This is a genomic window from Desulfoluna sp. CYM3A (genome assembly GCF_056829965.1).
This window is the reverse complement of sequence record NZ_CP186556.1, coordinates 6,126,507-6,181,789: the sequence shown is the minus strand read 5'-3', so window position 1 is coordinate 6,181,789 and position 55,283 is coordinate 6,126,507. Positions and strand designations below refer to the sequence as shown.

61 protein-coding genes, 1 tRNA gene and 4 pseudogenes are annotated in these 55,283 nt (G+C 59.6%); 37 read left to right on the top strand and 29 right to left on the bottom strand.

What is annotated here, in order from left to right; genetic code table 11:
- Nucleotides 1–333: 333 nt before the first annotated feature.
- The 7 genes from ACOYW1_RS31100 to ACOYW1_RS31070 form a co-directional block, all read right to left on the bottom strand.
- Complete coding sequence (locus ACOYW1_RS31100) at nt 334–519, bottom strand: MerR family transcriptional regulator (protein ID WP_180137313.1); 186 nt, start codon at nt 517–519, stop codon at nt 334–336.
- An 84-nt stretch (nt 520–603) separates the two neighbouring features.
- Nucleotides 604–963 (bottom strand): GNAT family N-acetyltransferase, encoded by a 360-nt coding sequence (locus ACOYW1_RS31095; RefSeq protein WP_482421016.1) that lies wholly within the window; start codon nt 961–963, stop codon nt 604–606.
- A 5-nt stretch (nt 964–968) separates the two neighbouring features.
- On the bottom strand, nt 969–1,091 hold the full coding sequence (locus ACOYW1_RS31090) for a hypothetical protein (protein WP_482421015.1): 123 nt from the start codon (nt 1,089–1,091) through the stop codon (nt 969–971).
- A gap of 547 nt (nt 1,092–1,638) precedes the next feature.
- Nucleotides 1,639–3,228 carry a S8 family serine peptidase gene (locus ACOYW1_RS31085; RefSeq protein ID WP_482421014.1) on the bottom strand — a complete coding sequence of 530 codons (1,590 nt, stop codon included), beginning with the start codon at nt 3,226–3,228 and terminating at the stop codon, nt 1,639–1,641.
- A gap of 235 nt (nt 3,229–3,463) precedes the next feature.
- The gene (locus ACOYW1_RS31080) at nt 3,464–4,054 is read right to left on the bottom strand and encodes a hypothetical protein (protein WP_482421013.1); all 591 of its coding nucleotides are present in this window, start codon (nt 4,052–4,054) and stop codon (nt 3,464–3,466) included.
- On the bottom strand, nt 3,937–5,238 hold the full coding sequence (locus ACOYW1_RS31075; RefSeq protein WP_482421012.1) for an AMP-binding protein: 1,302 nt from the start codon (nt 5,236–5,238) through the stop codon (nt 3,937–3,939). The genes ACOYW1_RS31080 and ACOYW1_RS31075 overlap by 118 nt, the downstream gene beginning before the upstream one ends.
- Nucleotides 5,239–5,263: 25 nt before the next feature.
- Complete coding sequence (locus ACOYW1_RS31070) at nt 5,264–5,830, bottom strand: hypothetical protein (protein ID WP_482414575.1); 567 nt, start codon at nt 5,828–5,830, stop codon at nt 5,264–5,266.
- Nucleotides 5,831–6,059: 229 nt separating this feature from the next.
- On the opposite strand from ACOYW1_RS31070, the gene ACOYW1_RS31065 reads away from it, so the two are divergent.
- Nucleotides 6,060–6,136 (top strand) — tRNA-Pro (locus ACOYW1_RS31065).
- A gap of 108 nt (nt 6,137–6,244) precedes the next feature.
- Here ACOYW1_RS31065 and ACOYW1_RS31060 read toward each other — a convergent pair.
- Complete coding sequence (locus ACOYW1_RS31060; RefSeq protein ID WP_482421011.1) at nt 6,245–6,724, bottom strand: hypothetical protein; 480 nt, start codon at nt 6,722–6,724, stop codon at nt 6,245–6,247.
- 608 nt (nt 6,725–7,332) lie between these two features.
- Here ACOYW1_RS31060 and ACOYW1_RS31055 point away from each other — a divergent pair.
- Nucleotides 7,333–7,956 carry a DUF1326 domain-containing protein gene (locus ACOYW1_RS31055; protein WP_482421010.1) on the top strand — a complete coding sequence of 208 codons (624 nt, stop codon included), beginning with the start codon at nt 7,333–7,335 and terminating at the stop codon, nt 7,954–7,956.
- 322 nt (nt 7,957–8,278) lie between these two features.
- Here the strand turns inward: ACOYW1_RS31055 and ACOYW1_RS31050 are convergent, their stop codons facing one another.
- Genes ACOYW1_RS31050 through ACOYW1_RS31035 form a run of 4 tightly spaced genes read right to left on the bottom strand, consistent with a single transcriptional unit; the run spans nt 8,279 to nt 9,825 of the window.
- Nucleotides 8,279–8,791: a hypothetical protein gene (locus ACOYW1_RS31050; RefSeq protein ID WP_482421009.1), complete on the bottom strand. Its 513-nt coding sequence runs from the start codon at nt 8,789–8,791 to the stop codon at nt 8,279–8,281.
- On the bottom strand, nt 8,784–9,197 hold the full coding sequence (locus tag ACOYW1_RS31045) for a hypothetical protein (protein WP_482421008.1): 414 nt from the start codon (nt 9,195–9,197) through the stop codon (nt 8,784–8,786). The genes ACOYW1_RS31050 and ACOYW1_RS31045 overlap by 8 nt, the downstream gene beginning before the upstream one ends.
- Nucleotides 9,158–9,589, bottom strand: a complete 432-nt coding sequence (locus ACOYW1_RS31040; RefSeq protein WP_482421007.1) for a hypothetical protein — start codon at nt 9,587–9,589, stop codon at nt 9,158–9,160. The genes ACOYW1_RS31045 and ACOYW1_RS31040 overlap by 40 nt, the downstream gene beginning before the upstream one ends.
- Complete coding sequence (locus ACOYW1_RS31035; RefSeq protein ID WP_482421006.1) at nt 9,559–9,825, bottom strand: NAD(P)-binding protein; 267 nt, start codon at nt 9,823–9,825, stop codon at nt 9,559–9,561. Before ACOYW1_RS31035 ends, ACOYW1_RS31040 begins: the two co-directional genes overlap by 31 nt.
- Before the next feature lie 435 nt (nt 9,826–10,260).
- Here ACOYW1_RS31035 and ACOYW1_RS31030 point away from each other — a divergent pair, with 435 nt between their 5' ends.
- The 13 genes and pseudogenes from ACOYW1_RS31030 to ACOYW1_RS30970 all read left to right on the top strand — a co-directional run bounded on the left by ACOYW1_RS31030 (nt 10,261) and on the right by ACOYW1_RS30970 (nt 22,590).
- On the top strand, nt 10,261–11,331 hold the full coding sequence (locus ACOYW1_RS31030) for a patatin-like phospholipase family protein (protein ID WP_482421005.1): 1,071 nt from the start codon (nt 10,261–10,263) through the stop codon (nt 11,329–11,331).
- Between the two features lie 353 nt (nt 11,332–11,684).
- Nucleotides 11,685–13,607 carry a sigma 54-interacting transcriptional regulator gene (locus ACOYW1_RS31025; protein WP_482421004.1) on the top strand — a complete coding sequence of 641 codons (1,923 nt, stop codon included), beginning with the start codon at nt 11,685–11,687 and terminating at the stop codon, nt 13,605–13,607.
- 486 nt (nt 13,608–14,093) lie between these two features.
- Entirely contained in the window at nt 14,094–15,386 is a 1,293-nt protein-coding gene (locus tag ACOYW1_RS31020; RefSeq protein WP_482421003.1) for an L-cysteine desulfidase family protein, read from the top strand.
- Between the two features lie 658 nt (nt 15,387–16,044).
- Nucleotides 16,045–17,079: a cation:dicarboxylate symporter family transporter gene (locus ACOYW1_RS31015; RefSeq protein ID WP_482421002.1), complete on the top strand. Its 1,035-nt coding sequence runs from the start codon at nt 16,045–16,047 to the stop codon at nt 17,077–17,079.
- 486 nt (nt 17,080–17,565) lie between these two features.
- Nucleotides 17,566–18,330: a transporter substrate-binding domain-containing protein gene (locus ACOYW1_RS31010; RefSeq protein ID WP_482421001.1), complete on the top strand. Its 765-nt coding sequence runs from the start codon at nt 17,566–17,568 to the stop codon at nt 18,328–18,330.
- Nucleotides 18,331–18,601: 271 nt separating this feature from the next.
- A complete protein-coding gene (locus tag ACOYW1_RS31005) occupies nt 18,602–19,507 on the top strand; it encodes an amino acid ABC transporter permease (protein WP_482421000.1) in 906 nt (301 codons plus the stop codon).
- Nucleotides 19,504–19,698 (top strand): annotated as a pseudogene (locus ACOYW1_RS31000) (Ada metal-binding domain-containing protein); the annotation flags it as partial. The gene ACOYW1_RS31005 and the pseudogene ACOYW1_RS31000, both read left to right, overlap by 4 nt.
- A 127-nt stretch (nt 19,699–19,825) precedes the next feature.
- A complete protein-coding gene (locus tag ACOYW1_RS30995) occupies nt 19,826–20,959 on the top strand; it encodes an AlkA N-terminal domain-containing protein (RefSeq protein ID WP_482420999.1) in 1,134 nt (377 codons plus the stop codon).
- Complete coding sequence (locus ACOYW1_RS30990) at nt 20,956–21,168, top strand: hypothetical protein (protein ID WP_482420998.1); 213 nt, start codon at nt 20,956–20,958, stop codon at nt 21,166–21,168. Before ACOYW1_RS30995 ends, ACOYW1_RS30990 begins: the two co-directional genes overlap by 4 nt.
- Nucleotides 21,138–21,446, top strand: coding sequence for a methylated-DNA--[protein]-cysteine S-methyltransferase (locus tag ACOYW1_RS30985; RefSeq protein ID WP_482420997.1), 309 nt, complete (start codon nt 21,138–21,140; stop codon nt 21,444–21,446). The genes ACOYW1_RS30990 and ACOYW1_RS30985 overlap by 31 nt, the downstream gene beginning before the upstream one ends.
- Before the next feature lie 67 nt (nt 21,447–21,513).
- Nucleotides 21,514–21,858, top strand: coding sequence for an antibiotic biosynthesis monooxygenase family protein (locus tag ACOYW1_RS30980; protein ID WP_482414563.1), 345 nt, complete (start codon nt 21,514–21,516; stop codon nt 21,856–21,858).
- Nucleotides 21,859–21,911: 53 nt separating this feature from the next.
- Nucleotides 21,912–22,070 (top strand): hypothetical protein, encoded by a 159-nt coding sequence (locus tag ACOYW1_RS30975; protein ID WP_482420996.1) that lies wholly within the window; start codon nt 21,912–21,914, stop codon nt 22,068–22,070.
- A 232-nt stretch (nt 22,071–22,302) separates the two neighbouring features.
- A complete protein-coding gene (locus ACOYW1_RS30970) occupies nt 22,303–22,590 on the top strand; it encodes an HAD family hydrolase (protein ID WP_482423863.1) in 288 nt (95 codons plus the stop codon).
- A gap of 88 nt (nt 22,591–22,678) precedes the next feature.
- On the opposite strand, the gene ACOYW1_RS30965 is transcribed toward ACOYW1_RS30970, so the two are convergent.
- From ACOYW1_RS30965 to ACOYW1_RS30925, 9 genes are all read right to left on the bottom strand, one after another.
- Nucleotides 22,679–22,963 carry a hypothetical protein gene (locus tag ACOYW1_RS30965; RefSeq protein ID WP_482420995.1) on the bottom strand — a complete coding sequence of 95 codons (285 nt, stop codon included), beginning with the start codon at nt 22,961–22,963 and terminating at the stop codon, nt 22,679–22,681.
- Between the two features lie 17 nt (nt 22,964–22,980).
- Nucleotides 22,981–24,033: a hypothetical protein gene (locus ACOYW1_RS30960; RefSeq protein ID WP_482420994.1), complete on the bottom strand. Its 1,053-nt coding sequence runs from the start codon at nt 24,031–24,033 to the stop codon at nt 22,981–22,983.
- A 253-nt stretch (nt 24,034–24,286) separates the two neighbouring features.
- A complete protein-coding gene (locus ACOYW1_RS30955; RefSeq protein ID WP_482420993.1) occupies nt 24,287–25,615 on the bottom strand; it encodes a methyl-accepting chemotaxis protein in 1,329 nt (442 codons plus the stop codon).
- Nucleotides 25,616–25,798: 183 nt separating this feature from the next.
- Nucleotides 25,799–25,966 carry a hypothetical protein gene (locus tag ACOYW1_RS30950; RefSeq protein WP_482420992.1) on the bottom strand — a complete coding sequence of 56 codons (168 nt, stop codon included), beginning with the start codon at nt 25,964–25,966 and terminating at the stop codon, nt 25,799–25,801.
- Nucleotides 25,967–26,101: 135 nt separating this feature from the next.
- Nucleotides 26,102–26,329 carry a hypothetical protein gene (locus tag ACOYW1_RS30945; protein WP_482420991.1) on the bottom strand — a complete coding sequence of 76 codons (228 nt, stop codon included), beginning with the start codon at nt 26,327–26,329 and terminating at the stop codon, nt 26,102–26,104.
- Nucleotides 26,330–26,523: 194 nt separating this feature from the next.
- Complete coding sequence (locus ACOYW1_RS30940; protein ID WP_482420990.1) at nt 26,524–26,874, bottom strand: potassium channel family protein; 351 nt, start codon at nt 26,872–26,874, stop codon at nt 26,524–26,526.
- Nucleotides 26,875–27,003: 129 nt separating this feature from the next.
- A complete protein-coding gene (locus ACOYW1_RS30935; RefSeq protein WP_482420989.1) occupies nt 27,004–27,552 on the bottom strand; it encodes an HD domain-containing protein in 549 nt (182 codons plus the stop codon).
- 25 nt (nt 27,553–27,577) lie between these two features.
- Nucleotides 27,578–27,868 carry a YciI family protein gene (locus ACOYW1_RS30930; protein WP_482420988.1) on the bottom strand — a complete coding sequence of 97 codons (291 nt, stop codon included), beginning with the start codon at nt 27,866–27,868 and terminating at the stop codon, nt 27,578–27,580.
- Between the two features lie 196 nt (nt 27,869–28,064).
- Nucleotides 28,065–29,693 (bottom strand): methyl-accepting chemotaxis protein, encoded by a 1,629-nt coding sequence (locus ACOYW1_RS30925; protein WP_482420987.1) that lies wholly within the window; start codon nt 29,691–29,693, stop codon nt 28,065–28,067.
- 599 nt (nt 29,694–30,292) lie between these two features.
- Between ACOYW1_RS30925 and trhA the strand changes: the two genes are divergently transcribed.
- From trhA to ACOYW1_RS30890, 7 genes and pseudogenes are all read left to right on the top strand, one after another.
- Complete coding sequence (trhA, locus tag ACOYW1_RS30920; RefSeq protein WP_482414554.1) at nt 30,293–30,943, top strand: PAQR family membrane homeostasis protein TrhA; 651 nt, start codon at nt 30,293–30,295, stop codon at nt 30,941–30,943.
- Nucleotides 30,924–31,895, top strand: a pseudogene (locus tag ACOYW1_RS30915) (alpha/beta hydrolase). The gene trhA and the pseudogene ACOYW1_RS30915 overlap by 20 nt, the downstream one beginning before the upstream one ends.
- A gap of 241 nt (nt 31,896–32,136) precedes the next feature.
- Nucleotides 32,137–32,667 (top strand): cation:proton antiporter domain-containing protein, encoded by a 531-nt coding sequence (locus ACOYW1_RS30910; protein ID WP_482420986.1) that lies wholly within the window; start codon nt 32,137–32,139, stop codon nt 32,665–32,667.
- 289 nt (nt 32,668–32,956) lie between these two features.
- Nucleotides 32,957–34,114 carry an NAD-binding protein gene (locus ACOYW1_RS30905; protein ID WP_482420985.1) on the top strand — a complete coding sequence of 386 codons (1,158 nt, stop codon included), beginning with the start codon at nt 32,957–32,959 and terminating at the stop codon, nt 34,112–34,114.
- 27 nt (nt 34,115–34,141) lie between these two features.
- Entirely contained in the window at nt 34,142–35,173 is a 1,032-nt protein-coding gene (locus ACOYW1_RS30900; RefSeq protein ID WP_482420984.1) for a S1C family serine protease, read from the top strand.
- Between the two features lie 24 nt (nt 35,174–35,197).
- A complete protein-coding gene (locus ACOYW1_RS30895) occupies nt 35,198–35,566 on the top strand; it encodes a hypothetical protein (protein ID WP_482423862.1) in 369 nt (122 codons plus the stop codon).
- Nucleotides 35,512–35,781: a hypothetical protein gene (locus tag ACOYW1_RS30890; protein WP_482420983.1), complete on the top strand. Its 270-nt coding sequence runs from the start codon at nt 35,512–35,514 to the stop codon at nt 35,779–35,781. The genes ACOYW1_RS30895 and ACOYW1_RS30890 overlap by 55 nt, the downstream gene beginning before the upstream one ends.
- A 61-nt stretch (nt 35,782–35,842) precedes the next feature.
- On the opposite strand, the gene ACOYW1_RS30885 is transcribed toward ACOYW1_RS30890, so the two are convergent.
- The 7 genes and pseudogenes from ACOYW1_RS30885 to ACOYW1_RS30855 all read right to left on the bottom strand — a co-directional run bounded on the left by ACOYW1_RS30885 (nt 35,843) and on the right by ACOYW1_RS30855 (nt 44,055).
- On the bottom strand, nt 35,843–37,099 hold the full coding sequence (locus ACOYW1_RS30885) for a RecQ family zinc-binding domain-containing protein (RefSeq protein WP_482423861.1): 1,257 nt from the start codon (nt 37,097–37,099) through the stop codon (nt 35,843–35,845).
- 100 nt (nt 37,100–37,199) lie between these two features.
- Nucleotides 37,200–37,763 (bottom strand): DEAD/DEAH box helicase, encoded by a 564-nt coding sequence (locus ACOYW1_RS30880; protein WP_482420982.1) that lies wholly within the window; start codon nt 37,761–37,763, stop codon nt 37,200–37,202.
- Nucleotides 37,764–38,109: 346 nt separating this feature from the next.
- A complete protein-coding gene (locus ACOYW1_RS30875) occupies nt 38,110–38,637 on the bottom strand; it encodes a methyl-accepting chemotaxis protein (RefSeq protein ID WP_482420981.1) in 528 nt (175 codons plus the stop codon).
- Nucleotides 38,555–39,835 carry a cache domain-containing protein gene (locus ACOYW1_RS30870; protein ID WP_482420980.1) on the bottom strand — a complete coding sequence of 427 codons (1,281 nt, stop codon included), beginning with the start codon at nt 39,833–39,835 and terminating at the stop codon, nt 38,555–38,557. The genes ACOYW1_RS30875 and ACOYW1_RS30870 overlap by 83 nt, the downstream gene beginning before the upstream one ends.
- An 892-nt stretch (nt 39,836–40,727) precedes the next feature.
- Nucleotides 40,728–41,939 carry an aldehyde dehydrogenase family protein gene (locus tag ACOYW1_RS30865; RefSeq protein WP_482423860.1) on the bottom strand — a complete coding sequence of 404 codons (1,212 nt, stop codon included), beginning with the start codon at nt 41,937–41,939 and terminating at the stop codon, nt 40,728–40,730.
- Between the two features lie 46 nt (nt 41,940–41,985).
- Nucleotides 41,986–42,306: pseudogene (locus ACOYW1_RS30860) on the bottom strand (aldehyde dehydrogenase family protein); the annotation flags it as partial.
- 228 nt (nt 42,307–42,534) lie between these two features.
- Nucleotides 42,535–44,055 carry an ATP-binding cassette domain-containing protein gene (locus ACOYW1_RS30855; RefSeq protein WP_482420979.1) on the bottom strand — a complete coding sequence of 507 codons (1,521 nt, stop codon included), beginning with the start codon at nt 44,053–44,055 and terminating at the stop codon, nt 42,535–42,537.
- 543 nt (nt 44,056–44,598) lie between these two features.
- Here ACOYW1_RS30855 and ACOYW1_RS30850 point away from each other — a divergent pair.
- The 3 genes and pseudogenes from ACOYW1_RS30850 to ACOYW1_RS30840 form a co-directional block, all read left to right on the top strand.
- Nucleotides 44,599–45,054, top strand: coding sequence for a Crp/Fnr family transcriptional regulator (locus ACOYW1_RS30850; protein WP_482423859.1), 456 nt, complete (start codon nt 44,599–44,601; stop codon nt 45,052–45,054).
- Complete coding sequence (locus tag ACOYW1_RS30845; protein WP_482423858.1) at nt 44,955–45,311, top strand: helix-turn-helix domain-containing protein; 357 nt, start codon at nt 44,955–44,957, stop codon at nt 45,309–45,311. The genes ACOYW1_RS30850 and ACOYW1_RS30845 overlap by 100 nt, the downstream gene beginning before the upstream one ends.
- Before the next feature lie 419 nt (nt 45,312–45,730).
- A pseudogene (locus tag ACOYW1_RS30840) lies at nt 45,731–45,973 on the top strand (sulfatase-like hydrolase/transferase); the annotation flags it as partial.
- 52 nt (nt 45,974–46,025) lie between these two features.
- On the opposite strand, the gene ACOYW1_RS30835 reads toward ACOYW1_RS30840, so the two are convergent.
- Nucleotides 46,026–46,175, bottom strand: coding sequence for a hypothetical protein (locus ACOYW1_RS30835; RefSeq protein ID WP_482420978.1), 150 nt, complete (start codon nt 46,173–46,175; stop codon nt 46,026–46,028).
- 10 nt (nt 46,176–46,185) lie between these two features.
- Here ACOYW1_RS30835 and ACOYW1_RS30830 point away from each other — a divergent pair, with 10 nt between their 5' ends.
- The 12 genes from ACOYW1_RS30830 (at nt 46,186) to ACOYW1_RS30775 (ending at nt 55,240) form a co-directional block, all read left to right on the top strand.
- Nucleotides 46,186–46,932, top strand: a complete 747-nt coding sequence (locus tag ACOYW1_RS30830; protein ID WP_482420977.1) for a sulfatase-like hydrolase/transferase — start codon at nt 46,186–46,188, stop codon at nt 46,930–46,932.
- Nucleotides 46,913–47,218, top strand: a complete 306-nt coding sequence (locus ACOYW1_RS30825; RefSeq protein WP_482420976.1) for a hypothetical protein — start codon at nt 46,913–46,915, stop codon at nt 47,216–47,218. Before ACOYW1_RS30830 ends, ACOYW1_RS30825 begins: the two co-directional genes overlap by 20 nt.
- Before the next feature lie 200 nt (nt 47,219–47,418).
- The gene (locus ACOYW1_RS30820; RefSeq protein ID WP_482420975.1) at nt 47,419–47,571 is read left to right on the top strand and encodes a hypothetical protein; all 153 of its coding nucleotides are present in this window, start codon (nt 47,419–47,421) and stop codon (nt 47,569–47,571) included.
- A 1-nt stretch (nt 47,572) separates the two neighbouring features.
- Nucleotides 47,573–47,722, top strand: coding sequence for a YbbN family protein (locus ACOYW1_RS30815; RefSeq protein ID WP_482420974.1), 150 nt, complete (start codon nt 47,573–47,575; stop codon nt 47,720–47,722).
- Between the two features lie 637 nt (nt 47,723–48,359).
- Nucleotides 48,360–48,548 (top strand): FAD-dependent oxidoreductase, encoded by a 189-nt coding sequence (locus ACOYW1_RS30810; protein WP_482420973.1) that lies wholly within the window; start codon nt 48,360–48,362, stop codon nt 48,546–48,548.
- Nucleotides 48,512–49,171 (top strand): NAD(P)/FAD-dependent oxidoreductase, encoded by a 660-nt coding sequence (locus tag ACOYW1_RS30805; RefSeq protein ID WP_482420972.1) that lies wholly within the window; start codon nt 48,512–48,514, stop codon nt 49,169–49,171. The genes ACOYW1_RS30810 and ACOYW1_RS30805 overlap by 37 nt, the downstream gene beginning before the upstream one ends.
- A gap of 154 nt (nt 49,172–49,325) precedes the next feature.
- Complete coding sequence (locus tag ACOYW1_RS30800) at nt 49,326–49,784, top strand: SLC13 family permease (RefSeq protein WP_482420971.1); 459 nt, start codon at nt 49,326–49,328, stop codon at nt 49,782–49,784.
- A 59-nt stretch (nt 49,785–49,843) separates the two neighbouring features.
- Nucleotides 49,844–50,332 carry a hypothetical protein gene (locus ACOYW1_RS30795; RefSeq protein ID WP_482420970.1) on the top strand — a complete coding sequence of 163 codons (489 nt, stop codon included), beginning with the start codon at nt 49,844–49,846 and terminating at the stop codon, nt 50,330–50,332.
- Nucleotides 50,333–50,377: 45 nt separating this feature from the next.
- On the top strand, nt 50,378–50,674 hold the full coding sequence (locus tag ACOYW1_RS30790) for a hypothetical protein (RefSeq protein WP_482420969.1): 297 nt from the start codon (nt 50,378–50,380) through the stop codon (nt 50,672–50,674).
- Between the two features lie 315 nt (nt 50,675–50,989).
- Nucleotides 50,990–51,655 carry an EamA family transporter gene (locus ACOYW1_RS30785; RefSeq protein WP_482420968.1) on the top strand — a complete coding sequence of 222 codons (666 nt, stop codon included), beginning with the start codon at nt 50,990–50,992 and terminating at the stop codon, nt 51,653–51,655.
- A 2,023-nt stretch (nt 51,656–53,678) separates the two neighbouring features.
- A complete protein-coding gene (locus ACOYW1_RS30780) occupies nt 53,679–54,467 on the top strand; it encodes an ABC transporter permease (protein WP_482420967.1) in 789 nt (262 codons plus the stop codon).
- Entirely contained in the window at nt 54,464–55,240 is a 777-nt protein-coding gene (locus tag ACOYW1_RS30775; RefSeq protein ID WP_482420966.1) for an ABC transporter ATP-binding protein, read from the top strand. Before ACOYW1_RS30780 ends, ACOYW1_RS30775 begins: the two co-directional genes overlap by 4 nt.
- Nucleotides 55,241–55,283: the final 43 nt, after the last annotated feature.

The window sequence follows — 55,283 nt, the reverse complement described above, 5'->3', positions numbered from 1 at the left end:
CTAAAAACCCCTTGCCCGCCGGAAGCAGGCTTTTCCATGCACTTTAGCCATAGAAGGCAGTGCGTTTAAATCAACAATGAGCAAGTAGCGACAACGTATCCTGTGCCGTCGAAGCTTGTGAGCCAGCCCGCATAAACCATCAGCGTTTGTGTCGGGCGCAGCCCGAGCCGAAGGCCCTTGCACGTTGCCCTGAGGAACGAAGGGCAACGTGCAAGGGCAATAAGCTTTCGAGGTGTTTTCGCAATAGTGGCTTCGCCACCCTCGCCGCCGGAGGCATGCTTTTTCCACTCACGTTAACCATAGAAGGCGTACTTGTTTTTCCTGGTTTAGTCCTTAACTGCAGCGTTTCCGCACATCGGCGATCTCTGCCTCGGACATCCCCAGCCACGCCAGGAACTGATCGTGGACCTCGGGATGGCGGGTTTCAAACACCTTGTGCCATGCCATCATCTGCTCCTCGGACAACCCGATCTCCTGAAACATGGCAACCCACTGCTCTTTGCTGACATTTTTTTCCATGATTTTTCTCCTTACCGTTCATGTGTTTTTGAATGCGTCACGGCCATGACAGAAAAGGGTATAGACTGTGAAGCCATAAACGGGTCAACCGGAAAATTCTTTGAGCATCCAGACATCGCAGCCACCGTGGATGGTGCCTTCAAGGGGGGCACCGAGGTGCTCGAAGCCAAGGGTTTCGTAAAGGGAAATGGCCGCAGTCATGGCGGCCAGGGTGTCCAGGTAGCAGTGCCGGTAGCCCGCGGACTCGGCAAAGGCAAGGCAGCGTTCGGCAAGGGTCCTGCCAGCGCCCAGGCCCCGGGTCTCGGGAAGGAGAAAGAGCTTGCGCAGCTCACAGGTCTCCCGGCTTCCCTGGAACGGGGCAACGCCGCACCCTCCCACCACCCGGTCCCCCACCCGCGCAACGAGGTAAAGGCTCCCGTCCTGCGGGGCGTAGTGGCGGCTCATGGCCCTCACTCCAGGTGCCAGAAGGGCCGAAGCCCTACCACGGCCCCGAACTCGGCGCCGGTTTGTCTGATGATCTCACAGATGGCACCGTCCCACTCAGGACGGATCTCTTCGATGGTATATGACATGATGCTTCCCACTCCATGACGGCGTCACTGCTGCGAGTTGCAGAAACGCAAATTGCGTAAAAAAGGCCCGAAAAGGCCGCCTCTCTCTTTCTTGAGATAGCGCCTTACGGGCCACACGTCCACCCATTCGCATCATGTATTCGGAATAGCCCCACGCCTTTTGCCATGTCCATGTTGCGTGAAGCTCACCCGGGCATGGGCTTTCACGCCCGTTTCGATTTTTCGGTGGTGCGCAAGCGCACCCTACGCTTAAATCAAGCCCCTTCGGGATTGCCGTGGCCTGTAGGGTGCGGCTCCCGCACCGATTTGCGTGACGCGAACCGCCAACGCGCATCGTACGGTAAACGGTGCGCACGGCGCACCCTACGCTTGACTCGAGCCGTTTCGGGGTTGCCGTGGCCTGTAGCGGGTGCAGCCCCGCACCGATTTGCGTGACGCGAACCGCCAACGCGCATCGTACGGTAAACGGTGCGCACGGCGCACCCTACGCTTGACTCGAGCCGTTTCGGGGTTGCCGTGGACTGTAGGGTACGACGCCCGTAACGATTTACCCTCCGATAAGGGCCAGATTGCTGGTCAACGCGCTCACGTCCAGGGTGTAGGCCCCCGATCCTTTGCGGGCGTCCACCCGGATGGTGTAGGTGCCGGTGACGGCGGGTGCAAAAGTCACGGTCTCCTGCCTGCTTGACCACTTGGCGGACGAGGCAACTTCGGTGCCGTCGGGGTCCAGAAGGCTCAGGTTGTAGTCGTGGCTGGGAAACACCAGCAGGATGGGATGCCAGGCCTCGATGATCAGGGTCACGGCGATGGGCTGGGAGGTATCATAGACATCAAAGGTCCACTCGTCCCGTTTGTCCGTGGCCGAGGCAAACCAGTTCCTTCCGCTCAGGGTATCGGTGACGCCGAGGTGGTAAGGGGCGCCTTCAAGGGGCGGGGCAGGGTACCCGTCCATGGTCTTGCTGATGGTCTGAAGGCCGTCCAGACGGCCTGCGCCCACTTCATTGTCTTTCCCGGCCGGACCCCAGAGCTGGGCGTTGGCCGCCAGTACCGCCTTCATCCCTTGCGGGGTCAGGGCCGGATCCCCCTGGAGGAGCAGGGCCGCTGTTCCCGCCACAAAGGGGGTGGCCATGCTGGTGCCGCTGTGGGCGATATACCCTGCCGGAGAGTTGGCCAGGGGGGCCATGATATTCACCCCGGGAGCGGCGATATCCGGCTTGACGCGCTGGTCCGCCGTGGGCCCCCGGCTGGAAAAGTCCGCCAGGAAAAAGCCGCCCTCACCCGGATCGCCCATGGCCCCCACGGTGATCACCTCTTCGGCTGCGCCCGGTGACCCGATGGTGGCAGAAGCCGGCCCGCTGTTGCCGGCGGCCACCACGGTGACAAGCCCTGCGGATACGGCGGCGTTTGCGGCAAGACAGGTGGCGTCGGTGCCGTCGGAGCTCCCTGTGCTTCCCAGGCTCAGGCTGATGATATCGATGCCCAGCTCCTGTTTCCGCTCAATGCACCACTCAATCCCGGCAATGACCGTACTCATGCTGCCGCTGCCGCGGCTGTCCAGCACCTTGACGCCCACCAGCTCTGCTGCCGGGGCAATCCCTGTGTTGGCCCCGTTTTCATCACCTGCCCCTGCGATGATACCCGCGCAATGGGTGCCGTGGCCGTTGTCGTCGTAGGCGGGGGCCCCGGTGTCGTCCCCCACCAGGTCGCAGAAGGCTGTCACGCGATCGCCAAAGGCGGCGTGCCCTGCGTCGATCCCCGTATCAATCACCGCCACGGTGACGCCCTCGCCGTCCAGGCCGTACATCTGCCGGGCGGCGGTGACCCCGCTCCACTGGGCTGCCGTATCCATAAACGCATGGACCGGGGCGTCGTACTCAATGCGAGCCACAGAGGCGAGCCCTGAAAGGGCTTGGATATCCACACGGCTCACATCCAGGGCCAGGGCCGGAATGCGGGTGTAGCGATACCGGGGCACAGTGCCGCCAACGGCATCCAGAAGAACGTCCTGGGCACGGGACAACGCCGCCGTATCCAGGTCCCCTGCCATGGCCCTCAGGCCGGGGGTTTCCTTCAGGACCACGATGACGGGCAGCACCTCATGGCCAGCCAGGGTCTCCAGCCTCTCCCGAAGCTCCAAGGTAAGCGAATCTCCCGCTGCAAAAGACGAAGCAGCTGCACCCAAACCGCACAGAACAAACAGCACAAACGATACAATCCGCAAAGCCGAACGATGTCTCATACACAAACCTCCGTGTCGTGGTCCCGTCACCCGACGAGGGATGGGGGAGGGTTCATATGAAATGTCGGTATTCAGCACATGGCAATCTATTTCGTCTGGTGCCGACGGCAATCCCCGTTGATCGGATAAGGTATCAAAACCGCACCACCCCGCCCTGGATATCGTCGTAAAGGTCCCGGGTCAGGGGGCGGTACCCTTCCCCCGGATAGTAGAAGTAAAGAGGATCGTCGATGCGGTGGGGGGCAAACCCCTCTTTTCTCAAGGTGACCTTCTGCTGCTTGAAGGAGACGCTCACATCGCACTGCTCCCGAAGCCTCAAGAACCAGGGCCGGGCATAGGCGGGCAGGTTCTCGGCCACGTAGGCGCTCAAGGCCGCAAAATCGATCTCGCAACCGGGAAGCAGGGTAAGGGCGGCCATTCCGGCCCTGCCCTCGACCCCCTTCACCTCCACCCCGTAGACATTGGCATCTTCGATGTCGCCGAATCGAAAGAGAAGGTCCCCCACCTCGTTGGTGGAAACCACCTCCCCCTTCCACTTAAAGGTATCCCCCAGGCGGTCCACGAAGGAGACGTAGCTCTTTTCATGGAGCTTCATCAGGTCCCCGCTCAAAAAATAGCGGTCCCCGGGGGCAAAGACGTTGCTGAGAATCTTCTCGTCGGTGGCGGCTTTGTTGTTTTTGTAGCCGGAAAACCGGTTGAGGCCATTGATCTTCGGCAGGAACATCCCGGTCTCTCCCACCATGCATTTCTGGGCAAACCCGTTGGCGTCCAGGTAGATCTCCCCGGTCTCCACATCACAGCGGGCCAGCTCCCCCATGCGCACCACCCCGGCAAAGGAGAGCTGGCCCTGGTGAAGATCCCTTTTCGGTTCACAAGGCCTCCCACCCCTTCGGTGGCACCGTAGACCTCCAAGACCTTCTCAATGCCGAAGCGTTCCTGAAACGCCTCCCAGTACTCTGCCCGCATGCCGTTGCCCAGGATCACGCGCAGGGGGTTCTCCTTGTCGTCGTCCCGGGGGGGCTGGTTGTAAAGGTAGCGGCACAGCTCCCCCACGTAGATAAAATGGGATGCATTGAACCGCCTTACGTCGTCCCAGAACCGGCGGGCGGAGAACTTGCGGGCCAGGGCCAGGGTTCCGCCCCACATCAGGGAGTGGGGCCAGGCAATGTTGATGCCGCTGTTGTGGTAAAGGGGCAGGCAGAGGTACTGCACATCCCCGGGGACGACGTTCATGGCAAATCCCCCCGCCGCGTACCCCATCTGAAACCACTTGCGATGGGTCAGCACCGTGGCCTTGGGCATACCCGTAGTGCCGGAGGTGTAGATGTACTCCAGGGTGTCCGCAGCCACCACCGGCCATGGGGGCTCGGGGTTGGCCCCGGGCTGCTCGGCGAGCAGGGGCGCAAGGTCCTCCATGCCGGGAGGGGTGGCCACATCCTGCCCCTCTTTCTCCACGAACACGGGGCCTGAAAGCGACACCTCCTCGGCAACAGCATCAAAGGCCTCTGCCAGTTCGATGCCCACAATCACCGCCTTGGCCTCCACGATCTCCAGGGCATGGGCCAGGACCCGCCCCCGGATGTTCGTGTTGACAAGGGCGGGTACCACCCCGACCTTGGCCAGGCCCGCGTGGATGACAAGATACTCCGGCCGGTTCCCCATGAGCAGGGCCACGGTGTCTCCTTTGGCAAAGCCCCGGGAGAAAAACAGCCGGGCATACCGGTTGGCCAGTTCATTGGCCTGTCCGTAGGTCATCACCCGGTCTTCAAAGCAGATCAGGGCCTGGTGGGGACGTTTTTTCGCCTGACGCTCCAGAACCGCCCCCACGTTTTTTCGGCTTGAAGGCGAAAGGAAAAAGGGCCCCAGGGCCCCTTTGACCATGGACACACATTGCTTAACCTGACTCATAACGTTCCTTCATCTGCTGCGTGATTTATGTTTCTGAGACGGGCGGCGTCTCGTCGTCTTCGCTTTCGCGGGTCTCCTGGATGTTCTGGGTGGCGGATCGGATGATCTGGGGCACCAGGCGCTCGCTGAACCCGGCCACAAAGGACCAGAAGAGAAGCTTGGCGATGTCCGGCCCGCTTTGCGGAAAGGTAGAGTTCAGCCACAGGGCAAAGCTGCCCACCAGGTCGTCGTGGTTGATGGCGCTGTGGGTGTATCGGGGAAACATGGAGCCTTCCAGTATCCCGGAGAGAAACAGGATCATGAGCACCAGGGCGAACACGCCCCCGTTGATGGGGATCAGGAGGATGGAAAACCAGGAGTTGGACAGCTCCCGCAGCTCATCGAGGCCCAGGGATGGCAACCGCTGCTGGATACTGACAAAACCGCCGATAAGCCCTGCCATGAACACGTAGCTTACCAGGTACGTCCGCTTGGCCTCCGACGGGTTGACCGCATAAAAAAAGATGGCCAGAAAGACCAGGCACCCCGCCGTCACCACCACCAGCTTCCGGGTCACCGACTGCAGACATTTTTGCCGTTGCACTTCGCTCATGGCCCCCTCCCACATGGAAAACCATCCGGATTCGTTTATCTCAAAGCAGGCGCGGCCCCTTTGGCCCGCTGCCCGGCACCGGGCACGCCCTTAAAAAACCGCAAGACCACAATCGTCAATCACCATAACAACAATAATCTTTGTTTACCATTGTGTTGTAAAATAACCCATCCCCCCTTTTCCCTTGACACCACGCCGGGCAAGGGCGTATAACCCGATCTGTTTTTGGCGGGGCGTAGCGCAGCCTGGTAGCGCACTTGACTGGGGGTCAAGGGGTCGGAAGTTCGAATCTTCTCGCCCCGACCAAAACAACAGCTTAAAAAACAAAAGGATCTGATCGGTACCGATCAGATCCTTTTTTTGTTTGTACGAGCGTAACGCGTCGGTTATGCCCCAGACGAGCAACCTGCCCAGCTATCCCCGATTACGGGCCCTTGAGACAAATCTCATGGCTTCAAGCTCTTTGTAGAGTTCCTTTTTAAATTTGGACTTCGACCCTTTCAGGGTCAGGACACCCATGATCTTGTGGTCGCTCAGACGGGTGAATTTCACGGTCCCGTGGGAATCCTTCAGCATGGTCTCCACCAGGTACTCGGCGTCCACGGCATCGGAGACGATGTACCTCTCGATACGAACCGTCTTCATCTCTTTGCGGTCCAGGCCTGCCCGGGGGAACCCTGCACCTTTTCGCTCTTCAACGGTCTTGGTCCCGCGCGGAGGGGCCACGAGGTTCAACCCGGCGCCCAGCAGGTGGCTCTCGACTTTGGCGGCGAACTCCAGCTGGTTGATGTAGTTGTTAAACGGCATGACCACAAATCGCACGTTGTCACCGACACTGGGGATGTACTTGTAGACAGGTTTGGGCGGTTCGGGTGTCCGCCACGATTTGATCATTCCGCAACCGCTCAGCATAACAAGAAGAGACACTGCAATCGTCACCCTCATCAAAGGGTTCATCCGGGTCTTTGTGATGTGAAACATAGTCATTCCTTCAACTCCAATGGGTTCATACGGTCTTTTCAGAAACATCGATGAAACGTGCCGACGCCGGGGCGGCAACGCCTGCGGGCGGCGTCATGTGCCCGGGACCTTGCGGGGCAAAGGGCCCGGATTCGGCAATCCCCTGAAATCAAGGGCGGCGGAACACGGTAAACAGTGTACTATCCTTATGGGGCAGCGGCCCCTTTTGTCAGACTCAGCACGCGCCCACCTCGGACCCGGGCATCAAGCAGCCGGATTCGATGTTGATAACCACTGGGGCCTGGTGTATTTTTGATAGACGGCATGTGCGCTTTATGCCCCCTTTCGTATGACCCCGGTTCTGCCCCCGCCCTGTTGTTGTGTGGCCCCCCTTCCGGCTTTGCACCCCCTTCGTCGCACCGCTTTTATCCCTTTTGCCTTCCCAGGCAACGGCAACGCGCCGTGACCGAAAAAACATGATTCCCGGACATCTTCCGCCCGGGAATCCGATATGTCTTTATCCGTACATAAGGAATGGAGTCATGAAACATCACATCATATTATGGGTGCTGGGCCTGTTTATCATGGGCATCACGGCAACCACGGTCCATGCCGAAGGGTGGGCCATCAAAGCCAACTATACGGAGAGTTGCAGCTGCAACCCCACCTGCCCCTGCCTGTTCGGCTCCCCGTCGACACGGGGCTACTGCGAGGGTAACAACCTCATTGAAATCAAGGAGGGTCACTACGGGGACGTCAACCTTGACGGCGTATCCGTGGTCACGGCCTTCAGCCTGGGCAAATGGCTGAGGGTGTATGTGGATGAATCCGCCTCCATGGAGCAGGCCAAAGCCGTGGTCGAGCTCCTGAAGCTGGACCAGACCTTCGGTATCATCTACTCCGGCGGCTCGAAAATCCTCTCCGAGGAGAGGGCTCCCATCTCCGTGGAACGCACCGACACCAAAGTCACCTTTTCCGTGCCCGCCTCCAAGGTGGAGATCGAAAAAATGAAGGGCTTAAACGGCGAGCCCATCAGCATCAAAAACCTTCCCGTGCCCTTCATGGAGGACCACACCCAGTACAAAGCCGTCACCCTGACCCACAAAAGCAAAGGCAAAGAGTTCAAGCACACCGGTACCACAATTGATGCCTCGGGAACCTTGTAGTAAGGGCTATGCCCCAAAATAATAATACATAACGATATTTCGCCTCAAATGCGTTACGTCTCGACGCAACGATCAAAAAAAAAGGAGCGGCCTCCGGCGGCCCTGCCGGGGGCCAACCCTTGGTCACCGAAATTTGCCATGGTACGCCCCACGTTTATTGTACGCGGCGTCGACGAGCTGCAACCTGTATTGCATGGGTATCAGCGGCAGATCATCATGGATGGTTTACGTGACGCCGGTGCGGTCCGCATCCTATTCACAGAGGATTAGCCTCCGAAGGCCACCTCGCTCCACATCGATTTGTTTCAGGGCTGCAGGTCCTTTAACAGGTCACAAACAGCGTCGTAGCCCGCCGTCTAAATGCCGTAGCTCCGGGCGTCCCCCAGGCGCTGGCCAGGTACAGGCCCTCAACAGGGCAGGTATTCTTCAGACGGCTGCCGCCGCTGTTGCCGAGGAGCTGGCTGTACCCGAGAAAAGCGCCCTGGGCATTGCCTGTAAACCGAATATTCGTCAGGGGTGTTGCCGCCTCCTTCTCCCGAATCATGGCAGACAGCCCCGGGATAACCTGTTTTTCCGCCCGTTGTATCAACACGTCCCTGACATGATTTTTCCGTTTCTTGTAGGCAGAGGCCTGGGTGTGGTCCGTCCTGTACTCCACCTCAAAAGCCCGCCATGGCTCGTAGCTGCTGCGCGCAAAGATCGATACAATGCTGGTGCCGGGAGGCGCGTACCCTTGGTAGGCGTTGTTGTAAACGGTCACCCCGTAGGGCATTCTCTCAGGATCGCAGGCATTGATGGCCTGAAGGTTTGCCGCATCGTCGCAGGAGTCAAACACAAAGGTCTCGTAAGCAGGGATATCCTGAACCACGTCCCGGTCTGAGCCCCAGCCAGATATTCACCATGGACATGGAGGGCTTCAGGGCTCCGAGCTTTTCCCGGTAATCCTGGGGGACCTTCCCCGCAGGCAGCAGCTTAAACATGGTCTCCGGAACGCAGGCATTGGAGATCACCGCTTTTGCCGCCTCTTTGCGCTTAGCCCCACCTGTTTGACACACCACACCGGAAACCTCCTCCCCCTCCATCAGGACATCCGTGACCTCGGATCCGGTCACCACCTTTCCACCATGTTCCCTGATCACATCCACAAAGGCGTTGGAAAAATCCTGGGAACGCCGTTTGTAATACCAGCTCCCGCAGGTGATCAGGCCGCCGGTGCTGAACAGGTAAAAGCTTGCCGGCAAGGTCTTCTGGGGGTTTTCCCGTAATACGAAATAAACCCTCCCAGCAATGTCTTGAGCCAGGGGTCTCCCGTGCACTCATCAAGGAATTCCGACAGGGGGATCTTGCTTAAAGGATCTTTTTCCAGCCCAGCCATGCCCTCTTTCAAAAACGCCTGAAGCAGTTGCATCATCTTGCCGAAAAAGGCCGATCTGGCATCATCGGGGAACCGGGCCACAAAGGACGCGATGATCTCTTTGACATAGTTCGTCGGGTCGTTGGGGAGCAGGTTTTTCGCCTCCTGCCTGGGATACGAAAGGTCCGGGCGCCCGGGGGTGACAAACCGGGCCAGTTCGGGCAGCAGCACAGGCTCGATCCTGTTTTTTACCCCGGAGGCTTCCAGCAAAAAATCCACGGGAGGGCCTGCGGCCACCGTGGCATGCAGCGAAACATCAAAAGGGTAAACGCCCCCCTTGAAAAGGTCGTGGCGTAGCCGCCGGGTTTGTCATACCTTTCAAAAACAGTCACGGGAAAGCCGTTTCTGGCCAGGCAGGCGCCCGCCATCAGGCCTCCGAGGCCAGCCCCAATTGTACAAAGTACAAACCTCTCTTTGTCCGGTACCTTGGATGCCAGCTCCGTTAATGTTGCCATAGCCATCTCCTTTGCACCGTGACGACCGTCCCTTCCTTCATTTCAGACAATGACGGGATGCAAAAACACGGGAAAGAACCGAGCCGGAACGTGCGTTCGGGTTATGAAGCCACAGGGACACAGGCCCCACCAGGGCTTCCGTTTAAAATATATTGAAAATTTGATATATTATACACCATCGGATTCCGGCATCGCAACGAAACGCAAGGGGACACAGTCGGGCCTCTTCACCTGCACGGGCACGCATGAGAAGTGCGCATTTCAGCCCTCTTTATTCAGCCACCACGCCTTTTCCCTGTCGACTTCATTCATAATCGCGGTTTCTCAAGACAGATCCCGGAGAGAAAGATCACGAACCTGGGGGGGGAACGGGCACCCTTTGCCATCATGATGTGCCCGCCCCCGCACCACCAACCTTCTTTCAGGAGGCATGTCATGGACATGTTGACCATTGATAACCTGGCATTCAGCGGTGGAGGCATCAAGGGACTGGCCTATATGGGGGCCATCCATGAGCTTCTGCAGAATTCGGACAAAATCGATATGTCCCAGGTCAAAAGGACCGCGGGAACATCCGCTGGTTCCATTCTCGCGGCGTTGTATGCCGTCTACAACGGCAACTACGACGCCATGAAAACCCTGATGGACGAAGACTTTTCCAAGTTTGAAGACTTTACCCCCTTCGGCAAGGAGGTGGAGGCGTTGATCGGCGATTTCAGGGGATGGGACTGGTACAAGTTCCTCCTCTTCCCCTGGGCCGTGGGCAAGGGAATCAAAACCATCGAGGACGCCTCGGCAGTTTACAAGGACCTGTTCAGTAAATTTGACGCCACCAAAACGGGAATCTGGGCAGGCAACGCCTTCAAGCAGTGGCTGGAAGATGCCATCGATGCAGCCCTTCAAGAGGCGGGCCTGAGCATCACCAGCAAGGAGCTGACCTTTGCGAAAATTCATGAAACAGACTACTTCAGAATCGATCCCTTTGTCATCGGGACCAACCTGAACTCCGGTTACCCGGTGGTCTTCTCCTATCAGGACACCCCCGACATCCTCCTGGCCGATGCGGTCCGGGTCTCCATGTCCATTCCCATCTTCTTCGAACCCGTGGAGATGCCCTTTCCCTTTGACGGGGGTCAGGCCAGGTGCCTTTTCGTGGACGGCGGGGTGGTCTGGAACTACCCCATTGAACTCTTCGACCAGGAGCAGTTCATGCCGGACTACAGGCCCGGCCCCTACGGCAACTTAGACGCCAACCCCGCCACCCTGGGGTTGAAGCTTGACAGCGACGCGGCCATCGCCATTCTTCAGGATCCGGGGAAAATGGCCACGGACGTGGGCCAGCCCCCACCGACCAACGGCCTTGAGTTTGCCGGGTACATGCTGAACGACCTGATGAACAGCCAGAATTTTGCCATGCTCCTCTTCTCCAGAAACGAGCAGAGGACCATCAACGTCAGCGGCTGCGGCATCCCCGCCACCGACTTCAAAGCTCAGCAAAGCCGATGAGCAGAAACTGTTCGACAGCGGCGTGGCCGGGGTGCAGAACTTTATTGGCCGGGCTTTTGGAAAGAAAGGGACCCAGGCCACGCAACCCGGAATGAAAAAAGCCAACTAACCCGGCAAAAGAGAGACACATACACACAGGGGCAGGCCCGTTATGGCTGAAACAGCCAAAAGGGCCTGCCCCTTTTTTTTAAAAGCCATGACACAGAATCATGGCAACGCGCAGTGTGTTGCGACCTCCGGCGGCCCGGCCCCCTCGCCCGAATGAGAGCAAAAAAAGCACACCTGCCAGCCATGGTGTGGTACGTTTTTTCAACTCGTTTTTTGCCCCCAGAATGAAGATGGAGTCGTTATCCATGGAAACCCAGAAAATATTCGCCGTGATTGCCCAGAAAGTGGCCGAGGCCATTGAGGCGGTGGTTAACATTGATGTCACCGTCATGGACAGCAACATGGTGCGCATTGCCGGAACGGGCATCTACAAAGACCGCATCGGACTCAAGATTGAAGAGCAGACAGCCTTTGGCTACGCCCTGAAGACCGGTCGGCACTATGTGGTGGAGACCGCCCGCGAGAGCGAAATCTGCGCGGTGTGCGAAAGACGGGTGCGGTGCAGTGAAAAGGCCGAGGTGTGCATGCCCCTCAAACGGGGAGATGTGCCCATCGGGGTCATCGGGGTCATTGCCTTCACCGACGAGCAGCGGAACAAAATCGTCCGGAACAAGGCCCAGTACATCAACTTCATCCAGAAGATGGCCGAACTCCTGGAAGCCAAACTCTCGGAAGAGAGGATGTCCAGAGAGAACCAGCTCCTGGCCCTCCGGCTCAAGACCATCCTCAACACCATGCAGGAGGCCCTGGTGGTGTTCAACCGTTCCGGGGAGATCCTCTACAGGAATGACCCCCTGAACCAGCTCCTCACCGAACTTTCCATCTCCGATTCAGGGGGATTCCTGACGGGCCTGTGGGATGAACTGAAGGAGAAAGCCCTCAACCGGGAGGTGGTGGAGAACAGGAAAATCCGCGTGCGCTTCCACGGCCAGGTCACCACCCTGGTGGCCTCGGTCTACACCATGGACGCGGAGGGCAGCGAGTTCATCGTCAAGCTGCACGAATTCATCCGCTTCGAAAAAAAGATGATCCGGTACACCCAGCAGAACCAGGTCAACGTGGACTTCGACAGCATCCTCACCGTGTCCGAAAGCCTTCTGGACACCAAGGCCACGGCAGCCAAAGCCGCCGAATCCGACTCCAACGTCCTCATCTACGGGGAGAGCGGCACCGGCAAGGAGCTCTTTGCCCGGGCCATCCACAACAGGAGCAAGAGGCGGGACAACGCCTTTATCGCCATCAACTGCGGGGCCATCCCCGACGAACTCCTGGAAAGCGAGCTCTTCGGCCACGAAAAAGGGGCCTTCACCGGCGCCATAAACACCCGCATCGGCAAATTCGAAGGGGCGGACGAAGGGACCCTCTTTTTAGACGAGATCAGCGAGATGCCTTACGCCCTCCAGGTGAAACTCCTCCGGGTGCTCCAGGAAAAAGAGATCTGCCGGGTGGGCAGCAACGAGACCCGGAAAATCGATATCCGCATCATCGCAGCCACCAACGCCGATTTGAGGGAACGCATCGAAGAAAGCACCTTCCGGGAAGACCTCTACTACCGGCTCAACATCATCCCCATCCACATCCCCCCCTTAAGAGAACGGGTCCAGGACATCATCTACCTCTCCCAGTTCTATATCGGGCAGTACAACCTCCGGTTCGACAAGTCGGTGAAGCGGCTCTCGAAAAACGCGGAAGCGCTCTTCACCGCCCACGCCTGGCCCGGCAATGTCCGGGAGCTGCAGAACATCCTGGAGTACGCCGTCAACTTTGAAACGGGAGACGAAATCCACGAGGACCTCATCAAGCGACGGCTCGCAGGCGGCAACAACAGGCTGAAAGGTGCGGCCCCCGCAGCGGGCCTGCCCCTTGCCCACCCAGGCGCCACCCTCTCCTCGGACATGGACCGCGTGGAAAAAGAGCTGATCCAGAAAACCATCGACGCCCACAGCGATTTAAAACACAAAGAGATCGTCAAAAACGCCTGCAAAGACCTCAACATCAGCCGCACCACCCTCTACCGAAGGCTCCGCAAGCACGCCATCACCATCCCCAGGGTCGCACATGCGCCATCCCTTCGTTCCTTAGAGGCGTCAAAACACTGGCGGCTCACGGGCTCCGCCCGTTCTGAAGGCGAGGGCAAGGGGCACGAACCCGGCTCGCCCGAAGAGTGAGAAAATCAAACAGCAAACGCTGATTTACATGTTCAACATATCGGCAGGATCTCATTCGTTCCCAGGCTCTGCCTCCACCAGTGAAACCGCTCAGCACAGCGTGTGGCTGGGTAAGAGGTCTCGCAAGTACCTCTTCTCATGCCGGCGGTCAGGGGCAGCGGGGGTGAACAGATCGGTTTCGTTTCAATACCGACACAGTTTCATATCTGACACAGATTTTTGTGTCAGATATGAAACTGACCTGTGTGTATCCTTCCTGTGGTGCCGGAACGTACGTGCGTGCCGCCCCCCTTCACCACCCCTTGCAAATCCGTTTTTTTGACAAGCACTTACCATTCCCCATCCCGTGCAAACCATCAAAAAACCAACGAGACCGTTTCGCTTTTTTCAAACATGGCATGCTCCTTGCCCTTAGTCATGGGACGAAAACAAAAAACCGTGAACGATCAAGTACGACACGTACGAACCATAGAAAGGAGTCAGACCATGGCCACCGATTATTCCGAGCTGGTTGGAATCTTAAAGCGGGAAGTTGTCCCGGCAACAGGGTGCACCGAGCCCATTGCCGTGGCATACGCAGCCTCTGTGGCGGGGGCTAAAATCAAGGACCTCTCCATGATCAAGTCCGTTGAAGTCTGCGTGGATGCCGCCCTGTTCAAAAACGGCCTTCGCGTAGGCATCCCGGGCATCAAAAAGCGCGGGCTGGAAATCGCCCGCCTCGCCGCTATCGCAACCCCCGACAAGGAGCTGCGGGTCCTGGAGACCATCGCCCCGGAACAAAACCAAAAGGCCGAAGCCCTGGTGGAAAAAGAGCTGATCTCCGTCTGCATCAAGGGCAATTGCAGCAGGCTCTTCGTGGAGATCTTTGTCACCCTCACCGACGGCAGGCAGATCAAGGTCATGGCCGTGGACCGCCACAACAACATCGTCAAGGTGGAAGAGGGGATCAACCTCTCCCATGAAGAGCCCGGCGCCGTGGATGAGCAGGCCCACAAAAAGCTGATCCAGGCATACGACCTCAAAGACCTTCTGGATTTTTCCAACACCGTGCCCCTGGATGAGATCCGTTTTCTCCAGGAAGGGGTGGACAAGAACATGATGCTGGCCAAAGAGGGGCTCTCCTATGAGGGAGGCATCGGCCAGGCATACAAGAAAATCGTGGAGGAAGGGATCCTGAACGACCAGATGGTCACCAAGGCGGAGATGCTCTGCGCAGCAGCCTCGGAAGCCCGCATGTCCGGTTCCACCCTGCCTGCCATGAGCAGCGCGGGAAGCGGCAACCACGGCATCACCGTGTTCCTGACCATTGCCGGGGTGGCCGAAGCCACCGAGGCATCCCCGGAAGCCATGCTCCGGGCCCTGGCCTTCAGCAACCTCATCACCGTCTATATCAAGTCCTTTACCGGCACCCTGTCGGCCATGTGCGGATGCGGCGTGGCCGCGGGCATCGGGGCCTGTGCCGGGGTCTCTTACATGATGGGCGGCAGTGAAGCCCAGATCTTCAAGAGCATGCTCAACATGGTGGGCAGCATCACGGGCCTGATCTGCGACGGCGGCAAAGAGGGATGCGCCTACAAGCTGGCCCTTTCAGCCAGCTGGGCCGTCAAGGCAGCCCTTCTGGCCCAGAAGGGGGTCGCGGTCCATGAGGACAACGGCATCCTGGCCTTCAGCTTCCGCCAGCTCTTTGAAAACCTCGGCTACCTGTGCAACACAGGCCTGGCCGGTGCCAACAACTCCATCCTCGATATCATGGAAAGGCAGTACAAAAAGGTGGGGTAAATAAGGGCTTGCTGCATAAGAAAAACGGGGGAAAAGCAACCCGACAAAGGGAGCTCTTCCCTCCCTGGTCACGGCGACCATCCAGCCGGCCCGTGTTCCCTTTCACGCAACATAAAAACTATTTTTACCGGTCCCCGTTTTTTCACGGGACATGGCCGGAATCGCGCTATATGGTCACCCTGGCCAACGCAAAGCCCCCCGGCACCCCTGCCGGGGACCCCATATGCAAGGGAGTTGACAAACACGTGTAAAAAACGGGAGACAGGCGCACTTCGGGCCCATGGCCTGGGAGCCGTCCCCCAAAAAATAAAGGTTTCGGCATAAAAAGCACGGCGCTCGGCGGCAGGCAGGTTGGAGACACTGCAGCCGACATGGGCTCGCCTGGGAATCGTTTCACCGTTGAGACACCCCGGAACGCCCGCACGCAAGCGGCTTTTTTGCCCGGGCCCAATATGTTCAACCAGGAGGGATGATAGGATGTCATTGGAAAACAGGTTTGGAGAATTTGCTCTGATTATCAAGCTCATCGGCGGGATCGCCGCCGGTATCATCATCGGCCTTGTGGCAAACGAGGCTGTCATCGAGGTTGTCACCACCATCAAATACGTCATCGGGCAGCTGATCTACTACACGGTCCCGCTGATCATCATCGCGTTCATTGCGCCGTCCATCGTCAAGCTCGGAAGCAACGCCAAGAAAGCGCTGGGGACAGGGGTCTCGGCCGGCCTACCTCTCCGCAGCCGGGGCGGCCACCATGGCTGCCATGGCGGGTTATCTCATCATCCCGCACCTCTCCATCGCCACCAGCGTGGAGGGACTCCGGGAACTGCCCAAAGTGGTATTCCAGCTCAACATCCCCCCTGTCATGTCGGTGATGACCGCCCTGGTCACCGCCATCATGCTGGGCAGCGCCACCATCTGGACCAAGGCAGAGACCTTTGCCAAGCTCATGAACGAATTTGAAGAGATCATGATGCAGGTTGTCCATCGCGTGGTCATCCCCATTCTCCCGATCTTTATTGCCGCCACCTTTGCCTGCCTTGCCTACGAAGGCAGCCTCACCAGGCAGCTCCCCGTCTTCCTGAAGGTCATCGCCATCGTGCTGGTGGGGCAGTTTGTATGGCTCACCATCCTCTACCTCATTGCGGGCATGATCTCCGGGACAACTCAATTGCTTCACTACTCCCCGGCCTACCTCACGGCCGTGGGCACCATGTCCAGCGCCGCCACCCTTCCCGTGTCCCTCTCCTGCGCCTCCAAGTCCAGCGCGCTCAGCAAAGACACCGTGGAGTTCATGGTCCCCATGGGTGCCACCATTCACCTGTGCGGCTCGGTGCTCACCGAAACTTTTTTTGCCATGACCATCTCCATGATGCTCTACGGCCACCTGCCCTCCGTCAGCGTCATGGCCCTGTTCATCCTTCTCTTCGGCATCTTTGCCATCGGCGCCCCCGGCGTCCCCGGAGGAACCGTCATGGCCTCCCTGGGTATCGTGGTGGGGGTCCTCCAGTTCGACCCCGCGGGTGTGGCCCTTCTGGTGGCGGTCTTTGCCCTGCAGGACAGCTTCGGCACCGCCTGCAACGTCACCGGTGACGGCGCCCTCACCCTGATGCTCGAAGGCCTGTTCAACCGCAACGGCGAGCTCCAGCAGGAGCACGCCTGCGAAGCAGAACTCAGCACGGAACTCAAATAGCCCCACGGGTTGCCTCCGGCCAAGCTTCCGGGGGCAACACTAAAGGAACGATTCAGCCCAAAGAACAGCCTCCGGCGGCCCTGCCGGGGGCCAACCTTTTGAAAAATTCAGCAAACAGGTTTTGTTTTTTGAGGATTCGTGCCTGCAGAGCATAGCCCCTCTCCTTCTTTAAAATTCCATGATTACCGGAACGTTTTTGCGGAGCTTTTTTCAAAAAGCGACCCGCCGGAGGCAACGGAGTTTTTAAATGCGTTGGCCCTGACCTGTTACCGGTTTCGTCTTGACATCCGAGCCCTTCAGTCATACTAAATAAAATTTTGATTTGACTGGACGGATCCATCAAACAGGGGATGTCGCTTCTCATCAACCACGCGACAGATCAAGGGCCCCGCATCAAGGCCCTTTGCCGAAGGCCCGGCTCACCGGGAGGAGGGCAGCCGCTGGCTTGGGAGCCGTCTCCATATGATAACCAGGAGGAAGACGAACATGGCACGATTGAAAAAACTGCTGACCGTCATGGTCATGGCAGGGGTTTGCATGGCAATGGTTTCCACGGCATCCGCCGCGGACAAGAACTGGGCAAAGATCAAAAAATCCGGCGTTCTCACCATCGGCACCAGCCCCGACTACCCCCCCTTTGAAAGTGTGGACCCCGCCACCAACAAAATCGTGGGTTTTGACATCGACCTCATCGACGCCGTTGCCGCCGAGCTGGGCCTTAAGACCAAGTTCCAGGCCATGGGCTTTGACTCCATCATCATTGCCGTGAAAAACGGGCAGGTGAACCTGGGTATGTCCAGCTTCTCCGTCACCGAAGAGCGTAAGCAGAGCGTTGACTTCACCATCCCCTACTACAAAAACGGCTCCACGGTTCTCACCAAGGCAGACTCCCCCGTGAAAACCGAAGAAGACCTGGTGGGCAAGCGTGTTGCCGCCCAGATCGGCTCCACCAGCGCCGAAGCGGCCAAGAAGATCAAGGGCTGCGACGCCCAGATCGTGGACGACGCCAACATCGCAGTGATGATGATGAAAAACGGCGTGGTTCAGGGCGCTGTCCTGGACGTGGCCATTGCCGAAAACTACGCCAAGAAGCCCGAGTTCACCGTCTTTGAAAAGCCCCTGAGCTACGAAGAGACCGCCGCCATCGTGCGCAAGAACTCCCCTGAGTTCCTGGACGCCCTCAACAAGGCCATCGAAAAGCTCGAAGCCGACGGCACCATCGCCAAGCTCCGCAAGAAGTGGGGCGTATAGAGGCTCGAAGGCCCTCAGCTTTGATTGTAAAACGACGCCACCCCAGCCGGAAAACCGGTTGGGGTGTTGTCCTTCACAGCATGCAACACAACAGACCGTGACCATGATCACGTAAGGCCCCCTGGAAAACCATGCGGTTTTCCAATGCAGCGCTGTGCCTCACTGGTCTGTTCAAAAACCGTTTGCCCCCCGGCAGGCCCGCCGGCGGCAACCCCATAGAAGGATCATCACAGTGATCGATTTTGCGCTGGTTTGGCAGCACAAGTTATTTTTGCTTAAAGGAGCCGCGGTCACCATCCAGCTGACCTCCGGTGCCCTGATCATCGGCATCATCCTCGGCTCCCTTGCCGGCATGGGCCGCATCTCCAGAAACCGCCTGATCCGAGCCGTGTCAGGTGTCTATGTCTACGTCCTGCGCGGCACCCCCATGCTGCTGCAGATCTTTTTCATCTACTTCGGTCTGCCCCAGCTCTACCTGGCCATCACCGGGGACCCCATCATGTTTTCGCCCATCAAGGCGGGCATCACGGCCCTGGGCATCAACTCAGGCGCCTACGTGGCGGAGATCGTCCGCGCGGGCATCCAGGCCGTTCCCAGCGGCCAGATGGAGGCCGCCCGCTCACTGGGCATGCCCCACGGCCGGGCCATGTGGGACGTCATCCTGCCCCAGGCCTTTCGCAAAATCATTCCCCCGTTGTGCAACGAGTTCATCGTCCTTTTAAAGGACTCCTCCCTGGCTGGATCGGGGGCTGGTGAGCGACGCACTCGGCGCCACGGGCGCCCGGTACTACGACTACGTCCAGTTCCTCTTCGGCGCCGGTGTGGTCTACCTCTTCCTGACCTTCATCATCTCCCAGGCCCTGGCCGCCCTGGAGAGAAAACTCGGCGTCATGGACAAGTAACACCTCGCCTCCCCGTTTTTCTGCGAAGAAAGGCCCCCCACAGCGGCTTTCGCTGCTCCGCCCACGGTCATGACGGCCCGGCGGAGCGGCAGCGCCCAACACACCGTACCTCCCCTGCCCATCAAAAAAATGCCATCTCCGAAAACCGCTTGCCAGGATTCCGGCAGGAACGTTATCCATACAAGAAAGAGGTCACGGGTCATTTTTTTTCGGATCATCACCCGTGGTCTCCTGCGGCACGCGCCGCACCACCTTTTCGGGCAAAGAGACCATGATGCAACACGAATACAGCCAGGCAAGAACAGCCAAAGACAGGAACTACGACGGCAGGTTCTTCTTCGGGGTGAAAACCACGGGGATCTTCTGCAGGCCTTCGTGCCCGTCTCCTGTGGCCAAAGAGGAGAACGTCCGCTACTTAGCCACCCTCTTCGAGGCGTTGGATCAGGGGTTCCGGCCCTGCTACCGGTGCAGGCCGGACCTTGAAACAGACTACACCAACGGAAACATCCGGGGGACATTCCTGGTGAGAGGCCCTGGAAAAAATCTACGGAGGGTTCCTCCACGACCACAGCTTAGGGGAGCTGGCGGAAGAGGTGGGGGTATCGGACCGCCACCTGCGGCAGCTCTTTCAGGACAACCTAGGTGCCCGGCCCGGGGCCGTGGTCAGGTACCACAAGGCTCTGTTCGCCAAGAAACTCCTGGTCTACTCCCGCCAAAGCATCACCGACATCGCCTATGCATCAGGCTTCGGCTCCATCAGGCAGTTCAACGAGGTGTTTAAAAAGACCTTTGGGAAAACACCCACGCAGCTGCGCCGGGAAGAGGGCCCCGGGGAAGAAAATCCCGGCGCCGACACCCTGCTGAAGCTCCCCTACCGGCAGCCCTTTGATTTCAAGCAAATCCTCTCCTTTCTGGCCCCTCGGGCCATCCGGGGGGTGGAGGTGGTCACCGAAACAAGCTACAGCCGCACCTTTCGAGTGGGCTCAGCCCGAGGATACGTCACGGTCACCGATGCCCCGGAGACATCGGCCCTTGCGCTTCACATCGCCTGTGACGACATCCGCTGCTGCATGGAGATCCACAACCGCGTCCGCAGGATGTTCGACCTGGACACCGACTTTTCCCGGATCAACCACCTCCTTGCAGCGGACACCACCCTGAACCGAGGCATGACAAACGGCCACGTGCCCCGCCTGCCCGTGGCCTTTGATCCCTTTGAGTTTGTTGTCCGCGCCATCCTGGGCCAGCAGATCACGGTAAAGGCCGCCACCACCCTGGCCGGACGCATCGCTGAAAAAGCGGAACAAAACACCGACCCTGAGTACCCGGACGGCCTGGACCGCTACTTTCCCGATGCCGAAGAGCTTGTTAGCCTCGATCTTTCCGGCATCGGCCTCACCCAGACCCGCCAGGCCACCTTGCAAACCGCGGTGCGGGCCATTCTGGACGAAGCCGTCAAGCTCACCCCCAACCAACCCTTTGACGCCTTTCACCGGGACTTTTCCAGCCTGAAAGGCATCGGCGACTGGACCGTTCACTACGTGGCCATGCGGGGCCTGGGCATGAAAGACTGCTTTCCGGCCACGGACCTAGGGGTCATCAAGGCCTTGACCCGGGACGAAAAACCGACCAAAAAAGCAATCCAGGCCATGGCCGAAGCGTGGCGCCCCTACCGAAGCTATGCAACCCTGTGCCTGTGGCATATGGACAAAGGAGACGAGGCATGACCTATTACACCCGATTCCAGGCAACCCTCTGCGAAGTGATCATCGCAGGGGATGAGCGCGGCATCTCCCACCTTCACCTCTGCACAGGGGAAGGCAAACGGAGTCTTCGAAGATCTCACCGGAGTGGGTTCGAAACGACGCTTTCTTTGACGACGCCGTGGGGCAGGTGCGGGAGTACATGGAAGGAAAAAGGGATCACTTTGACCTGAAGCTCAACCCCTCGGGAACGGAGTTCCAGAAACAAGTATGGAAGGCACTCACGGCCATTCCCTTCGGAGAGCTCAGGACCTACGGAGACATTGCAAAAAAACTGGGCAACGAAAAGGCCTGCCGTGCCGTGGGCATGGCCAACAGCAAGAACCCCATCCCCCTTATCGTACCCTGCCACCGGGTGGTGGGGGCAGGCGGCAAGCTCACGGGCTTTGCCCATGGCCTGACCATCAAGGAGCAGCTCATCCGGCTGGAAAAAGAGAAGGACCCAACATAACGAAGAGCCCCCGGCAGGACGCCGGAGGCTTTTATGAATGCATCAGTAACAAAAAGGACACACCACCATGTATGCCGTCATCTTTGAAGTGACCCCCAAGGCCGAAGGCAAAGCCGAGTACCTGAAAATCGCCGCGGAAATCCGGGGCTTCCTTGAGAGCCGACCAGGCTTTATCTCCATTGAACGCTTCGCCAGCCTCAACGAGGAGGGAAAATTGCTGAGCCTCTCCTTCTGGGAATCCGAGGCCGCCATCGAGGCATGGCGCACCATGCTGGACCACCGGACCGCACAGAGAACCGGCAAGGCCTCCCTTTTCACCTCCTACCGCATCCGCGTGGCCAACGTGGTGCGGGACTACACCCACGACAAGCGGGGCCAAGCCCCAGCGGACTCCAACAGCGCCCTTCTTTAAACAGCGAGCACCCTGATCTATGGCCAGCAAGAGCCAGCAAAAGGAACCACACCGTGACCATCACCCTCGCCTTTGACGTATACGGCACCCTCATCGACACCCACGGTGTGGTTGAGCACCTCAAAGAACTCATCGGGGAAAAGGCTGCGGCTTTTTCCCGTACCTGGCGCGAAAAACAGCTGGAATACTCGTTCAGGCGGGGGTTAATGTAGCACTATGCTCCGTTTTCCGTATGCACCGCCCAGGCACTTGACTACACCTGCACCATCCATGGAATACCGTTCAACAGCGAGCAAAAAAAAGGCCTCCTGGAAATCTATCGCACCCTCCCCGCCTTTCCGGATGTTCGTGAAGGGCTTGCCCGTCTGAAGGCAACGGATTGCAACCTCTTTGCCTTTTCCAACGGCACCGCAGACGCGGTGGAGCGCCCTTTAACGCTGCGGTATCTGGAGCGTTTTTGATGGCATTGTGAGCGTCGATGAGATCAAATCGTTCAAACCCAACCCCGGTGTCTATGCCCACTTCCTGAGACAATCCGGAGCCGAAAGGCACGAAGCCTGGCTCATTTCAAGCAATCCCTTTGATGTGATCGGTGCCCTTTCAGCCGGTATGCGCGCTGCCTGGGTCAACCGATCCAAAGAAGCCCCCTTTGACCCCTGGGGCATTGAGCCATCGGCCACCATCCATGATTTAACCGAACTTCGCGACGCCCTCATATGCGTAACCCCCTGACAGGATAGAGGCCCCATTCCCATGGGGCGCTCACACGCCGCTGGGACTCGTCATCAGTCAACCGCGTCTGTGTGTCGGGAGTTTGTCTCTACTCCGAGGCCCCGGTACGCACGTCCATGGTGATGGGAATGAATTGCCCTGGTCGCGATACGGCAACGTTCACCACCACCCGCATCATCCCGGCATCCACGTCGCTTGCGCCCACGGTGATGTTGAAGGCATCGTCCGGGTCCGCCCCGGCCAGCCCCCCCTCTTTCCAGAGGCCCATGAGAAAATGCCTGATCAGGGGCGTCACCTTCCCCCAGGTCGCCGTGTGTCTGTGTTCGCAGGCGCATCCCTTGAGGGCTTCCGTGATGGAGGCCTCAATCATCATCACCGTCCGCCGCACGTTCACATAGCGCCAGTCCGGGCACCCCAGATCAAGGTCCCTTCACCGGGAAAGGCGCGGATGGCGTTGACAGACAAGCCGTCCGGGGGAATGGCCAGGAACTCCTGGCGATCACCGGAAACGGTGACAGCCGGGCTGCAGACGCTGTTCAGGCTGATGTTGGCAGGGGCCTGCCAGACGCCCCGTGAATTGTCCGTCATGGCGTAGGCACCGGCAACGGCGCCCGAAATCACGGTGAGCAGGTTGGCACGCTCCTTCATGGCTTTGAGCAGGGTGTTGAAAAGCGGGCTTTCTGCCACCAGGGCATTGTTGATGCCGGTTTTTTCCGCGTGGGTGAGTAAGGGAGAGGTCATCTTACTGATGACAGACGCCATGGCGCCTGACTCGGCGGTGGAGGCCTCCCCCCGGCCTTGGGAAAGCTCCTCGGTCAGAAGCCGCTGGAGAAGCGAAAGCGGGGTAAGGTTTTCAAAGCCCAGGTCCCGTTCCTGCACCACCGAGGTGTTCAGCCATGGGTAATAGGCTGCACCGAGGCCCAGGTCCGCAGAGCCGATGCCGTCCCGAAACGCCTTGATGCAATCCGCAGAAGAGTCTGATGAAGGCCGGTCTCCTCCCCGGACATCCAGGATGGCAAACCGGCTGCGACCCGGCTCTGCGCACCGCCGCAGGGCGGCCTGCTGCACGGCGCTGCACCCTGCCCCATCCAGAAGCACGGCCTCGGGGATCACCACCAGGGTGGGGCCATCCTCCCCCGACAGGGCACCAATCCCCCGGATCAAGCCCTCGGTTTCCACGGCATCGCTGTAGCCCCCCACGGACACGATGCTGCAGGGTCCACCCCCGTTCTGGAAAAAGAGTTCCAGGCTGCGGTACAGGATGTAGCGCTCGGAACTCTGGGTCAGGGAAAAGGATTTGCCATTTAGAACCACATCCGAGGCATCGGGTGAGCCCGCCCCCTTTTCCTCAAGGGAAAAGCCGAGGACCGGCGCACCACCGAACAAGGCCACGTACTCGGCCATGTTACTCACCGGAACCGGTTCCATCACATTTTCAGGCATTTTTTCCGTGTGCCCGATAAAAACCGCATGGCTGGTACTGCCGTCACCGACCCGGGAAACCCTTCGGCCCATGCACAGACAAAAGACAAAAAAACCAGGGCACATGCCAGCCCCATGACGCGTGAACACCCCTTCATCATCATCCCCCCCATCAAGGCCCTGCGCCAACCAACCCGCGCCATGCGCAAGCCCTTATCTATGTATCCATTTCGTATCATCACGCAAGGCACGGCTCACAGCGCCCCGCGACTCATCACAGGGTAAACCGCCCCACAAGGCCACTCAACTGATCGGCCAGGCCGGAGAGTTCCCGGGCCTTGGTGCGGATCTGAAGGCTCCCCTCATTCATCTCCCGGGCCGCCCGGCTCACCTCCGAGATGCTTTGGGCCACGCCTTCGGCAGCGGCCGAGGCCTGTCCCACGTTCTCACTTACGGCCTGGCCGCCGGAAGCAGCCTGGGCAGCGCTCTGCGAAATTTCACGGGTGGTGGCGGACTGCTCTTCAATGGAGGCAGCCACAGTGGTCACCACCTGGTTGATATCGTGAATCACCGTGACAATGGATTCAATGGCGTCTACGGACTCTGACGTCACGGTCTGGATCCCGGAGATCTTTCCCCTGATCTCCCCGGTGGCATCCGCCGTCTGCCGGGCAAGGGCCTTGATCTCTTCGGCAACCACCGCAAACCCTTTTCCGGCCTCGCCAGCCCGGGCCGCCTCAATGGTGGCGTTGAGGGCCAGCAGGTTCGTCTGCTCAGAAATCTCCGAGATGGTTTCCGTCACCTGGTTGATCTCCTTTGCAGCGCTTCCCAGCTCCGTCACTTTTTCCGACACCATGCGGGCCTCGTCCACGGCCCCCCGGGTGATCTCGCTTCCCTTTGCCGTATTTCCGGCAATCTCCTCAATGGTTGCCGCTATTCCCTCAGAGGCAGCGGGCGGACGATCCCGGACCGTCACGGTGGTCTGCTCCGTGGACGCGGATACCTCGTTCATGTTGTCGGTCATCTCATCGGCTGCCGTTGAGACCGTGCCGGAGGCTTCCGCGGTATGGTCCGAGTTCGATGTAATCTGTTCCGAAACGGCAGACAGCTCCGACGAGGAAGACATCAGCATCCCCACCCCGGTGCGGACGTCCCCGAACATGGATTTGAGATTGGCGGACATGCTGTTAAGGGACGCCACCAGAACCCCGATCTCATCTTTGCCCCGGATGTCCAGGGCCTGCCGCAGGTCCCCCTGGGCCATCTTGTCTGCAAACGCCGCGGCCTGAGCCAGTGATGAGACGATGGGACCGGCAATGAGAAGGGCAACCCCCACGCACATCACCAGCACAATCCCCATGGAGACCCATACGGTACGGGCCGTGAGGGCACTGTGCTCCCTCATGGTTGTCAGGGAATGGTCCAGCTCTTCCACATGCTGGGCCACGAGTTTGTCGATCATCCCCGTGAGCTCTTCGGCAAAGGGGTCAAACTTTTCCATCATGGGATTGCCCTGCTCCGGCCCCCCGTCGATATAGGCCTGGGCCATGGAGCGTCCCATGGCGTAATACCGGTCCAGGCTTACGCGCATCGACTTCAACAAGGCCACGGTCTCGGCTTCGCCGTACTTTTTGTGCTCATCAATGGCAAAGGCGATACGCTTGACTGCGTCGTCGTAGTAGGTTTTGGCCTCATCGTATCCGTCATCGTATCCTTTGGCTGCCCGGGTGGCTGAAATGTCCGTGAGCCAGCCCTGGATCTGCTCGATATCCCTGTTGATGTTTCATTAATTAAGGTGGGGAAGAACTTCCCCTTCTGCAGAAGCCAATTCCTCCACCGTCGCCTGGGTGAACCGTGTGATACACAAGCCCGAAATGGCAAACAGCACCCACACAATCCCGAAGCCTGCAAAAAGCTTCACCCGAACCGACACATCATTGAGTTTAAACGCCATCTCTATCTTTCCTCATAAAGGATCACAAAGGGTGGGCCACAAAAGCCATCATACAGCCGCTTTGAACGGACTTCCGACGGACGGCCCCGATAAATAAATCAACCCCGCCGTACACGCGACAAGGGGTATCTCTCGTCAGTTCCATGCAAACACACGCTTGGGTTCACATCCCACGAAAATGAGAAATACTATCCCCTCATCCATCGACAAAACAAAAACCGCCTTGAATATTTCTTTCATTTTTTTTGCAATAAAAAACCGCACGACCCAATCAGAGAAAGGGCGTGCGGCAGGCAAGGCGCGGAGGGTTGGTAAATCAAACAGAAAACCGTGAGTTGGGGTTGGTCTTTCAGCAATACCCACTCTTCCCCGCAGAAGCCGGGAACCATAGCCTCACATCACTTTGCAGGCGTCATTTTTGTCAACTGTCCGGGAGGTCGGAAAAAAGGGGACTGAAACGGGGAACAGTGAGTAAAGGGGCAGGGAGAATGGGGTCACGCGATCCGGGGATCGTCAGCGCATGACCGGCCGGCTCAGCCAAAGAGGCAACAGAGGCGCTAAATCTGCTCTTTGATCTCCTTGACCATCCCCATGTCCACGTGCTCTCCAAAGGCAAGCATGGCGGAATGAAGGGCCAGGGCCACGAGGATCCCCGTAAAGGTTATCCCCGTCAGGGCAATGAAAACGGAAAGGGCCCTGGACCCCTTCCGACTGGGACGCATGTCCCCGTATCCCACGGTTGTGGCGGTGATAAATGTCCAGTAGAGGGTGTCGAACCGGCCCCATTTTTCAAGGCGGCCCACCCACTGCCCCAGCATCACGATCACAAGGAGCAAGAACACCATCAGGGGGGCTGCAAAGTACAGGGCCCACAGCAGAAACCGAATGAACGTCAGGGTAAAGCCCATAATCAGGAACCTTCGGTGTCCGCGCGATCGGCCAGGCGGATCTTCCGGACGACGTCAGGTACCAAGATGTAATCATTGATCAACCCCAAAAACAACCGGGCATCTCCACCACAGCAAGGCAGGTGCGGCTCAGCTGTATCGCAGGTAGTTCTTGATCTTGAGCCGGAGTCTCTCGGCCAGGGTGGCGTTGGCCGCCCCCAGGCTCTCAAGGATCATTTCGGCCTCCTGCCGGTAGGCTGTGATCTTCTCCCGATCCCAGTGGGCAGGCGGCGGCTGGAGGTTGGTAATGCGGTCGGCAAGCTTGACCATCCAGACCTCTTCGGGCTGCTGCCGAATGCGGGCGAGGCTGTCGGCCATCTGCTCCTGCTTGCTGCCAAGGGTTTTGTCCTTGGAAAGAGCCATTACCCCTTGGGCCACCTCAAGCCCGAAACCCTCGGCCACGGTCTCAAAGGAGGTGTCCGTGTCTTCCAGGGTGTCGTGCAGCAGGGCGCAAAGCACGGCAAGATCCGGCTTTTCGGTGCAGGCGGGATCCTCTGTGATGGCGGCCATCACCTCCATGGAGACGGTCCCGACATGATTGATGTACGCGATCTCGGTACCGGGCATGGTCTGCCCGTTGTGAGCCCTGGAGGCAAAGTTCCAGGCGGCAAGGACAAGGTCCTGATTCCAAACAGTCATGGGTAAGATCCTTTAAAAAAACCGGTTAATTCGGCAAGAGGCACTCAAAGCCGCTGCCCGCCATGGAGGGAACAAACTCCGTCACATCATAACGCGCCACGCCCTCTTTGCAGAAGGGGTCTTCGGCCAGCACCGCGTCCAAGGCCTCCCTGGTAGGCATGTCCGCAAGGATCACCCCACCGGTGCGGGGCACCTTGCGACCGGAGGCGATAAAATACCCTTTTTCGTACTGCTCCTTCAGGTAAACGACATGGGCCTCAAGGTTCGCATCCACTTTATCCATTTCGCATACATAGGTCAGGGAAACAATATACATGCGTCGTCCTTTTCATCTTGATAGAGTCATAAAACGGGGATGGCCTGGATCCGCAGCCCCTTTGATCCGAAGCGCCCCCAAGGGCCCATGGATCACAACGGCCCAAGGGAACCACAGCCACAAAAAAGCTTCAAGGATTTCCTTGCGCAAGCACAGGGGCTCCCCGACCGGGCGAGCCCCACTTCACACGGAGACATTACAGGCGAAACTGCCCCACGGCGGTCTCCAGCTCTTCGGAGAGGCCATTGAGGGTGAAGGCCTCCGAGGCCACCTTGGAGCTCCCCTCGCCGAGGCCTGTGGTCTCCCGGTTCAGCTCGGTGATGTCATGGGCCACGCTGCCCACGGCAACAGAGGTGTCCGCGATGTTGGCCGCCACCTCCTGAATCCCCAGGGAAGCCTGCCCGATGTTCTCGGAAATCTCGCGGGTGGTGACGGACTGCTCTTCCACGGCGGCGGAGATCCCCCCCACCACCTCGTTGATGCCGTGGACCACCTCGTTGATGCCCGTCACCTCGCTGACCGCGTCCCGGGTGGCGTCCTGGATCATGCTGACCTGGGTACGGATATCACCGGTGGCCTCGGCGGTCTGACGGGCCAGCTCCTTGATCTCGTTGGCCACCACGGCAAAACCCCGGCCCGCGTCACCGGCCCGCGCCGCCTCGATGGTGGCGTTCAGGGCCAGCAGGTTGGTCTGCTCGGAGATCTCGGTGATGGCCTCGGTGACGTGACCGATTTCCCTTGCCGCCTCGCCCAGGGAGGCGATGCGGGTGGCCGAGGACTCGGCCTGGTCCACGGCCTGAGCGGTGATTTCCGTGGCCTTACCCGTACTCCCGGCGATCTCCCCGATGGTCTCCATCATCTGCTCGGCGGACTCGGCCACAATGCCCACGTTGGTGGAGGCCTCTTCAATGGCGGCTGCCACGGTGTTCATGTTGCCGCTCATCTGCTCTGCGGAGGCCGCCACGGACTGGGATTTTCCCACGATGGACGAGAGGTTCACGTTCATGCTTCCAGACAGGGTGCTCAACTCACCGGAGGAGACAAACAAGGTTTTCGAGTTGTCCACCACCCCCTGGAGCATGGCCTTCATCTCCCCGGCCATGGTGTCGAGGCTGCCGCCGATGCGCCCGAGTTCATCGCCTCCGTCGATGCCTGAGGTGGCGTTTAAGTCACCGGAGCCAAGGCGGCGGGCGAACTTCTCCACCCGGGCAAGGCGGGTCAGCAGGCCGAAGGTCATGCGGATGCCCAGGAGCATGACCAGCAGCCCCACGGCCACTCCGCCGATCTGGAGGGTGTAGAGCAGGGAGAGCTTTTTCTCGGAGGCCTTCTGCATCAGGAGCACAGCCTTGTTCATCTCCCCCAGAAGGGAAAGGTTGTTGGCCTGGACCCAGGCCAGGCTGTCGGCGGCACCTTCCCCGTCCGAAACAACGGTCTCAAGGTGTCCGTAAAAAGACCTCCACAAGCCGGATACCGTGTTGAGTTGATCCCGCACCTCTCCTCCGGCTGCGGGGCAGTGCCGGTAAGCCGTGGTCTTCAGATTCAGGGTCAGGGGGGCGTTTCCGGAGTCGGTGAGGGCCTTCAGGGTCAGGTCGAAGACCTTGGCCGTGTTGCGGATGGTGGCGGCCGAAGAAGCATCGGGAAACGCGGTGTAATGAAGGATCTCCTTGGTCATCTTCTGGGTCAGCATGCGCTGCCTGCCCGCCAGGTTGATGACCAGGCCGTCATCCTTCATGCGGCCGGATACCACCACAGTGGAACAGAACATAAACACAACAATCACCGAAAACCCTACCATCAAAAGCGTCTGCCTGACCTTGATACTCATCTCTTCACACTCCGCTGCAACTCAATTCCCATGACCGGCCCTGTCTCACCCGGTGCGACACACGGCACATCCAGCCCAGTGGGATCCCGGAGTGCCTCTCCGGCCCAAAGGCATGCCCACACTACATAACAACAACTGTGCCAGCCCGACACCTGAAGCGCCTTAAAAAAAAGCCGAAGTATACAGTTCGACGGCCCAGGGCCCCTGAGAGTGCGTTTACGACCCAGGACAACCATCTGTTTCCATAGCCTCATCCAAACCTGGCCTATCCCGGACCCCACCGGACAGCGCCCCCCAAAAAAACGAGCCGCAAGACACAACACAGGTCCCTTCCATTCCAAAACGCCTGCGGCACCCCAAAAAAACTGTCCCACCCACTTACCTTTCAGCCAGATCTGTCCCACACCCCTTTTGACACACACCGGTGCCGCTCCTCCCGCCCCTTGAAATTCCATGTGATCTTGAACAACGTGGGGCTCATTTTTTCCTGTCTTTCCCCCCGGTAACATACTATATACCAAGGTCAGGCAGAGGCCATGGACGCTGGGTCCCCCGGCCGGACCACGCGACGCCCCATCCATTCTTTCGAGGAAAGCGATATGGGAATCAAAACACAGGAATCGTTCAACTTCTATTCACACCTGGCAGGTGCCATCGCCTCCCTGGTGGGGACGGTCTACCTTTTGCGCATCGCCAGCCACTCGGCGTCCATGACAATCACGGCCCTTGTCTACGCCCTCTCCCTGGTCTTTCTCTTTTCGGCCAGTTCCCTGTACCACGCCTTTAAAAAACAGGAGAACGAGCTCTCCTTCTGGCGAAAAATGGATCGCCTGGCCATTTTCTTCATGATCGCCGGCACCTACACCCCCATCAGCTATTTCTGCCTTGAGGGCAACACCCGCTGGGTCATGATCGCCTTTCAATGGAGCGTGGTGGGCTTCGGCCTCATCTCCCAGCTTTTCTTCCCCAGGGCCCCGAGGGTCCTTTATGCCCTTATCTACAGCGCCATGGGCTGGTCGGCGGTCTTCCCCATCAAACAGGTGCTGGCCAACCTCTCGGCCGGGCAGACGGTGCTGCTCTTCACGGGCGGTGCCTCCTTTACGGCCGGTGCCCTCATCTACGCCATCAAAAGGCCCCGGCTTGTCCCGGGGATCTTCAGCTTCCACGAACTCTTCCACATCATGGTCCTTTTAGGGGGCGTCCTCCACTACGCCCTGATCTACCGGGTCTATGCAACCTCCCTGGCATAACACGGCCCCGGACAACGAATGTGACTGCACACTGAAAAACGAGATTGGACAACAAGACGCTTTGATTGAACCACGGAAAGAACAGGTACCATGCCGGGAATGGGAGTCTCTCGCCCTTACGGAGATGCTCCGCTTTTATGACGACTACGACGCCTTTGCCCGGGAAGGCGAATCCAAACCACGGCATATCGGGGCCCCGGTCTTCCTCCGCCACCCGGAGGCTCAGACCGGCATCCTGCTGCTCCACGGCTTCATGGCCGCCCCGGAAGAGGTCCGCCAATGGGCTGAGTTCCTTTACGGGCTCGGGTACACCGTCTACGCCCCCAGGCTTGCGGGCCACGGCACCTCCCCTGCCGACCTTGCCGGGCGCACCTGCGACGACTGGATGGACTCCGCGGACCGAGGCCACGCCATCCTCGAAACGTGCTGCACGCGCATCGTGGTGGCGGGATTTTCCACCGGCGCCGGGCTGGCCCTGGCCCAGGCCCTCTTCAAGCCCGAGGCCTTTGAGGCCGTCATCTCCGTCAGTGCACCCTTAAAATTCAAGAGCCTCTCCGTCTCCGGCGTGGAGGCCTTAAACGACTCCGGCAACTGACTCTGCGTCCTGCAGGTTGACCCGTGGTTCACCAAGGAGTTCGTTACCAACCACGCGGACAACCCCCACATCAACTACCTGAAGAGCCCCATTGCAGGCCTCGTCCAGGTGAAAGCCCTGATGAAGAGGGTCTGGAAAGGCCTGCCTGACCTCTGCCCTCCCGCCCTCATCGTCCAGGGCAAAGGCGACCCCAAGGTGAGCGACAAAAGCGGCAGAAAACTCTTTGCCCGCATCGGCCACGAAAACAAAACCTACCGGGAGATCCCCTTTCACCAGCACGGTATCGTCCGCGGCCCCATCGCAGCAGAGCTCTTTGCCGAAGTGGAACGTTTTCTGAAAAGCCTGGAAACACCCTGACCCGAACGACAAGAGGGACCGCAGAGCAAAGGCTGCGGTCCCTCCCTTCATGACCGCCCCCTGTCAATCCGGCGGCAAGCCCCATTCCATCCCTCCACGAGTCCAGCCGTCTCCCCGCCCCAGACAGTCTCCCAGACATCGTATTCTGTTCACAGAAACGCTCAAACCGTGCTTTAATATAAACCTGTTATCCCGGACTCCGGTCTCATTCACCTGCTCAGCCACAGCAACCGAGGTTTCCATGGGCATTGCAACAGACATCATCCTCATCGTGGTCGCGGCCTTCTGCTGTGGCCTTCTCATGCAGCGTATCGGTCAACCCCTGATTCTCGGGTACATTGCCGCCGGCATCGCCCTGGGTCCCCACACCGGCCTCACCACCGTTGCCAACATCCACGACATCGAACTCCTAGCCGAAATCGGCGTGGCCCTGCTGCTCTTTGCCCTGGGCCTGGAGTTCTCCAGCAAGGACCTTAAGCCGGTCAAAAAAATCGCCATCTTAGGCACGCCCCTGCAGATGGGGCTCACCACCGCCCTGGGCTTTGTCATCGGCAAGGCACTGGGCTGGGGCTGGCTTCCGGCCCTCTGGCTCGGGGCCCTCATCTCCCTGTCCAGCACCATGGTCATCTTAAAGACTCTCATGAACCAGGGCTGGATGGGCACCCTCTCCAGCAAGGTCATGGTGGGCATGCTCATCATCCAGGACCTGGCCGTGGTGCCCTTTATGATCATCCTGCCCCAGCTCAGCACACCGGGCATGGGCCTGGTATAACCGGGCTGACGGCCAAGGCAACGATTTTTCTTGTTGCCATGATTTTCCTGGGCACCCGCCTGCTGCCCCGACTGCTGGCCCACATCGCCCGCCTGGGTTCCCGTAGTTTTTTACTGGCCATCGCTGCTATCTGGGCATCGGGTACCTCACCTACCTGGTGGGCCTCTCCTTTGCCTTCGGCGCCTTTGTGGCGGCACGGTCCCGGTGACTGGATGACCACGACGAGGCCTTAAGCGACATCATCCCCCTGCGGGACCTCTTCGGGCTCCTCTTCTTCGCCTCGGTGGGCATGCTCCTGGACCTCACCTTCCTCAAAGACCACCTCGGGGCGGTGCTGCTCCTGGTCACCGTCATCAGCCTGGGCAAGGGCCTCATCTTCATGGGGGTCACCCGCCTCTTCGGCTACGGCAACGTGGTGCCCCTGGCCGTGGGCCTGGGCCTGTTTCAGGTGGGAGAGTTCTCCTTTGTCCTGGCACGGGTGGGGGTAGCCACGTCCTCCATCAGCCATGACCTCTACAGCCTGCTCCTCACCACGGCGGTGCTCACCATGGTCCTTACCCCCATTGTCTCGGGCCTGACCCCACGGTTCTACACCTTGAAAAAACGATGGTTCCGCCATGAACCCCTGGAAACCGTCAACGTCCCGGAAGAGGGATTCCAGGACCACGTGGTCATCGCCGGGGGGGGGCGCGTGGGGCGCCACATTGCCTCGGCCCTCAAGGCCATGGGCCTTCCCTTTGTCATCATCGAACTCGATCAGCGGCGGGTGGAGCTGGCCAGGCAGGACAACCTGCCCGTGGTCTTCGGCGACGCCTGCCACGAAATTGTGCTGGAAGCGGCCGACATCCTGAGGGCCCGCCTCCTGCTCATCACCCTCCCCGGCCCGGTGGAGGCTCGCTCCGTGGTGACCCATGCCCGGAACATGGCCGAAGACATCACCATCATCACCCGGGCCTCTGGCAGGGAGTTCATCGAAATATTCAAGGACATGAACGTCTCCGAGGTGATCCTGCCGGAGTTCGAGGCCGGCCAGGAGATGACCCGTAAAGCCCTTCTCCACCTTCGCGTCCCCCCCACGGAGATCCAGCACCAGACCGAGACCCTCCGGCAGAAAATCTTCGCCCCCATGCTGGGAGACCACGAACAGATGACCACCCTGGGCCAGCTCTCCAGGGCAGAGCAGCAGTTCGACCTGCAGTGGGTCCGCCTCGAGCCCTCGGGCGCCCTGGTGGGCAGCACCCTGGGCGAGGCGCGCATCCGCACGGAAACCGGGGTGTCCGTGGTGGGCGTTCTCCGGGGTGAAACCCTCATCCCCAATCCCGACGCAGACCTGAGGCTCTCGGCCTGCGACCTGGTGGCCATCATCGGCACCGACGAGGCCCGCAGCCTCTTTCAGGCCCTGGCCGGTATCAACACGCCCGACCTCGATACCGAGGTGCTGGAGTAAGGGCTCACCCACACACGGACAACTGCCATGAAATGCCCCAAGTGCCATCACGATCAGGTCGCAGGATCAGAGTGCGAGGTATGCGGCGTCGTTTTTGAAAAATACCAAAGGATACAGGAACGTCTCAACGACCCCATCCACAGCATCTCGGATCGCAAGCCCGTCCGGCTGCCCGTGACACGGCTCCCCAGATGGGTACGGGTCACCTTAAGCCTCACCGTTGTCTGGGCCTTTATCACCGGTGGCATGTACCTCGCCATCCGGTCGGCCCCCATGCAGCCCCGGCCAGGGGGCCCCACCGGCATCGCCCGGCAGTTCAACGCGGTCCGCCCCCACGGCAACCCTGTCCAAGAAAGCCGGCTGGCAACGGTGTTCATCGAAACGCCCTGGGGCTCGGGCTCTGGGTTCTTTATTGACTCTTCCTGCCGGATCCTCACCAACAAGCATGTTCTCACCGTAAGCGAAAAAGAGGTCGAGGAGATACGCCAGGAACTGCGTGTACTTGCCCATGTCATCCGCAGCAGGCAGGAGAGCAAAAAGCGCGACACCACCGTCCAAAGACACCAGCATGACAGGGCCACTCCGGCACTGCGCTTCGCCGAACTCAAAACCCGTCTTGCGGCCATCGAAGAAAGCCGGGCCAACCCCAGCTACACGGTCATCCTCTACGACGATTCCACCTACACGGCCACCGACGTCACCTTCAGCGACACCCATGACCTGGCCCTCCTGCGGCTGGACCAGAAAGAGTGCCCCTGCATGAAAAAAGGGCAATCAGGAACCCTGAAGGTCGGCCAGTCGGTCTTCACCATCGGCAACCCCTTGGGGCTTTCCCACACCGTGACCTCCGGCATTTTCTCCGGGAAACGAAGCCATGAAGGCCACACCTACATCCAGACCGACGCTCCCATCAACCCCGACAACAGCGGGGGCCCCCTCATTGATCAAACAGGCTGCGTGGTGGGCATCAACACCATGAACCTCGCCGGTTCCGAAGGCATCGGCTTAGCCATCCCCATTGAGGCTGCCCTGAATGAATTCCAGGAACTGATCCCTTAAGGCTCCCTTTCCATTTTGCCTGGGATGTGGCATGGTAACGCCCCCGATAATCGGAGTCATTCTTTCCGGAAGCCCACCAACAGGAAGCGTCCGGGAATGCCTTTGGGGCCTCTGTTCCACGCACCGCAGAACCGACCGCGCATCGCCGCAACACCCCCGTCCCAAAGGCTCCACCCCAACCGTGAGGAGTCTGCCTTGGGAACCCATGTCATCGAAGAGGCCAATCAGTGCCTTGTCTGTAAAAAACCCCGCTGCACCACGGGGTGCCCCGTTTCTACACCCATCCGCGACATGATCGAGCTTTTCCGTAAGGGGATGTCTATCGCCTGGGCAAACGCGTGGCCATCATCGGCGCCGGAAACGTGGACATGGACGTGGCCCGCACGGCCTTGAGAAAAGGGACCCAGGAGGTCACCGTGGTCTACCGCCGCGGCGAAGCCGAAATGCCCGCCACCCCCTTTGAGTACGACTACGCCAAAGTGGAAGGGGTCTTTGCCTCCGGGGACGTGGTCACCGGCGCCAAGACCGTGGTGGAAGCCGTGGCCTTCTCCAAACGGGCCGTGGCTGCCATGGAAACGTATATGGACGGCAAGGTTGAGACACCTTAGCCCGGATATTTCACGGGTCGGGTGCACCCATAGTCAAGGCATCGGAGCTGCAGGAACAGATTCACTGTTCACGGGTCCCCAATTCTCTCTCACACCACGCCATCACTTCATGGAATGGCTCGGTCTCCAGGGCGGCAAACCCTTTTTCTCCCCGGGTACGGGACAGGGAGGGAGAGGGGATGCCGCAGAGAAACTTGGCGATGAGGCGCGGATCACGGTTGGCAAGCCCGGTAACAAAGGACCCGGCCACCTGATCAAGGCGAAGGGTCGATAAATCCCGGGCATGGGGGGCAGGCGGGATGGGGCGATGATTTCCAAGGCAGACCGAACAACTCCCGCAGGGGCGCTCCAGGGGCTCTCCAAAGTAGGCGGAGAGGGCCTGGGGTAGACAGGCGGTGCCGTCGGCAAGGTCGAGGACCTCATGAATCCGCGCCACCTCGGAGACCTCTTTCCGGCTGAAGAGATCGTGGAGGCGTTCGGAAAGAGCGGGCACACCCACCTGTTGCTGGAGAATCTCAAAGACATCCACGGCCCGGCCCTGCTTCAGGGTAATCATCCCCTGCTCTTCAAACCAGGAGAGGGCGCTCAGGATCCGATCCCGGGGAGATCCGGTGGCCTGGCAGACCGCCTGCATGTCCGGATAGCTCCACACCTTCTTGTCGTCGGACAGGGAGAAGAGCGTCTCCACAAAGGCACGGCGGTCGCCTTGAAACACATCGATGATGGCCCCTTTGGGGCGCTCATACTTAAAGGCGTAATTCTCGAAAAAAACCCGCACAGGCTTGATCACCCCAAAAAGCTCCAGGTACACAAGCAGGGTCTTTAAGGGCAGGGGACGCATGTCCAGCTGCCGGGAGAGCTCGGACTGCCTCACCTCCCAGTGCTTCTCGGAGTGGGAGGCGATTTCGGATACCAGCTTGAAAATGCTCTCTTTGGACGGGGTATCCCCGTAGACAAAGTTCTCCAGGGTGTAAATCCCCTCCCGGGAGCCGATGAGGGTGCAGGCGGAGAGCTCGCCGTCGCGGCCCGCCCGGCCAATCTCCTGGCTGTACCCTTCGATGGATTTGGGCGGGTCAAAGTGGATCACCTTGCGGATGTCGCTCTTGTCGATGCCCATGCCAAAGGCGATGGTGGCGGCCACCGTGGGCAAAGAGCCCTCCATGAACCGGTTCTGAATGGACGCCCGCACGTCCGGCGCCAGCCCCGCATGATAGGCTTCACAGGGGAACCCGTTTTCCGTCAGAAAAGCCGCCGCAGACTCCGCCCCTTTCTGGAGGGTGGTGTAAACGATGGCCGGCCCACGGGGCTCATCCCCCATGGCCGCCAGGAGCGCCCCGCGCTTTTCGGCGTATGTGGCCGCCGGGAGCACCCGCAGGTGCAGGTTGGGCCGGAAAAAACCGGTGCGAACCACGCTCTCTTCACCCATGCCAAACTTCTCGCAGATATCCCGGGCCACCTTGGGCGTTGCCGTGGCCGTCAGCAAAAGCACCTGGGGAATATTGTAAAAGGACTTGTACTCGGGGATCTTCAGGTAATCGGGCCGAAAATTGTGGCCCCACTCGGAGATGCAGTGGGCCTCGTCCACCACGGAGCGGTAGGGTTCGTGCGCTAAACTGCTCCCTGAAGATCTCGTTTCGAAGGCGCTCCACCGACACCATAAGGATCTTAAGGGTCCCGTCCATGGCCTCCCCCAAAATCTTCCGGGACGCCTCGCGGGTCAGGGTGGAATCCAGGCGGGCCGCCGGGATCCCCTTGGCCTTGAGAAAATCCTCCTGATCCTTCATCAGGGCGATGAGGGGCGAAATCACCACGGTGAGCCCGGGCAATGCCAGGGCCGGAAGCTGATAGCACAGGGACTTGCCCGCCCCCGTGGGAAACACCGCCAGGGCCGAGCCCCCGCCCAGGATCCTCTCCACCACCGGCTCCTGCCCCTGCCGAAACCCTGAAAAACCAAACCGATTAAGCAGCTCTGCTGTGTTCATGATCTCCTTTCCTCATCAAACGTGGTCACGATTCAGGTCAAAAAAGCGACCCGTCGGAGGCAACTGAATCCTTACACAGGCATGGAATGTGCCCCTTATGCCCCGTCATGCAACCAGAAACCCATGGGTGTTGTCAACAGGTGTAATCTTCAGACAGGGCAGAGTAACCCGCCGTCCAAAACACACCGATTTCCTTCCACAAAAAAGCCCCCTGGCTTTTTCCGAAGAACACGAAAAAAACCAGGGGGCTACCAAAGGTTTTTGGTCCAGCTTTTATCAAAAAGCGGGCCACCGGAGGCCTTTTACCTTTAGCCTTTTGCCCTTAGCCTTTATCCTTTCACCATTCTCACACCTTAAACCGCGCCACCATCCCTGTCAGGGCATCGGAGAGCCGCGTCAACTCACCGGCATGGGAGCTGAGCAAGGTGCTGCTGGAAGCGAGTTCGGCGCCGGTGGCGTTCACCACCCTGATCTCCTGGGCGATATTCTCGGCCACCATGGAGCTTTCGGCCACGTTGGAGTTCACTTCATCGATACCCTGGGCGGCCTGGGCCACGTTGCCAGCGATCTCCCGGGTAGTAACGGCCTGCTCTTCCACGGCGGCGGCAATGGTTGCCACCACGTCGTTGACCTCCACGATCACATCTGTGATGGACCGGATCTCCACCACCGTCTCCTCGGTGGCCCCCTGGATCCCGGCCACCTGGCGCTTGATCTCCTGGGTGGCGTCGGCGGTCTGGGCAGCCAGGGCCTTGATCTCGTTGGCGACAACAGCAAAACCTTTTCCTGCTTCACCGGCACGGGCCGCCTCGATGGTGGCGTTCAGGGCCAGCAGGTTGGTCTGCTCGGAGATCTCGGTGATGGCCTCGGTCACCTTGCCGATCTCCTGGGCAGAACCGCCCAGGTGGTCCACCTTGCCGCTCGCCGAGATAGGCCTTGTCCACGGCCTCGTGGGTCATGGTGCTCGCCTTTTCGGAATTGGCGGCGATGTCCTGAACCGTGACGCTCATCTCTTCGGAGGCTGCGGCCACCATGCCGACGTTGCCTGCGGCCTGCTCGCTTGCGGCGGCCACCGAGGTCATGCTGCCGCTCATCTCACCGGCTGCCGCGGCAACGGTCCTGGACTTGGAAGAGGCCTCATCCGCATTCTGGGAAAGCTGGGTGGAGACGGCCGAGAGTTCGTTTGCGGCGCCGTTGAGCCCCCGGGCGTTTTCCGTGACGTCCCGGACGATGCCCTGAAGGTTCTCGATAAAGACATTGATCCAGTGGGCCAGCACACCGATCTCGTCATGTTTCTTGATCACCAGGCGTGTGGTGAGGTCCCCCTCCCCTTCGGCTATGCCCTGAAGCCCTTCAATGGCTTCCCCCAGGGTGCGGGAAATGCCAAAAGCAATGGTCAGGGTCACGGGAAGGATCATTAAAAGGAAAAAGGCACCGGCGAGCCCGGCCACCCATGCCCCCTTTCGGGCCACATTGCCCGACACAAGGGATTCGATACGCGCTTTCTCCTCATCAATGTTGTCGATGTAGACACCGGTCCCCACCCAGAGGCCGGTACCCGGGATCATCTCTGCATACCCAAGCTTCGGCTGGATCCCCTTGCCGGGCTTCTTGTACTGATACCGTACAAACCCGCCGCCGCCTTTGGCCGCATTGTGAAGGTCGCGGACGTAATACACCCCCACCGAATCCTTGACGCCGGAGAGCTCTTTTCCCGCAAGGGATAGGTTGGTCGCCACACACACCACGGTCGTCTTGTCGTAAACAAAAAAATAGCCCGACTTATCCTCACCAAACCTGAGGGAGGCGATGCGGTCTTCCACCACGGCACGCACCTCCGCAGGGTCGGTCGTGCCCTTTAACGCCTTGCCCAGCATCTCCCCCACGGTATGGGACGCCACCTTCAGCGTCTCCTTCTGCCTTTCCAGCATCATCGACTCAGCCGCATCGATCCCCACCTCTTTTGCCAAACGTCCCGTTTCAAACACGCCGAACAACATACCGACAAACAACACCATGACCATCCCGACAACAACAAACAGACGTGCTTTGATTGATACGTTTTTGAGCATTCCTTCTCCTTTGCAGCCATGCAATTCGGGGCTCTCCAGAAACTATGAGCCCTTGCCCTTTCGCCGTTGAAAGGGCCCTGTCTCAACATCCGTGGAACAGACGAAACGTACGCATTTTTTTAAGCAACCAACACCCCGTCCCAGCCAAAAACAGGCCGCACAGGGGACACCCTCCTCTGTCAAAAAAAAATTTAGTCACATACCCTCTGGTCACCAGACCAAACACCGTTCCACACACTTCTGTTATCGCCGATTGCGCCCCGCGATTTAGCTCAATTTCAGCTCTGGGCTGCCCGTGCGGCAAAACCCAAGGGGCAAATCACCGATTTTCTGAGACAGTCCCACTTAAAAAAAACAGCAGCGATGCCATAGGTGATAGGTGATAGGTGATAGGTGATAGGTGATAGGTGATAGGTGATAGGGAATCACCCTTGATACGGGATTCCATGCAACATGCATCTCAAGCCTGAAAGCAAAACGCATCATCCGGATATTTCGCGAGCCATGAAATATACGGGATAAGAGGCTCAGCCCCTGCCACCCGGAACGTTCCCCGTGATCCCTGTCCGGCTTGCGTTGCCTTCCTCCCGACACCTGCTACGCACAAAAAAAATGCCTTTACCACAGACGAGACATCTTTCCGTCACAGGTAAAGGCATTTGTTACTATTCAGCTTATGCCTCCGGCGGCCCTGCCGGGGGCTAAACGTTTGCCTGATTTTATAAAGGCGGGTTTAACAAACAGGTTTTAAAACATCTTTTTGAGTGAATGTTTACTTTAAAGGCGGATGTGATTTGACCCGAGGAACGAGGGGCAAGACCCGGTAAAACTTGCTGCTTTCAAGGTGGCTCACCTTGCCGCCGGAGGCAGCGTTTTTTCTTATCTATCTGCCCTACTTCATAAACATCCGGGGAAAGCCCATGAGCACCTTGCCAAGTCCTTTGGCCCGCTCTTTCCAGGTGGGGGCGTACAGGGTCTGGGCCACACCCTTGATGGTGGCGTAAACCCTGGGGCTGAAGGGGTGCCACCACAGGTTTTTCTTCACAAGGGGCATCACGTCCTGAACAACCACCTGGGATTCGGTCATCTCGGCAAAGCCGATGGCGCCGTGGGAACGGCCGATGCCGGACTCCTTAAAGCCGCCCCAGGGGGTTTCGGCCAGGCCGTGGCTCATAAGGTGATCGTTGACGGTGACGGCACCGGCCATGATGCGCCGTGCAAGCTCGGCCCCTTTCTTCCACTTTTTCGTCCACACCGAGCCGGTGAGCCCTAAATCGGAATCGTTGGCAAGGATCACGGCGTCGTCCATGCTGGCCACCTTCATCACCCCCAGCACCGGGCCAAAGGTCTCTTCGGCCATGACCAGCATATCGTGGGTCACCTCGGTGAGCACCGTGGGCGGATAAAAATGTCCCTGCATGGGGTCTTTGGGGGGCTTGGACCGGGCATAGACCACCGCGCCCTTGGCCACGGCGTCATCCACGTGGCGCTTCACCGTCTCCAGCTGCCGTTCGGTGGCAATGGCCCCCACGTCCGTGGTGTGGTTGCGATCGTACCCAATCCGCAGTGACTCCACCTTGGCCTTAAGGCGCTTCATAAAGGGCTCGTACACGGCGACGTGCACATAGATCCGCTCCACGCCCCCGCAGGACTGCCCTGCGTTCTGAAGGCCCGCCCACACCGCCCCGTTCACCGCGCGGTCCAGGTCGGCGTCTTCGCACACCAGCATGGCGTCGTTGCCCCCAAGCTCCAGGGAGACAGGGGTAAGGGTCTCGGCCGCCTTGGCCATGAGGATCTTCCCCACGGGAACCGAGCCGGTGAAGAAGAGTTTGTCGACACCGGACTCCAGAAAGGCGTCCCCTGCCATGCGACCGGGCATGTTGATAAAGCTGAAAAGCCCTTCGGGCAGGTCCGCGGCCGCAAGGCACTCTTTCAGGGCCAGGCCCACGGCCTGGGTCTCCGAAGCGGTCTTGAGCACCACGGCGTTGCCCGCAAGCAGCCCCATGACCACCTCTGAAAAGGGAATACTGAAGGGGTAGTTCCACGGCGAGATAATCCCGATCACCCCAAAGGGCACCCGGTGAATCCTGCTCCACTTGTTCAGAAAAAAGATCCCGGCACAGTCTCCTGCGGGCTGGAAGCCCTTTGGCCTTGCCGCCGTAATATGTCAGGGCCATCATGGCGGGCACGATCTCGGAAACCAGGGCGTCGATACGGGTTTTCCCCACATCCCGGGCCACGGTCTCGGCCAGCTCGTCCAGATGGGCCATCATATACTCCCGCACCGGCATCATCCGCCGGACCCGCTCTTTCACCGGCATGCCCGCCCAAGCCTTCTGAGCCAGCCTTCCCGCCGCAATGGCCTCTTTGAGGTCTTCTGTGGAATGCAGGGGAGAGTGCCCGAGAAGCTCCCCTGTAACGGCGTCGCAGCAAGGGGTCGCGTCATTGTCCGGTAGAACCTGTGCCTCCATGGAACTGCTCATCTGTGCCTCCTTTCCGGCCCTGAAAAAACGGGGAGCCGTTGTGTTGGACCAACCGTTCGTGCCTTGATTCCCAAGCCTCTCAGTCGGCCAGCCGGCCGACAACTCCCCCAACCATAGCCTCCAACGACAACCCTGTCAATACACACCAGAAAATGTGGTTCACGAAAGCAAAACAGGTTCCCAGCACCGGCACAACCAGGGTACGGGCCATGCCCGTCATGCAAAACCGGACACCCCCAAAGCCACGTTACCGTTCCCGCCCGCCACAGGTGCCAGGTGCCACCGGGCCTCGGCAATGCGCGCCAGAAAACGATTGTCATGGCTCACCACAAGAAGGCCGCACGAGCACAAAGCCAGGGCCTCCTCCAGGCAGGTCACCGAAGGCAGGTCCAGGTGATTGGTGGGTTCGTCCATAACAATGAGATGGGGATGCTTGGCAATGCCCATGGCGATGGCAAGTTTCCTCAGCTCTCCCGGGCTCGGCTGCCGGGTATCCATGAGCCTTGCTGGTGGCGACCCCAGCCTGCGGACAAGGGTCATGATCCGCCCCAGCTCCTCTTCGGGCAACGAGCGGACCTTGCGGACAAGTCCACGGGCCTCGTCCGGGTCTGTCTCCTGGGGCAGAAAGAACACCCGCTCTTCCGCTATGCGGATTCGGGCGAGGACATAGCGAATCAGGGAGCTTTTGCCCGTCCCGTTGTTTCCGGTGATCCCCACCCGGCTTGATGGCCCCATAACGAGGTCGGGAAAGCTCAGGCGCTTGTCCGGAGACAGGGCCATTGTCCCCCTGGGGATGAGAAACAAAAAGTCACGCTTCGACCGGCTGTCCGGCAGCCGTATGCCGGTGTCATACCGCTTGATGACCCGGATGTTCCGGTGCGTCTCATCGGCCTGGCGTATCCTTCCCGCAAGGCGTTTCAAGGCCCGGCCATCGGCCCCGTCCTTTCCTGAAATGCGGCAGAGATCGATCTTGGATTTTGCATCGTGATCCTTTGAAGCAATGCCTCGTTTGGACCGCCTGGCGTGGGAGCTGGAGGCACGGTCCCGTCTTCGGGCCGCCTCCTGCGTCAGTTTTTTCAGAGCCCGGCCTGCAGTTTCACGCTCTTTTTCCGCGGATTGCTCCTCCAGCTCGGCCTGCTCCCTGCCCTGGGAATACGAGCCGGGCCGCAGTCGCACAGCAGGGGGATCCATAAAGAGGCACCGATCACACAGCGCATCCAAAAGCTCCCGGTCGTGGCTCACCAGGAGCCCGATGCCCTGAAAGGCCTTCAGCGCATTGTAAAGAAGCCCCCTTGCCCGGGCGTCCAGATGATTTGTGGGCTCGTCCACCGCCAGCAAACAGGGCTGTCTCCAGAGGGCCGTGCCCACCTGGGCCCGCTTCCGCTCCCCATGGCTCAGGCTCTCCCACCGGTAGGGCCAGTCGTAGCCGATCTCCAGCTCAGAGACGAGGCGGCCTGCGGTCTTGTCCCCGGAAACGAGCATCTCTTCCAGGAGATCTGGCATCCGGTCCGTGTCCTGGCGGCAGTAAACCGAATGCTCCGGTGCGGTGACGCGGCCCGAATCCGGCCTGAGGTCTCCGGCAGCGAGCTTTAAGAGGGTGGTTTTCCCGGTGCCGTTGCCCCCCACCACACCGGTCCACCCCCTGGGAACCGTCACGGAAAGGTGATCAAAGACAAGCGAGCACGACGCTGGATAGGAAAAGGTTATCGCATCAAAAACAACGGTTGAGTGGCCCATGGTTCCCTCTTCATCATTTTATGACCATGTTCCGTCACCGTCGGGCAAGGGGAGTGCGCTCTGTTGTCGGATGAGTGTACCCATGGATGATGCGCCCTTGAGAAACAAGGATGCACATGTGGGAGGGAAAACCGACGGGTCCGACGCGATACGTCAAACCAAAAGAGCCGAGGGGAACGGAACATGGGAATGGTGATGGCATGACAGCCCGAAAGCGGTCGCCCTTGTGTACCGATTCACATGATCTGGTCTGGTTCCCTTGGCTAGTTTCTCATCGGTTCGTTCCTTTGGTGGAGTAAAGGGGGCCCGACGTGGATACATCGGGTAAAGGTGTCTTATTCTTATACAGAAAGGAAGGTTTCATCAATATCTTTCTGGACTGCCCGCAGCCCCACCCCACAAAAAGAAAAAGCCCTCCCCTCTTGCACCTTCACCGGCAATTCCCGCGTGCCAAATATCCCCCAATGTCGTATGACGAACAGAGGAACACGCCGCAACATGCCGGGGCGTCGTTCAGACCAGGAAAACAAGGAGGGCTTTGCCATGAACCACCCCGACATCGACACCTACAAACAGGACCTGGCCGTGTTTCGCATCCGGGATTTGAACGCCCCCTGGCGGGAAATCCTGGACAAAGGAACGCGCAAGACCCTGCCCCGGCACCACGAGCTGAGCAACGCCGACGACAACACCTTTTTCTTCCTCGACCGGGGCACCCTGCACCTCTCCTGCATCGCCGAAGACGGCCAGGAACGGGTGGTGATGACCATGGAAGAAGGAGTCCTCTTCGGCGAGATCACCTTCATGCACAAATCCAGCGTCCACGTCCACAGCCTGCGCACCTTAACGGAATGCGAAATCGTTATCTTTCCCGACTCGCTGCTGGACGACCTCGCCTTCTGCCGGGAGTACCCCCCCACCTGGTTCTTAACCTCGTCAGGTCCCTGGGCGTCAAGGGCGGGGCCTTCTTCAGCCAGATCTACGACTCCAACCTCCTGACGCCCGGGGTCAGATCTGCCGCATGCTCTCCCACATCTGGCGGGAGCAGGGGAGAAAAAGAGACCGTTAACCCCGACCTCTCCCAGGTGGACATGGCCAACATCCTGGGCATCCACCGGAGCAGCGTCTGCCGCGTCATCCACGAGCTTCGGGACGAAGGGGTCATCGGCCGATTTTCCAAGACCCGCCTGGAGGTCCTGGACCCCGTCAGGCTCATGGAACACGGCAAGATCCTCTGCCTCATCGCCTCCGAATAAGGGCTATGCCCTAACATAGTAGGGCATAACGATACTCCGCCTCAAATTCGTTATGTACCAAAGCAACGATCAAAAAATCATGCTAAGGACTTAGGGGATGATGCCGTCATGTGTCATTTATTCTTGGCATGGCCCTAAGACCTTTCAACGCACCCCGTCCCCCTGCCGGAAAGCCTCTCCGGACTGCAGCAGCACCCTGCCCTTCCCGGCTGTCCGACCCGCCCCTCTTTAATCAAAATTATTGATGATATAATTCAACGAATTTTCAAAAAGTGTCTCATGTGAAGCAGAATTTTTCCCGCCGATGCCCTACTCTTTTCCATCAGGAAACACGTACACGGCCAGGGCGGTTTCGCCAGACCATTCGCGGGCGACCCTGTCGCCTTCGATACGGACCCTCAATCGTGCCGAGGAAACCCATGGCTTTCAACCGCGACAAGATCAAAAACGTCGTCTTCATTATGCTGGACACCCTGCAGTTCAACTACCTGGGGTGCTACGGCAACGAGAAGATAAAAACCCCGAACATGGACCGCTTCGCGCGTCAGTCCGTGCTCTTTGAAAACGCCTACAGCGAAGGGCTCCCCACCGTGCCCGTGCGGCGCGCCCTCATGACGGGAAGGTTTACCCTGCCCTACGGCGGCTGGCAGCCCCTCTCCGGCGACGACACCACCCTCACCGACATCATGTGGGGCAAGAACGTGCAGACCGCCCTCATCTACGACACGGCCCGTCGAGCAGTACCAGTTCGGCTACTCCCGCGGTTTCGATTTCGTGGACTTCCTCTGCCCTGGCCAGGAGCTGGACCACACCTCCTTTGCCGACGTGCCCCTGGACCCCGCCATGAAGCCCCGAGGATTTCACCTCCGCCTCCATGGTGTGGGACAAGGAAGGCAACCTCATCGACGACGACAGCCAGCAGCTCTACGACGAGATCGGCTGCTTTCTCCGCCAGCAGCAGCACCGCCGCAGCGACGCCGACAGCTACATCACGGCCAAGGTCGTCAACCGCACCGTCAACTGGCTCAAGGAACGCCGGGACAAGGAGCGCCCCTTCTTCCTCTGGGTGGACTCCTTTGATCCCCACGAGCCCTGGGATCCCCCATCAATCTGGAAAGGCGAGCCCTGCCCCTACGACCCAGACTACGAGGGCAACCCCATCCTCCTGGCCCCCTGGACCCCGGTGGAAGGCCGCATCACCGAGCGCGAGTGCGAGCACGCCCTGTATATGGAGAAGGTCACCCTGGTGGATGAATGGATCGGCAAAGTCCTTGACAGCATCCGCCAGCAGGGCCTCTGGGACGAAACCATGGTGGTCCTCATGTCCGACCACGGCCAGCCCATGGGCAACGGTGAACACGGCCACGGCATCGTGCGCAAATCCCGCCCCTGGCCCTACGAAGAACTGGTCCACGTGCCCCTCATGATGCACATCCCCGGCGTCGGAGGCGGCCAGCGCATCAAAAGCTTCGTCCAGAACGTGGACGTCACCGCCACCATCATGGACGTCATGGGACAGCTCGACACCGAAAGCGGCGTCAGCGACCACGGCATGAACATGTACGGTGCCGAGGACTTCCAGGGCGAACGCCTGGCCCCTCATGCAGGGCGAGGTCGATAAAATCCGCGATTTCGCCATCGCAGGCTACTACGGCATGTCCTGGTCCATCATCACCGACGACTACAGCTACGTTCACTGGCTGGTGGACGAAGAGGAGAAAAACAGCGTCGACTGCGTGGCCGGCTCCGAAAAGACCATGGACGAGGAGATGTGGACCTGCACCGCAGGGGCCAAGTCGAAGTGCCCGAGCACAACGAACTCTTCGACCGCAAGGCCGACCCCTTCCAGCTCAACAACATCGCCGCCGACAACCCCGAAAAGGCCGAAGAGCTGCTCCAAAAGCTGAAACTCTTCATCGGCGAGCTGCGCACGACCTAAGCAAAAAAAACATGCCTCCGGCGGGCAGGGGATTTTTCCTTAAAGTGGCTTCGCCACCCCCTGGACCCCAGGTTTGGAATGCTCCGGGCTTCGCCCGTAGACAAAAAACGCCCTGCCGGAGGCACCTCCAGAACATAACAACCATGCATTCATTTGCAGGAGACCATCATGTTTACCACCCTTGACGACAACACCTACAAAGGCGCCATCTCAGACACCGAAGCCGGTCTGATCTGCTTTAAAGAGCAGTGCCCCCATTGCAAGAACATGGAAAGTCCTGGAGAAATTCGCCAAGAAAAACGAGGGAGTCACCTTCTTTAACATGGATTCCGAGGCAAACCCCGAGGCGCAGAAACAACTCGGAGCCGAGCGCGCTCCCACCATCTACGTCATCAAAGGCGGCGCCATCGTCGCCACCAAAGCGGGCCTCATGAACCCCAAAGAGATGACGGCTTTTTACAAAAACGCCTAAGTCGATCCCGCCTGTTGAAGCGTGTGAAGCTGTTTGCGCAAGCCACAGTTACGAGTACGGACGCAGCCCTTCAGCGAATTTGCCGGGACTTCGAACCTTTCGATTAACCGGGGGACATGAGGTGGCAAAACCACCCCAAGGCTTACTGCCCGCCGGAGGCAGTCAGGTTAAAGCTGATAACCAACGAGTTACGATAACTATTTTTAATCCTTCAAGGCTTGTCGTATCGCTCGTACAAACCACCAGCATATGCTTTGGGCGAAGCCCGAGCCGAAGGCCCGTCGCGATTTGGCCCGAGGAACGAAGGACAAATCGCAACGGCAATCAGCTTTCGAAAGTGGCCCCACCTCGCCGCCGGAGGCAAGGCTTTTGCCTCTAAATCAACACATGGAAAAACATCGGGAGGACGTGCACAGCCTCCCGGCATTCAAACGGACGTCCGAATAAAAACGCCGCAAAAAGTAAGGCCAGGGTTCCGTGACCCGGGGCCTGCCCTTTGGCGGCACCCGCAATCCCCCCACATGATCGCGACGTGTGGACCCCTGCATCACCCGAGAGGGCCGCACCGGAGAATCAGGACCCTGCATTCCCGGGCTGCCCCCTTCGGAGGGTGCGCACCTAATTTGGAGAGATACAGATGAAACCGGAAAAACACGTCGACCTGGTCATTGTCGGGGGCGGTCCCGCAGGCATGACAGCCGCCATCTACGCGGCCCAGGCCAATTTAAACACCGTGATCCTGGAAGAGCGTCACCGGAGGGCTCGTGAACTCGACCCACACGGTGCTGAATGTTCCCTCTTACCCGAATCGACGGCATGGAGTTGATGGAGAAGATGCGCGCCCATGTGGACAGCCTCTCCGTGCCCGTGGAAGAGATTTGCGACATCGAATCCCTCTGCCTTGAAGGGTATACGAAAACCGTCGAGACCGACGAGGAGGTCTACCACAGCAGGGCGGTGATCCTGGCAACCGGGCGCAGGCCCGTTCCCCTGGACCTTCCCGTGGAGTGCGACGAGGTGCACTACTGCGCCATCTGCGACGGCGGCGCTTACAAAGGCAAACGGGTCCTCGTGCTGGGCGGAGGCAACAGCGCCTTTGACGAAAGCCTCTACCTGCTGCAGATCGGCGTCTCCCACCTCACCCTCATGGAGTCCGAAGACCGTTTCTTCGCAGCCGACACCACCCAGCGACAGCTCCTGGCCGACGAGCGGGTGGACGCCCGCACCGGCACCAGGCTGGTGGACCTCTGCATCGAAGGGGGCCGCCTCACCGGCGCGGTCATCGAACACCTCGCCACAGGAAAGCGGGAGACCCTGCCCGCAGACGGCATCTTTGTCTTCCTCGGCCAGTCCCCGAACAACGATCTGTTCAAAGATCAGGTCGCCGTAAGCGACAAAGGCTACATCCTGGCCGGAGCCGACATGGAGACCAACATCCCCGGCGTGTAGTGTCGGGGACATCAATGAGAAGGTTTTCAGGCAGATAACCACCGCCATGGGTGACGACTGGTTGCAGCTCTTTCCGTTGAACGCTATATTCGCAACCTCAAAGGGAACGTATCATGACCGCACTGCTGACATCACAGAAAACCCAGGCTGGGCCTTGAGCCTCCTGTTTGCCGCCATCGGGGCCTTTTTGCTCTACAGCCCGGAGACCCCCAAGGTCACCACCTACTGGTTCATCACCATCTTTGCCATCTCCGGCTTTGCCTTCGAGATCATGCCCCTGTTCACCACAGCGGTCCTTTTGCTGATGCTGTACATCGTCACCGGCATCGCCTCCCCGGACCTTGCCTTTGTGGGCTGGACCACACCCATTCCCTGGATCATCCTCTGCGGCATGCTCATCGGCGCGCTCATGGAACGCACCAAGCTCTCCGACCGCATCGCCCTTTTGACCATCTCCCATATCGGCTCCACGCCCCTGCGACTCTACGGTGCCTTTATCATCGCAGGCTACGGCCTGGGGGCAATCATCCCCGACGTCATCACCGTGGTGATCCTCTTCATGGCCATCGCCTCGGGCATGTGCAACAAAATGGGGATGGAAAAAGGCTCCTGAGGCGGCCACCACCCTGATCATGGCCGCTTTTTTGAAGGACTGTCCCCGCCACCAACTTTTTGCCCAACAACGTCGGCATCGTGGGCCTGCTCATGGTCAAAGACATGGGCGTGCCCATTGAATGGCTCAGCTTCTTCAAGGACAACCTGGGATACAGCCTCCTCAACGCCGCCGGCTGCATCGGGATCCTGCACGTCTTCGGAAGCCGCGAGCTGGGCAGGTACATCGAACAATGCCGCATCCACGCCAGTGAAGAGATCCAGGCCATGGGTGCCATGAGCAAGGACGAAACCAAGACCCTGGTCCTCACCCTCCTTGCTGTGACCGCCTTTGCCACGGAAAAATTCCACGGTATCCCGGGCTACTACGCCTTCTGCGCCATCGTTCTTCTGGGGTTCACCCCCGTGTTCAGCCTCCTCAAGGCCGAAGACGTCAAAGGCGTCCAGTTCTCCATCCTCTTTTTCATCATCGCCTGCATGGCCGTGGGCATCGTGGCCGAAGCCTCGGATCCCCTGTGTGGATGGCCTGCAAGGTCGTGCCCTACTTAAAAAGCATGGAGAGCCTGGCCGGCAACCTCTCTCTTCGCCTACCTCGTGGGCATCCTCGCCAACTTTGCCCTCACCCCTGTGGCCGCGGCCAGCTCCCTGAGCATTCCCATGGCCGAAATCGCCTCCAACCTGGGGCTGGACACCCAGCCCCTGCTCTACAGCTTCTTCTACGGCCTCGACCAGTTCCTCTTCCCCTACGAACTGGCCCCGGCCCTCATCATGTTCGCCACCGGGTACGTACGCATAAAATACCTCATGCAGATCATGGCCACCCGCATGGTCCTGTCCGGTATCGCCGTGGTCATCGTGGCCACCACCTACTGGCAGTGGATCGGGTATTAAAACAGCAGGCCTCCGGCGGCGAGGTGAGCCACCTCGAAAGCTGATTACCCTGCCTGTTTTCCCTTCGTTCCTCAGGGAAAACAGCAGGGGCGTTCGCCGCGGGCTGCGCCCGCCTCATAAGCTGATGGTTGACCCAAACGTTGTCACAAGCCTTGAAAAGACCGGATACATTTGCGTCAACTGAACGGTATCGACTTTAACTTCCGTGCATCCAACAATGAGGGTGTCGTAACCATTGTAGCGAAAACACCTTCGGTTGTTTTCCCTTCAGCGTGCAGACCGAAGGGCGCTTCCCCGTTCTGAAGCCCTGCCTCCATGCTCGATGCCACGCACCCAATAAATTCAGCCCTCACCGCTTCCCATAACCGGAAGTTTGGGGGTGGGGAGCGGGGGAGGCCCTTTTCAAAGGGCCTCCCCAGTTTTTCACATCATTATTTATCAAGGACATCCCATGCCCACGGCATTTCTTTTTCTGCTTCTCGTCGTCGCCCACATCATCTGGGGCGGCGGGTTCATTGTCATCAAGCTGCTCATCGGCTCCTTTACCCTTCCCCAGACTGCTGGCCCGGGTGTTCCTGGCGGCTGGGCCGATCCTACGCCTCGCTCTGGGGCAAGATCCCCAAGCCCGAATACAGAAAGGGGGACTGGACTGGCCTTGCTGGCCCGTGCGAGCCCTTTCTCCTCTTCACCTTCGAAACCCTGGGTCTTACCTACACCACAGCCTCCCAGGCAGGCATGATCGTAGCCTGCGCCCCCCTTGCCGCCGCCCTGGGCGCTCTCTTCTTCTACAAAGAAAAGATCAATACCCGATGCGCCCTGGGTATCTGCGCGGCCGTGGCAGGCGTCGTGGTGGTTTCGGCCTTCGGCGAGGCCGACGCCACGGCCTCCCATCCCCTGCTGGGCAACCTCTTTATCTTCTGCGGGGTGCTCTCCTCCACGGCCTATGCCCTCACCGTCAAGCACCTGGCCGAACGCTACTAATTCCCTTCCTCTCAGCCGTCCAGGTCTTCGGGGCCACCCTCCTCTTTCTCCCCGGCGCCCTGGCAGGCCCCATGCCCGCGGCCATCTCCTGGACAGCCCTGGGAGCCATGGTTTACCTGGGGCGTGGGCATCACCTTTTTTGTCTACGTGGTCATCAACTACGCCCTCACCCGCATCAAAGCAGCCCACGTTATCCTCTTTGCCAACCTCATCCCCGTTTCACCTGGTCCTGGCCTACCTCATTTTAGGGGAACGGCTTCTCACGGCCCAATACGCGGGCGCGGCCCTGGTCATCTGCGGCGTGCTCCTGGCCGGAGCGCCGGAAGTCTGGGAACAGGGGAAGAGCCGGTGGGCATCCGGGAAACGAGGGGTGAGGTGTAGGATGGGCAAAGGCACACCCGTGTCCGCTGAGGTTGCCACGGCCCTGGCGCCGTGCCCATCGTGTGTGGCGATGCTCTCTGTCATGAGGTTGGAAAGGTGCAGGTTAACCGTGCAACGATGGGCACGCTCCGCTTTGCCCATCCTACGTGTGACACACGGCCACCGGAGGCGATAACCCGAAGTGGTGTAGGATGGGCAAAGGCACAGCCGTATCCGCTGAGGTTGCGACGGCCCTGGCGCCGTGCCCATCGTGTGTGGCGATGCTCTCTGTCATGGGGTTGGAGGTGTGGGTTGTCCCTACCATGGGCACGAGCGTCGCTTTGCCCATCCTACGTGTGACACACGGCCATCTGAGGCGATAACCCGAGGTGGTGTAGGATGGGCAAAGGCACAGCCGTATCCGCTGAGGTTGTGACGGCCCTGGCGCCGTGCCCATCGTGTGTGGCGATGGCCTCTGTCTATGGGGTTGGGAAGGTGCGGGTTAACCGTGCAACGATGGGCACGCTCCGCTTTGCCCATCCTACGTGTGACACACGGCCATCTGAGGCGATAACCCGAGGTGGTGTAGGATGGGCAAAGGCACAGCCGTATCCGCTGAGGTTGCGACGGCCCTGGCGCCGTGCCCATCGCGTGTGGCGATGCTCTCTGGCATGGGGTTGGGAAGATGTGGGTTAACCGTGCAATCGATGGGCACGCTCCGCTTTGCCCATCCTACGTGTGACACACGGCCACCGGAGGCGATAACCCGAGGTGGTGTAGGATGGGCAAAGGCACAGCCGTATCCGCTGAGGTTGCGACGGCCCTGGCGCCGTGCCCATCGCGTGTGGCGATGCTCTCTGGCATGGGGTTGGGAAGATGTGGGTTAACCGTGAAGATGGGCACGCTCCGCTTTGCCCATCCTACGTGTGACACACGGCCACCGGAGGCGATAACCCGAGGTGGTGTAGGATGGGCAAAGGCACAGCCGTATCCGCTGAGGTTGCGACGGCCCTGGCGCCGTGCCCATCGTGTGTGGCGATGCTCTCTGCCATGGGACTGGGATGGTGCGGGTTAACCATGCAACGATGGGCACGCTCCGCTTTGCCCATCCTACGTGTGACACACGGACACCGGAGGCGATAACCCGAGGTGGTGTAGGATGGGCAAAGGCACAGCCATGTCCGCTGAGGTTGCGACGGCCCTGGCGCCGTGCCCATCGCGTGTGGCGATGGCCTCTGTCATGGGGTTGGGATGGTGCGGGTTAACCGTGGACAGATGGGCACGCTCCGCTTTGCCCATCCTACGTGTGACACACGGCCATCTGAGGCGATAACCCGAGGTGGTGTAGGATGGGCAAAGGCACAGCCGTATCCGCTGAGGTTGTTACGGCCCTGGTTCCGTGGCCATCGTGTGCGGCGATGCTTTCTGCCATGGGACTGGGATGGTGCGGGTTCACTGTGGACAGATGGGCATGGTCCGCTTTGCCCACCCTAACAAAGCCTCTCCCCACTTTTCCCGTGCCCCTCGGCCCAAAACATGAGATACTCGTGGACTGAAATTTGCAACGTATCAAGGGTAACCCTGGGTGCGTGCCCCGCCTGAAACCGCCGCAACGCCCCAACGTCGTGAAAAACTCCACATCATGTGCAAGGCAGGAACGTCCATGGCAAAAACCATCTTTGGAAAAATGCTACCCTTTCTCATTTTTCTCATGATCTGGCAGGCAATGGCCCTGATGATCCAGGCCAACCGACACGTGGCCTTTCCCACCCCCTGGGAGGTGGGCCAAACCCTGGCGGCCCTGGTGTCCGGCGCTCCCCTGTCCGAAGCGCCCCTAGTGCGCCACATCGGGGACAGCCTCCTGCGCTGGCTCGCTGGCTTCGGTATCGCCGCGGTGTGCGGTACCTTTTACGGCCTGCTGGCGGGGTGGTCCAGGGGCTTTCGCAATGCCACCCTTCCCATTCTCCACGTCCTGCAACTGATCCCGGGCCTGGCCTGGATCCCCGTGGCTATCCTCTGCTTCGGCATCGGCGAGGCCGCCACCGTCTCCATGATCGCCATCACCGCCTTTACCCCCATTGCCTTAAACGTCCTGTCCGGGGTGCAGCAACTCGACGAGACCTATCTGCGGGCGGCGCGCATGATGGGGGCAAGGGGAAAGACCCTGCTCCTTCGCGTGCTGCTGCCCGGGGCCCTTCCGGCCACCATCAGCGGCCTTCGCATCGGCCTGGGCAACGGGTGGCGGGTCCTGGTGGCAGCTGAAATGGTGGTGGGTACGGGCACAGGCCTGGGATACGCCATCATCGAAGCCCGTTGGACCCTGGATTACGCCTCGGCCTTCTCCTGCATCGGCATCATCTGCCTCATCGGGCTCCTGGTGGAACGCCTCCTGTTCAAGCCCCTTGAAGAGAGGACCATTGCCAAATGGTACCTCACGGGGGACGACGCATGATCTCCTGCACCGACCTTCATAAAGCATACGGCACAAATGGGACATCGGGCCCGGCCATTTTATCGGATGTCTCCCTCTCCCTGGGCCATGGGGAGTTCACCTGCATCCTGGGCCCCAGCGGGTGCGGTAAAACCACGCTCCTCAACCTCATTGCAGGATTTGTCCGGCCCACCTCCGGGACCCTTTTGTTTCGGGGGGAACCCATCACGGAACCCGGGCCGGAGCGGGGCGTGGTCTTCCAGGAGGCCACCCTCTTTCCCTGGCTCACGGTGCTGAAAAACGTGGCATTCGGCCTGGAGCAGCAAGGCAAGCCGGATAAAACCTGCACCGAAGAGGCCCTGCACCACCTGGAGCTCGTGGGCATGGCCGACCACGCCAAGGCCTACCCCCACACCCTGTCCGGCGGCATGAAGCAGCGGGTGGCCATTGCCCGGGTTCTGGCCCTTGCCCCCGACGTCCTGCTCATGGACGAGCCCTTCAGCGCCCTGGACGCCAACACCCGGGAAAGGCTCCAGGACGAGCTGCTCCGGCTCTGGCAGCGCTTCGGCCAGACCGTGGTCTACGTTACCCACAGCGTGGAAGAGGCGGCCTTCCTGGCAGACCGGGTCATCGTCATGGGGCCCTCCCCCCGCAACATCCGGGCAGACAAACCCATCGGCCTGCCCCGCCCCCGCACCCGGTATTCTCCGGACATGGAGGCGGTGGTCCGCGACCTGAGACGCGAACTCAACGCCCTGCCCTGCTGCATCGGCCCCACCCGCATCGATGCATGAAGAAAGCAGGCCTTCGGACTTCGCCCGTGGACAATGATGCGTC

What these genes read in the sequence shown, in the direction of transcription:
- ACOYW1_RS31100 (WP_180137313.1), bottom strand. Translation starts at nt 519, where the DNA reads ATGGAAAAAAATGTCAGCAAAGAGCAGTGGGTTGCCATGTTTCAGGAG.
- ACOYW1_RS31095 (WP_482421016.1), bottom strand. Translation starts at nt 963, where the DNA reads ATGAGCCGCCACTACGCCCCGCAGGACGGGAGCCTTTACCTCGTTGCG.
- ACOYW1_RS31090 (WP_482421015.1), bottom strand. Translation starts at nt 1,091, where the DNA reads ATGTCATATACCATCGAAGAGATCCGTCCTGAGTGGGACGGTGCCATC.
- ACOYW1_RS31080 (WP_482421013.1), bottom strand. Translation starts at nt 4,054, where the DNA reads ATGTTCCTGCCGAAGATCAATGGCCTCAACCGGTTTTCCGGCTACAAA.
- ACOYW1_RS31075 (WP_482421012.1), bottom strand. Translation starts at nt 5,238, where the DNA reads ATGAGTCAGGTTAAGCAATGTGTGTCCATGGTCAAAGGGGCCCTGGGG.
- ACOYW1_RS31070 (WP_482414575.1), bottom strand. Translation starts at nt 5,830, where the DNA reads ATGAGCGAAGTGCAACGGCAAAAATGTCTGCAGTCGGTGACCCGGAAG.
- ACOYW1_RS31060 (WP_482421011.1), bottom strand. Translation starts at nt 6,724, where the DNA reads ATGATCAAATCGTGGCGGACACCCGAACCGCCCAAACCTGTCTACAAG.
- ACOYW1_RS31055 (WP_482421010.1), top strand. Translation starts at nt 7,333, where the DNA reads ATGAAACATCACATCATATTATGGGTGCTGGGCCTGTTTATCATGGGC.
- ACOYW1_RS31035 (WP_482421006.1), bottom strand. Translation starts at nt 9,825, where the DNA reads ATGGCAACATTAACGGAGCTGGCATCCAAGGTACCGGACAAAGAGAGG.
- ACOYW1_RS31030 (WP_482421005.1), top strand. Translation starts at nt 10,261, where the DNA reads ATGGACATGTTGACCATTGATAACCTGGCATTCAGCGGTGGAGGCATC.
- ACOYW1_RS31025 (WP_482421004.1), top strand. Translation starts at nt 11,685, where the DNA reads ATGGAAACCCAGAAAATATTCGCCGTGATTGCCCAGAAAGTGGCCGAG.
- ACOYW1_RS31020 (WP_482421003.1), top strand. Translation starts at nt 14,094, where the DNA reads ATGGCCACCGATTATTCCGAGCTGGTTGGAATCTTAAAGCGGGAAGTT.
- ACOYW1_RS31010 (WP_482421001.1), top strand. Translation starts at nt 17,566, where the DNA reads ATGGCACGATTGAAAAAACTGCTGACCGTCATGGTCATGGCAGGGGTT.
- ACOYW1_RS30990 (WP_482420998.1), top strand. Translation starts at nt 20,956, where the DNA reads ATGACCTATTACACCCGATTCCAGGCAACCCTCTGCGAAGTGATCATC.
- ACOYW1_RS30985 (WP_482420997.1), top strand. Translation starts at nt 21,138, where the DNA reads ATGGAAGGAAAAAGGGATCACTTTGACCTGAAGCTCAACCCCTCGGGA.
- ACOYW1_RS30980 (WP_482414563.1), top strand. Translation starts at nt 21,514, where the DNA reads ATGTATGCCGTCATCTTTGAAGTGACCCCCAAGGCCGAAGGCAAAGCC.
- ACOYW1_RS30965 (WP_482420995.1), bottom strand. Translation starts at nt 22,963, where the DNA reads ATGATGATTGAGGCCTCCATCACGGAAGCCCTCAAGGGATGCGCCTGC.
- ACOYW1_RS30960 (WP_482420994.1), bottom strand. Translation starts at nt 24,033, where the DNA reads ATGCCTGAAAATGTGATGGAACCGGTTCCGGTGAGTAACATGGCCGAG.
- ACOYW1_RS30950 (WP_482420992.1), bottom strand. Translation starts at nt 25,966, where the DNA reads ATGGCGTTTAAACTCAATGATGTGTCGGTTCGGGTGAAGCTTTTTGCA.
- ACOYW1_RS30940 (WP_482420990.1), bottom strand. Translation starts at nt 26,874, where the DNA reads ATGGGCTTTACCCTGACGTTCATTCGGTTTCTGCTGTGGGCCCTGTAC.
- ACOYW1_RS30935 (WP_482420989.1), bottom strand. Translation starts at nt 27,552, where the DNA reads ATGACTGTTTGGAATCAGGACCTTGTCCTTGCCGCCTGGAACTTTGCC.
- ACOYW1_RS30930 (WP_482420988.1), bottom strand. Translation starts at nt 27,868, where the DNA reads ATGTATATTGTTTCCCTGACCTATGTATGCGAAATGGATAAAGTGGAT.
- ACOYW1_RS30925 (WP_482420987.1), bottom strand. Translation starts at nt 29,693, where the DNA reads ATGAGTATCAAGGTCAGGCAGACGCTTTTGATGGTAGGGTTTTCGGTG.
- trhA (WP_482414554.1), top strand. Translation starts at nt 30,293, where the DNA reads ATGGGAATCAAAACACAGGAATCGTTCAACTTCTATTCACACCTGGCA.
- ACOYW1_RS30910 (WP_482420986.1), top strand. Translation starts at nt 32,137, where the DNA reads ATGGGCATTGCAACAGACATCATCCTCATCGTGGTCGCGGCCTTCTGC.
- ACOYW1_RS30905 (WP_482420985.1), top strand. Translation starts at nt 32,957, where the DNA reads ATGCTCCTGGACCTCACCTTCCTCAAAGACCACCTCGGGGCGGTGCTG.
- ACOYW1_RS30900 (WP_482420984.1), top strand. Translation starts at nt 34,142, where the DNA reads ATGAAATGCCCCAAGTGCCATCACGATCAGGTCGCAGGATCAGAGTGC.
- ACOYW1_RS30895 (WP_482423862.1), top strand. Translation starts at nt 35,198, where the DNA reads ATGTGGCATGGTAACGCCCCCGATAATCGGAGTCATTCTTTCCGGAAG.
- ACOYW1_RS30885 (WP_482423861.1), bottom strand. Translation starts at nt 37,099, where the DNA reads ATGGGGGATGAGCCCCGTGGGCCGGCCATCGTTTACACCACCCTCCAG.
- ACOYW1_RS30880 (WP_482420982.1), bottom strand. Translation starts at nt 37,763, where the DNA reads ATGAACACAGCAGAGCTGCTTAATCGGTTTGGTTTTTCAGGGTTTCGG.
- ACOYW1_RS30870 (WP_482420980.1), bottom strand. Translation starts at nt 39,835, where the DNA reads ATGCTCAAAAACGTATCAATCAAAGCACGTCTGTTTGTTGTTGTCGGG.
- ACOYW1_RS30855 (WP_482420979.1), bottom strand. Translation starts at nt 44,055, where the DNA reads ATGGGCCACTCAACCGTTGTTTTTGATGCGATAACCTTTTCCTATCCA.
- ACOYW1_RS30850 (WP_482423859.1), top strand. Translation starts at nt 44,599, where the DNA reads ATGAACCACCCCGACATCGACACCTACAAACAGGACCTGGCCGTGTTT.
- ACOYW1_RS30830 (WP_482420977.1), top strand. Translation starts at nt 46,186, where the DNA reads ATGGTGTGGGACAAGGAAGGCAACCTCATCGACGACGACAGCCAGCAG.
- ACOYW1_RS30825 (WP_482420976.1), top strand. Translation starts at nt 46,913, where the DNA reads ATGCAGGGCGAGGTCGATAAAATCCGCGATTTCGCCATCGCAGGCTAC.
- ACOYW1_RS30820 (WP_482420975.1), top strand. Translation starts at nt 47,419, where the DNA reads ATGTTTACCACCCTTGACGACAACACCTACAAAGGCGCCATCTCAGAC.
- ACOYW1_RS30815 (WP_482420974.1), top strand. Translation starts at nt 47,573, where the DNA reads ATGGATTCCGAGGCAAACCCCGAGGCGCAGAAACAACTCGGAGCCGAG.
- ACOYW1_RS30810 (WP_482420973.1), top strand. Translation starts at nt 48,360, where the DNA reads ATGAAACCGGAAAAACACGTCGACCTGGTCATTGTCGGGGGCGGTCCC.
- ACOYW1_RS30805 (WP_482420972.1), top strand. Translation starts at nt 48,512, where the DNA reads ATGTTCCCTCTTACCCGAATCGACGGCATGGAGTTGATGGAGAAGATG.
- ACOYW1_RS30785 (WP_482420968.1), top strand. Translation starts at nt 50,990, where the DNA reads ATGCTCGATGCCACGCACCCAATAAATTCAGCCCTCACCGCTTCCCAT.
- ACOYW1_RS30780 (WP_482420967.1), top strand. Translation starts at nt 53,679, where the DNA reads ATGGCAAAAACCATCTTTGGAAAAATGCTACCCTTTCTCATTTTTCTC.
- ACOYW1_RS30775 (WP_482420966.1), top strand. Translation starts at nt 54,464, where the DNA reads ATGATCTCCTGCACCGACCTTCATAAAGCATACGGCACAAATGGGACA.